The sequence below is a fragment of the Nitrospirota bacterium genome (genome assembly GCA_016180645.1).
Taxonomy (GTDB): domain Bacteria; phylum JACPQY01; class JACPQY01; order JACPQY01; family JACPQY01; genus JACPAV01.
The window spans coordinates 115,343-173,013 of record JACPAV010000005.1; the positions used below are offsets into that span (position 1 = coordinate 115,343).

The following is a 57,671-nucleotide window of genomic DNA, read 5'->3' on the forward strand; positions in this document are numbered from 1 at the left end:
CGACATTGCCGGCGAAAAAGCGTGGGTATGGGCGGGTGATCCCCTCGCGGAGGCGATCTACAAGGAGCTTGCCGTCGTAACCCCCGTTCCCCTCCCCGTGATCGAGGTTCTCACCGCCCTCCAGACCGGGCTCGTCAATTCCTTCTACATCAATCCTCTCGGCGCCATCGCGTTCCAGTGGTACCCCTACGCCAAGTACATCGTTGACACTCCGCTCACCATGGCCACCAGCGGGTTCGTGGTCGATCAGAAGACCTGGGACAAGGTGAAGCCCGAGGATCGAGCTTTCATCAATCAGAGGGCCCAGGAGCTCATGGTCCGACTGGGCGAGCAGGTGGAGCGCGAGAACGAGAAGGCGCTCCTCGGTCTGAAGAAGAAGGGGGTCCAGTTCACCAAGATGGATCCGCAGGGCCAGGAGGAAATGATGGCCAAGATGGAAACCGTGCATCAGAAACTGGTCGGCGTGCTCTACCCCAAGCCCCTCCTCGAACAGGTTCAAGCCAGTCTCAAGGGCTACCGGTCCGGTAAGCCTTGACCCCGCCCCCAAATCCGTGGACGAGTGGACAAGTGGGCAGGTGATCGAGAGACCATGACCCTCCCACTTGGGCACTTGACCCCTGGATCGCTCGACCACGCCTCCCGATGAAAACGCTAAACCGCTTGACGGCCGGCATCTGCAAGGTGGAAAGCTTTCTCGTTTTCGCCCTCCTCCTCATCATGGTGTGCCTTTCCTTCTGGCAGGTCACGGCGCGCAACCTGTTTTCCAAGGGATTCCACTGGGCGGACGATTTTCTTCGTCACAGCGTGTTGTGGACCGGCCTCCTCGCCGCCTCGCTCGCCACCACCGAGGGAAAACACATCAAGATCGACATCTTGAACCTGCGCATGTCCGAAGCCGTTAAGATCAAGATCGAGGCGGTGATCAGCTTCATCGCCGCCGGCATGTGCGCGCTCATTTTCAAGACCGCGTGGGTGTTCGTCGCCACGGAGAAGCAGTACGCCGAGATGAACTATTCGCTCCACGTGGCCACGTGGGTCCTGGAGAGCATCTTTCCGATCGCCTTCGGCCTCGCGGCCTTCAAGTTTGTCATACGGGGGTTGAACGGGCTGCTCGCCAAACCGCACAGGACGTGATCGCCCGCGTCTGACCCATGATTCTGCTCCTCATCGTTCTTCTCCTACTCTACTCCTCCTTCGGCGGTCCCCTCTTTACCGTCATGGGCGGCGCCGCGCTGATCGGGTATTACTTCGTGGCGGATGTTCCCACAGCCTCCCTCATCGCGGAGGCGTACCGTATCGCCAGCGCGCCTTCCCTCATCGCCATCCCGCTCTTCACTTTCGCAGGCTACATCCTCGCTGAAAGCAAGGCTCCCGAGCGGCTCGTCAATCTTGCGAACGCGGCGTTCGGCTGGCTTCCCGGCGGGCTTTCCATCGTCACGCTCTCCGCCTGCACCATCTTTACGGCGCTCACCGGCGCGTCCGGCGTCACGATCATCGCGCTGGGCGGACTCTTGATGCCCTCGCTGATCAAGCAGAAGTATCCTGAGAATTTTTCGCTCGGATTGGTCACCTGCTGCGGCAGCGTGGGTCTCCTCTTCCCGCCCAGCCTACCCATCATCATCTACGGGATCGTGGCCGAGGTGGACGTCAGCAAGCTCTTCCTCGCGGGCATCGTGCCAGGCGTCGTCATCATGGTCTTCCTGTCCATTTACGCCATGTTCCGGGCGAAACGCGCGAAGGTCCCCCCGACCAAGATGACCGTCCGGGGCATCGGCAAAGGAATCAAGGACGCCGCATGGGAGATCCCCATCCCGTTCGTCATCCTCGGCGGGATTTACGGCGGCTATTACACCGCGGGCGAGGCATCGGCCATCATGGCTTTCTACGTCTTCATCGTGGAGGTCTTCATCAGGCGTGAAGTCCGGTTCCGCGATCTCCCCAAGATCATGAAAGAAAGCATGCTGCTCGTCGGCGGCATCTTGATCATCCTTGGCATGGCGCTCGGTTTCACCAACTTCCTCATCATCCAGCAGGTGCCGGACAAGATTTTCGAATGGATCAACACCTACATTCACAGCCAGATCACCTTCCTGGTGGCGCTCAACATCTTCCTCCTCATCGTCGGGTGCCTGATGGATATCTTCTCCGCGATCGTAGTGGTTGTCCCGCTCATCGTTCCGATCGCCCGGAATTTCGGCGTGGACCCCATCCATCTGGGCATCATCTTCCTCACGAATCTTGAAATCGGGTATCTGACGCCGCCCGTCGGCATGAATCTTTTCATTTCCAGTTTCCGGTTTCAGAAACCGATCGTCCAGCTCTACCGCGCCGCCATCCCCTACATCGCCGTCCTCGTCGCCGCCCTTCTCGTAATCACCTACTGGCCGGAACTCTCCCTCTGGCTCGTGCATCGCCTCAGCGCCCCCTGACGGGTACGCGCTCAAGACGCGGGCTAAAGCCCGCGCCTACCAAGAACTCTCGCGTCCCGGTAGCCGCAGGCTTTAGCCTGCGTCCGAAGACGCACCCATAAAGGGTGCGCCTACCAGAAAATGGTTCAATCCCTCTTGGTAGCCGCAGGCTTCAGCCTGCGTCCGAAGACGCACCCATAAAGGGTGCGCCTACCAGAAAATGGTTCAATCCCTCTTGGTAGCCGCAGGCTTTAGCCTGCGTCCGAAGACGCACCCATAAAGGGTGCGCCTACCCAATAAGGGTTCATCCCTCCTTGGTAGCCGCAGGCTTTAGCCTGCGTCCGTCGCCCCACGGATTGTTTGACGTTCGGGCTTGGTGTATAACACCCCGCCTGATACCAAAGGAGATCATCATGTCTGATTTGTTCACCTCCGAGTCGGTCACTGAAGGCCACCCGGACAAGATTGCCGATCAGATCTCGGACGGCGTGTTGGATGCCGCCCTCGCAGGCGATCCGACGAGTCGCGTCGCGTGCGAGTCCATGCTGAAGGACAACCACGTCATCGTGGCCGGCGAGATCACCACGCGCGCGCGCATCGATTTCGTCAAAGTCGCCCGCGATACGATCCGGGATATCGGCTACGACGACGTCAAGAAAGGGCTGGATTGGAAGACATGCGAGGTTCAAAACCTCGTCGGCCAGCAATCGCCGGACATCGCCATGGGCGTGACCCGCGCGAAGGAGGAGGAACAGGGCGCCGGCGACCAGGGCATCATGTTCGGATTCGCCTGCAACGAAACGAAGGAGCTCATGCCCCTCCCCATCCTTCTCTCTCATCGCCTCTCCTCACGCCTCTCCGAAACCCGCAAGAAGAACATCGTCGACTATCTCCGCCCGGATGGAAAATCCCAAGTGACCGTGGAATACGCCAACGGACTTCCCACGCGCGTGACCACCGTGGTGATCGCCGCGCAACACAATGAAGAGGTCTCCGATGACGCTCTCCGCGCCGGCATCACCGAACACGTCATCAAGCCCGTCATTCCCCAGGAGTTTTGGGCGAAGGACATGCGCATCTTCATCAATCCCACCGGGCGGTTCGTCATCGGCGGGCCGGCGGGCGACTGCGGCCTCACGGGCCGGAAGATCATCGTGGACACGTACGGCGGCTACGCCCGCCACGGCGGCGGCGCCTTTTCGGGAAAAGATCCCTCCAAGGTGGACAGAAGCGCCGCCTACATGGCGCGTCACGTGGCCAAGAACGTCGTGGCCGCCGGGCTCGCCAAGAAATGCGAGATCCAGCTCGGCTACGTCATCGGCGTGGCCGATCCCGTCTCCGTCCGCGTGGACACGTTCGGAACGGAAGCCGCCGATCCGCAAAAGATTTCAAGCGCCATCCGCGAGGTCTTCCCGCTCCGGCCGGCTCGAATCATCAAGTACCTCGACCTTCTCCGCCCCATCTATCGCAAGACGGCCGCGTATGGGCACTTCGGACGCGAGAACGAGGGATTTACCTGGGAGAGCACGGACAAGGCCGCTGAATTGAAGAGGTTGCTCCATGCATAGTTTCAAAGCCTATCACGTCAAAGACGCCTCGCTCGCCGCCCGTGGGCGCGACCGCACGGAATGGGCGAAGAAAAGCATGCCCGTTCTCAGCCAGATCGAATCGGATTTCCACCGTCAGAAGCCTCTCAAGGGCCGCCGGGTATCGGCCTGCCTGCACGTCACCACCGAAACCGCGGTCCTCATGCAGACTCTGAAGGCCGGTGGAGCGGACGTGGCGCTCTGCGCCTCCAATCCCCTTTCCACACAAGACGACACCGCGGCATACCTGGCCAAGGGGCTCGGCATCCGCGTTTATGCCATCAAGGGTGAGAATCGGAAGACGTACTACGACCATCTTCGAAGGGCCGTGGATCACAAGCCCGAAATGACCATGGACGACGGCGCCGACCTTGTTTCGATGATCCATTCCAAGAACGGCGAAAACGAGGAAGTGATCGGCGGCACGGAAGAGACCACCACCGGCGTGATCCGCCTCCGCAGCATGGCGCAGAGCGGCGTTCTCCGCTATCCCATCATCGCCGTGAATGACGCGAATACGAAACACCTTTTTGACAACCGTTACGGGACCGGCCAAAGCACGCTGGACGGCATCATTCGCGCCACGAACCGTCTCCTCGCCGGAGCCACGTTCGTCGTTGCCGGTTACGGCCTCTGCGGCCGAGGCGTGGCGATGCGCGCGCGCGGCCTCGGCGCGAATGTGGTGGTCACCGAAGTAAGCCCCCTCATGGCCCTTGAGGCTGTGATGGACGGCTTCCGCGTGATGTCGATGGGCCGGGCGGCCAAGGAAGGCGATTTCTTCTGCACCGTCACCGGAAACACTCACGTGCTTCGGCAGGAGCATTTCCAAGCCATGAAGGACGGCGCGATTCTTGCCAACTCCGGGCACTTCAATGTCGAGATCGACATCCCCGCCCTTGAAAAGCTGTCGAAGTCCACCCGGACGATCCGTGACTACGTCGTGGAATACACGCTGCGCAACGGCCGGAGGCTCTACCTGCTCGCCGAAGGCCGGCTCGTCAACCTGGCGGCAGCCGAAGGTCACCCCTCCAGCGTGATGGACATGAGTTTCGCCAACCAGGCGCTGAGCGCGCGCTATATGGCTGAACACGCAGAGGAACTGGCGCCCGAGGTGATCCGTGTTCCGGAAGAAATCGACTCCGAGATCGCCCGGCTGAAGCTGAAATCGCTCGGGGTGAACATCGATGGACTGACTCCGGAACAGAAGAAATACCTCTCCAGCTGGGAAGAAGGAACGTAACCTCTCTCTTGCGGATTCGCAACGTTCGGGGCATCCTCAACCGATGATCCGGATCGGCCTGATCGGGTACGGCGAGTGGGGCCCCAATCACTTCCGCCACTTTTCCACGCTCCCCGGCTCGCGCGTCGTCTGTGTGTGTGATCTGAACGCCACCCGCCTCGAATCCCTGCGCCCCACGCATCCGGACCTTGAACTTGTGAGCGACGCGGACGCCGTCCTGGGCCGGAAGGACATCGACGCCGTTGTCATCGCCACCCCAGCCACCACCCACTTCCAGCTCGTGAAGGCGGCGCTAGAAAGCGGGAAGGACGTCCTCTGCGAAAAACCCCTCACGCTGAAGTCCTCCGAATCCGACCTGCTCCATGAGATGGCCCAGCGCACGAAACGGATCCTCATGGTCGGACATGTGTTTCTCTTCAATGCCGGAATTCGCAGGTTGAAGGAGTATCTGGACCGCCACGCGCTCGGCACTCTCCATTACATCTACTCGTCCCGCCTCAATCTGGGCCCTGTCCGGCAGGATGTGGATGTGATCTGGGATCTCGCTTCCCACGACGTTTCGATCATGAACTACCTTCTCCAAGCGGAGCCCGAGGAGGTGTCGGCGAATAGTGGATTTTTCCTCCAGCGCCCGATCAGCGACGTGGCGTTCATCTCTCTCCGATATCCCAAAAACGTGCTGGTCAACCTCCACGTCAGTTGGATTGATCCCGTCAAACTACGTCAGATCACCGTCGTCGGCAGCAGCAAGATGATCGTATGGAACGACCTGAGCCCGATCGAGCCGATCCGCATTTACGACAAAGGGATCGTCCACGAGCCCCGATACAGCAACTTCGGCGAGTTTCATTACCTCACCCGCGAGGGAGACATCCAAATCCCGCGAATCGACCTCGTGGAACCCCTCCGGGCGCAGGACACCGCCTTCCTCGAATGCGTGAAACAGCAGAAACAACCGCTCTCTGACGGAGCATTCTCCGTTCGGGTCGTCCGCACGCTCGAACGCATTTCGGAAGCGCTGTCGACCCCCCACACTTTCGCACCCGCTCCGCCGGCCCGCCTCCAATCCGCCGGCTGACCGGTCCAGACCCGAGCCGGTGGAAATCCTGGTCCTCGTTCCCGCCTACAACGAAGAAGGCAAGGTGGGCTCGGTCGTCTCCGACGTGAAGAAGCACACCCCATACAACGTGGTTGTAGTGGACGACGGTTCAACCGACCGAACCGCCGCGGAAGCCCGCTCGGCCGGCGCGGAAATCGTCCAACACGGCGTCAACCGGGGCGTGGGGGCCGCCCTCCGAACGGGGTTCGGGTTTGCCCTCAAGAACGGATACGAGGCGGTTGTCGTCATGGGTGCCGATGCGCAGGACCACGCCGAAGAGATTCCCCGCTTGCTGCTTCCGATGGAATCGGACGGCTGCGATTTCGTTCAGGGTTCTCGCCGCCTCGGCGGACTCCGCGCTGTCAACATCACCCTCTTCAGGCGCGTGACCACGTGGGTGTATTCCGCGTTGTTCGGCCTGATCACCGGATTCCGGCTCACGGACGGAACGAACGGATTCCGGGCCTTCCGAACCCGCATCCTGAAGGATCCACGGTTGGACCTTTCCCAGCCCTGGCTGGATCGGTATGAACTCGAGCCCTATCTCATGTACCGCGCAATCAAACTTGGATACAAGCTCACGGAAGCCCCGGTCACGAAGTACTATCACATGGGAGAGCTGAGCTACACGAAAATGACTCCGTTCCGGGACTGGTGGAGCATCCTGCGCCCGCTCATCTTCCTCCGTCTCGGCCTCCGCAAATAAGTGTGCGTCCGGAAACTCACCTCCCGTAGGGGAGGACCTTCAGGTCCTCCCTTCTTGGGAGCAGCTAAAGCTGCTCCCCTACACGCTCCGAAAGTAGCTTTCTCCTTCGGATGATCCGCGGCCACCTCATCGTTCATCCGGTCTTGCGCCAGCGCCTCCCCGAATGGGTGCCCGCCGAGATGCCTCTCGTCGTTCCGTCAACTCTTCAACCGCCCGCCGCAGGCGCGAGCCCCGCCCTCACCTTCCGGCCTCTGGGCGCGTCTGATCCGTGGACCCTCGTGACGGAAACACCCCACGGCCCCTTCGAGGCTCGCGCGGACTTGGGCGCCCTCATGGACTTCGTCCGATACGAACGGTACCGCCCCCCGTACCGACCCCTCTACACGCGGATTCCGCTTCCCATTCATCGCATTCCACGTCGGCTGCGCGCCACGGCGTACCGGTGGCTTTCCTCACGGTCGAAGCGCCACCCGCGCGCATCGGGCTTCACGTTCCCCGCCTGGCCCAAGGACGTGACCGTCGACACCCTGTCCCTCCTGGGGTCAATGCTGAATGTTGACAAACTCACCGGTCCAGACAAGTCAATCTTCAAGATTGACCCCGTGTGGCCGGAGGGCAAGAGCTATGCCGTGGTGCTCACGCATGACGTAGACTCCGGGTGGGCCTTCGAGCACACGGAGAATGTTGCCCCGCTTCTGAAAATCGAGTCCTCAGCCGGAGTACGGTCGGCCTGGTATTTTGTGGTCAAAACGATCCCAAGGCGTGAGATCCTGACACGGGGCTTGGAACGCGATGGCCATGAGATCGGATTTCACTGCTACAACCACGATCATCGCTTCCCTTTTCTTTCCGAAGCCGCGATGCGCGCGCGGCTGGATCGTTGCCGTCCGTTTCTCGACCGGTTTGGCGTAAAGGGAATGCGATCCGCAAACTACCTCAAGAGTTCCCGATTCCTCTCCATCATGGGTGAGCGATTCGAGTACGACCTATCCTTCCGCGATTCCTACCATGGCGCAGGGGGCGCTCATGGCTGCTCCACGGTGCACCCGTTTCGGATTGGGGGAGGCTCCCTCCTGGAAATCCCGACAACCATGCCGGATGACTACGACCTTTTTTCCCGCGGGCTGTCCCCCGAGGAAGCCCTGAAGATGCAAATCGAATCGATGGAGAACATCAAGATACGCGGAGGCGTGGTCAATCTGGTCACACATACGGAGCCTCATCTTTCGGTGAACAAGAAGGGGCTATGCCTGTACCAGGAAATCGTTCGATACGTTTCATCGGACCCCGCCGCCTGGATCACCCTCCCCCGCGATCTCGCCGCGTGGCGGAAAAGAGCCTCCCTGCTGGCCCCGCGTGAAACTCTGCCCACTTGACGATTCACGATTCTCGATCCACGATCCGTATGTTGCAAGTTTCGGACCTCGACGCGCGGGCTGAAGCCCGCGGCTACGAAGAGTGGGACCAGAGGTAGGCGCAGGCTTTATGCCTGCGTACATTCCGCGCTGTCAGGTGAACAGTTTAGAGAAGTGCGTGACCAGCCAGGAGGGCGCGGTCGCGCACCATGGAGGACACGATGTCCTCGCGCCGTCAGGCGCACATTTTGGAGAGGTGCGTGAGCGGTTGAAACGGCACGCCTGGAGAGCGTGTAGGGATTAACGTCTCTCGTGGGTTCAAATCCCACCCTCTCCGCATTCCATCAGTACTTACACCGGTTGAAATCCCGGCCCGAACGCGTTAAGAAGTGCGCATGGAAGACGTCATCCCGACCGAACTGAAGTGCCCGTTTTGCCAAGGCATGTTTGTCATCTCCGGTCTCGCCCTCGACGAGGATCAGAGCATCTACTGCAAGTGCGGCCACTGCGGCAAGAAAGTTCAGTTCGCCAAAGTCGAACACCACGAATTGAAGTCCACTCCTACCAAGAAGAAGTAGGTGGTGAAATTCCGATTGGATTCCGAGGCTGATTTCTTGTTGGCAATGGTGACTCAGATGATCCCCCTCCATAATGGGTAGCATTCACGGCGGACTCATCGTCGCCAAGGCCCTGAAATCTATCGGCACGGAGTGCCTGTTCACCCTCTGCGGCGGGCATATTCAGAATATCTACGACGGATGCCTCACCCTCGGAATCCGGGTCGTCGATTTTCGCCACGAACAGGCCGCGGCCCACGCCGCCGATGGATGGTCCCGCGCCACCGGGAAGCCGGGCGTGGTCGCCGTGACAGCCGGTCCGGGTGTAACCGATGCCGTTACCGGGGTGGCCAACGCCTGGCGGGCCCAAAGCCCCATGATCGTCATCGGCGGCCAGGGGCCGAAATCCATGCAGGACAAGGGATCTCTCCAGGAGATGGACCACGTTGAACTCATGCGGTCCATTACGAAGTGGTCGGTGTCCGTTCCAGAAACACGCCGCCTCGGTGAATATGTGCTTCATGCCTACCGGGTGGCCCTCTCCGGAGTACCCGGGCCCGTCTTCCTCGAAATGCCCATCGACATCCTGATGAACTACGCCGAGGAAGCCGAGACCGGAATCCCCGATCGCCCCCCCGAAGTCCCTCCCATGGGACCCGATCCCGCTCAGGTGGAACGCGCCGCCGAGCTGATTCGGACGGCCCAGAATCCCGTCGCCCTCATCGGAAGTCAGTTGGCCTGGTCGCGTCGCCGTGACATCGCCCCCGAATTCTGCGAGACGCTCCACATCCCCGCGTTTCTGAATGGGATGGCCCGCGGGGCCCTGCGCCCGGACCATCCCTGGTTCTTCCATCTCTGCCGCCGCCAGGCCCTGGAAAAGGCGGACGTCGTTCTGGTCTTCGGAACCCCGCTCGATTTTCGGCTGGATTATGGTCGAGTTCTCGGTGAGAAAGCAAAGATTGTTCAAGTAGACCTTGAAGGTAAGGAACTCGGTCGAAACCGTCCGCTCGACCTCGCCATACTCGGTGACACGGGGCTTGTCATGGATGGACTACTGCGCACCCTGGGCTCCCGCAAAGACGGCGCCCCGAATCACGGCTGGATCGAGTATCTCCGGCAAGCCGAGACCAAGGCCTGGGAGAAAATGAAGCCCGAGATGGAGTCGAATGACGTACCGGTGAATCCCCTCCGCTTTTCGAATGAACTGAGGAAATTTGTCGATGAAAACACCGTGCTGATCGGCGATGGAGGCGACATCGTGGGTACCGCAGCAAAGATGAATTTCCCGTACAAGATGGGGCAATGGATGGATCCCGGCCCGCTCGGAACGCTGGGCGTCGGCCCCTCTTTCGCGATGGCCGCCAAGCTCGCGAATCCCGAAGCACGGGTCATGATCGTATACGGAGACGGCTCATTCGGACTCAATGGATTCGAATATGAGGCTGCCATCCGCCAGAAGATTCCTTTTGTGGGCGTGATGGGCAACGATGCCGCATGGATGCAGATCCACCGCGGCCAGGAAATGATCTTCGGCGCCGATCGAACCGTGGCCACCAAGCTCGATTTCACCCGGTATGATCGGATCGTGGAGGCCATGGGAGGTCACGGAGAGTACGTCGAAAAACCGGCCGGGATCGGTCCCGCCATCGAACGATCTCTCGCCTCGGGAAAACCCGCGCTCGTGAACGTGAAAATCGGCCGCAGCGAATTCCGGAGGGGATCGCTCAGTGTGTGACGTACGAGAGATGGGAGGCGGGAGGCGGGAGGCGACATGGCTGTTCCGTTGATGCTGCCTACTCCCCGGGATACCGTCGTGGTCGTCATCGATGCGCAGGAGCGTCTGATGCCTGCGATGCACGCCGATCTCAGGGATCGCGCCCTTAAACACATGCAGGCCCTTCTCAAGGCTTCCGCCGTTCACCAGGTCCCGGTCGTTTGCACTGAGCAGTATCCCAAGGGCCTGGGAGCTACGCTCCCGGAGATTCGTTCCCTGATGGAGCCCTACGACCCCATCGTCAAGACCGCTTTCAGTTGCTGCGATGTCGAGCCTTTCACGCGCAAACTCGAATCACTCAACCGTCCCAATATCGCCGTGATGGGCATGGAAACCCACGTCTGCGTTTACCAGACCGTCGTGGGCTTGCTCCAACGCGGCTACAAGCCTCTCCTGCTATCCGATGCCGTCTGCTCTCGGAAAATGATCGACTACGAGACGAGCGTGGAGCAAATGCGGGAGGATGGCGCCACGATCAGCACAACGGAAACTCTGCTCTTCTCCTGGACGCGCGAGGCCGGTTCGGAGGCCTTCAAGAAAATCTCACTCATCGTCCGCGATTTGAGCTGACCCCCGGGTCGCCTCCGTCCCCTCCGCCGGTACGTTCAGCGACAACAAATGCCTTTGCGTTCTTGCCGCAGCTGAACCCTGCATCTTCCGGCGCCGGCACGTAGGGCAGGCGCTGGCGCTGGAACTCCTCCAAGGCCCAACACGTCCGCCTCCAACCTTTTTCCCTGATCGCGTCCAGGACCACGATGATCCGATCCGGGGTTTGGTCCTCCACGATCCTTCGGATTTCCGCTTCGGGTGTCGATGGCCTCCATCCCGCGCGGAATATTCGTATCCCCGGCCCGTGCGAAAACAGCTGGATATCCCCGGCAAAGACATTCTTCCCGGCGGCGTGAAAGGCTGCAATGAAATCGCTGCCGAACACGCCGACCGTTTGCGACGAGTCGATCGTCCGCAGTAGCCGCTTGAACGCCGCCTCGATCTCCGTCTTCGAGGCTGAGGACAACCGGATGCCACGCGCTCCCGGGATCTCCAGAACCGCATCGTACGCGCCGCGAACGGGATGGTCTCGCGCCGGGAACAGCGCTGAAGCGGAAAAAGGCACGAGCCGAAGCAGGGCCGGGCAGATGGCCCCGAGGAGGATCCCTCCCCCTACCCATCGGCCCCAAGAACCGATCCTTCCCGATCCCCACCGTCGTGCCCCGCGGAACATCGACTCGATCACCACGACCAGAAGGAGCGCCGTTGGCGCGCGCGCCACGGTTGTCGCCATCTGCCTGCCCGCGAACAGGAATTCCACGTCCGCAAGGATCGCCGCTCCAAGCAGGATCAGCATCGTGTCCGTGCGGCCCCGCTCACGCCCCGCGGACAGTCCTCCCGCCACCAGGATCGTCCCTGCGACCAAGGCCGTCATATCCAGGCCGACCAGGAGGGCCTCCAAAACGTCCGAGAACCGGTCGTCCGGAAGACCCCCCCGCAACACGGCCGCTTTCAGGGTGAGCAACGCAGACCCGAGATTCTCCAGGGGACCGAGGGGATGAAAGGTCATTCTTTCCGTGTACACGGGGTAGGGATAGAGGCGTCCGACCATGACATCCCATCCCGCCTGGGATCCGATGGTCGCGTAGACAACCGTTGTGATCCCCGTTGCGACCACCGCAAACACCGCGACATGGCCCCACCCAATCTCCCCCCCACGCCTCCACGTCAAGCAAGCGATGAGGGCCGCCGCCCCGGCGAACAGACCCACGCCCAGCGGCAGGGGCTTCGACAGCAGCCCAACCGCCGCGACCGCCGCCAGGGCGAGGACCTTGCCGGGCCGTGGCCTCTTGGCATACGACGCCAGCAGGGCCGCCGCGGCCAGGAAGGCCGCAACCGCAAGATGATGATTGTATGTCGCCCGGGGCGGGAGGAACGCCCGCCCCGCCAGCAGGGCCGCCAACACGCTCCACCACGGTCCCATCAACCCACGGCAAGACGCGTACGCCGCGCCGTAGCCGATGGTTGCAAAGCCTACCGCCACCAGCCGCACATTCAGGATCTCGTACGCCGCTCCCGTCAGCGAGAAAACCCACTGGAGCAGATACGGATACAGGGGCCCGTACATCCAGTCGATCTCCGAATAAAGTCCGAAACCCCATCCAAGTCGCTGGACCGTGATCAGATCGCGGAATTCTTCGCCTCCGAGGTGGGTTCGGCACAGGGTAATATGGAATGCGAGATGAAGAGCCAGCCCCACGAAGAAGGGCGTACACCGCTTCACGGTCGCCCGTGGAGATACGAGAACCTAGGACAGATCTACGTCGCCCCGGAATCGATCCAGTTCGGCCACCGCGGTGCTGAAGACCGACGCCTTCGGCGCCTGTTTGTGCACCGCATCCCCCACCTTGCGCATCCACGTCAGCTCGTCTTCGACCATGGGCCCCTTCTCGAGAGCATCGACGGCCGATTTCATCTGATCGTGATTGGCCGGGCCGCTCATCACCACGTCGATCGCCGGATTCGACAGCGCAAAACGATAGCAATCCGTCGCTGTCGGCACGGGTACGGAATCCGGCAGCCCCTTGGGACGCTTGAGCAGGGTTCCCCATCGTGTCGTTGTGTAGGTTACCAATCCCGGCCCGCCCTTTTTCACCTGGGGAAATATTTCCTTCTCGGCGCCTCGATGAGCGGCATTGTATCGGATGTGGAGGATGTCAAAGAGGCCCTTCTCCAGAATGGTGGCTCCGTACGGGCGGTGATGGGATGAGAGCGCGAGGCAACGTACCTTTCCCTTCTCCACCAGGCGCGCAGCGGAATCCCGGATCCGCTCCGGAGGCTGGCGATTCCACCATCCGAGGAGGAGCACGTCCGCGCTATCGAGTTTCAAAGAACGAAGCGCCCGGTCCACGCTCCATTCCATCAACTTCGCCACACGCGAGTAGCTCTGGACCACTACGACCATCCGATCGCGGTGCTTGGCGGACAGACTCCGCACGCCATCCCGGAACCCGGATCGTCTCGCCGATCCCCAGTAGAAGTAGTTCACGCCGCGCTCAAACGCCCATTCGAGGTCTCGCGCCCCCACACCGTAGCTCGACGCCACGCCCAGGCGGCCGACTTTCATTCCCGTTCTTCCCAAAACAGCTTCTTTTCCGTTCTTCATAGGCGGGAGTCTAGCAGACCGAAAACCATTCTCAAATAGGCCGTCGGCACACGGCCGGCCGGTTGGAAGAACAGAGGCATGGCGAGCCGCTCCCTCCATCCCCCGATATCCCCTCGGAAGGCCGCATCTCTCAAGAAATCCAGCCGGCCGGCGAGCGGAAGATCCTCCTGCACAACGGCCTGCAATGGCGCCGGGTACCGTACCTCCCACCAGCGGGCCACCTGGCTCAGAGCGAACGCCGTGATCCCGGCCATTCTGAACCGCCGCACGTCATCTGCCCAAGCCTTCCACTCCACTCGATCCCTCACGGCGCGGAAAACATACATCACATCCACGAAATCCGAGAGCATCGAGAAAGAGTTGGTGAAGGCGTGAAGGATGATGTGCAGGAAGGTCATCTCGGGGCTTAGCCGATGCCCCTTGAGGTCCGCGTTCTTCCACACGTCGTATTCAGCAAGGTCGAAATCGAATCGCGCGTGCAGTCCGAACTTCTCGGCGCAGAGTCCCCAGTGGAGATCGACCGGGGGCACCCGCGACCCGTTTGATCGGTGCGAGAAAGTCGCCTCATGGAATCGATTCAGCTCCGGCAGGGGGTGGAGAGGCAAGTAGCCCAGATCGCGGAGGATATCGGCGGCCTTGGGAACATCCTCGCGGTAAACCAGCAAATCGACATCCCCCGTCGGCCGGCATCCCAAATCGGGAAAGGCCAACTCGCAGAGACCTACGCCCTTGAGCGCCAAGCACGGCACGTGCCGCCGCGCCATGAACCGGGTTACTCGTTCTTCCGCGGCCAGGATAAAAAGATTCTTCGCCAGGGTGGTCCTCCGGACGGCCTGCGGAGTCGGCTGGAGGCGGCCACCGGCCCTGAGAATGCCACTCGCGATCTGCCGGGCAATCAGCGGTTGAACACGCTGCCGTCCGGCCGTATTCCATTTGTCCAGCTCCACCACCGACCCCCGCTGTGGATCGACTGCAAGGAGTGTCAGGAGCGACCTAGAGCCTATCCCAAAACGTTTCGCGGACCCTGAAGGGCCCGCTACGGAGAAATCGCTTTTCCGCTGTAGTGGAGCCTTTAGGCTCCGCGAAGCCCGCTCCGGTTCCGTCAGGTTTTGGGATAGGCTTCTAGCTCGACTTTTGCCATTTTTTGAAAGGTTCATGTTGGTCATGATGCGTAGGGGAGGGTCTTCAGACCCTCCCGACAAGAGGGAGCATCTGAAGATGCTCCCCTACTTTCTCAAAATTCACGGCGTGGAAATGGCCTTCCCTCGTGAAGTGATGTTCACACAGCATGGAAAAATGGCAAAAGTCGAGCTTAGGGTCATCCTCGGCTGCCATTGGGCAAGTCTATCACACACCGCCCCGGGCCGATTGGCTTGGCCTCAACGCTGCTATAATCCCCGCGTGACCCCGCACCCACCTCAATGGAAAAGTGGACAAGTGGACGAGTGCGCGCACATCACGGATGGCCGCTGCTTCACCGCCCGATCACCCGGACACTGGGCCACCTCCAAAAGGATAGCTGCAAAGTGACAGGGGATCTGCTCAACCACCATCGGGAATATCTCGATGACCGCATCGCGCAAGCCCTGTACCGGAGGGCCATTCGTCGAATCGTTCGACCGGGCGATGTCGTTGTCGACCTCGGAGCGGGCACGGGCATCCACTCCATGGAGGCGTGTAGAGCGGGGGCGAGGAAGGTGTATGCCCTGGAGTGTGGAGACATGGCCGTGCTTGCGAGGGACATCATCGGCGAATCACCGTTCAGCCGTCGAATCTCCGTCATTCACGAGCACTCCTCATTCGTGCGGCTGCGGGAAAAAGCGGACGTCATCATTTCCTACCTCGGCCCCAGCGACCTCGTTCGGTCGCTCCCGCCGGCCCGCGCGCGCTTCCTGCGCCGGGGTGGGCGAACCATTCCCTCCCACCTCCGGTTCCGGTTCGGCCCCGTGGAGGCGCCGGACGTCTACGCGGCGCGAATTGATGCCTGGAGAAGGCGGAGGGGCGCGGATTTCACGGCCGCGCGCCGATGCGCGGCCAACACGGCCCACACGACCCATTGGCTTCCCTCCCACTTTCTCTCTCGACCTCGCCCCGCGTTCACCCTCCCGTTGGATCCAGGCGTCCACCGGCCCTGGAAATCCAACGGCACATTCGTTTCCGCGCGCGACGGAACGCTCCACGGGATCGGGCTCTGGTTCGAGTTCCGGTTGGCCCGGGGGATCTGGCTCTCCACGCGACCCCCGCTCCGGCTGTCACCCGCCGTCCACAGGCACGCCTTTCTCCCGCTCGAACGGCCGCTGCCGGTGCGGGCCGGGGAGCGCCTGCGGCTCCGTCTGACTCTCCTGCCCGGATTTGAGTGGATGTGGAGATGGAGCGTCCATTCCTCATCTCATGCGCTTGCCGATCAGTCGTCCTTGGATGGCCTGCTCCTTTCAGCGGATCGAATTCAGGCCGCCGAGGGCTCCGCCCGCACAAGGCTGAACGCCCGCGGTCAAATAACACAGTTCGTGCTTGAGAGGTGCCGGAAAGGCCACACCCTGGATCAGATCACCGCGGCCTTGAGCCGCCGCCCTATGACCCTCTCGGGCAACCGCCGGGAGGCGCTCGACGTCACCCGAAACATTCTCGCCGATTTTGCCCGGCGCCCCAGGTGAAGCCGGAAACCGGGGTCCTGCTTCGCGAACTGGACTCGAACGGGGAGGTCTCCTTCGAGGCTCGGGAAGGCCGGGGAGGGTACCGACTCCGATGGCCCCGGCTCGCCACCGTCCACATCACGAAGCGCAAGCAGCGAGTCACCGTGATCCCCGAGCGGGGATCCCCCCGCGCCTCGCTTGCTCCCATCCGCCGCATCGCCCGGGCGTATGCGGTCAGCCTCGGCGGCAGGCAGCCTCTCCACGCCACCGTGCTCACCGGTCACGGGGGAACGCTCGCCCTCCTCGGGACGCCCGGCGCGGGAAAATCGACACTGGCTCTGGCCATGCTCGACGAAGGTTGGCGCCTGGTCACTGACGATGTGCTGTTCTACCGGACGCATTCCCGCGCGATCCGACCCGTTCTGCGTCTCCCGATGCTGAAGGTCAGGCCCGACGGCATCGCGCCGTTCCCGAAGTTCCCCTCGATCCCGCCCCTGAGGCTCCGCGGCAAGCCGCGCTACGATCCTCGTTACGGAAAACTGATGATTCCCCTTCCGAAAATCTCTCACGGCGGAAAGATCGATGTGTTTGTTCGCCTGCGCCGCTCGCGCAAGGGGCACATCAGCGGCCGGAGGCTCTCACCGTCCCAATCCACCTTGAACCTCATCGTCGCCATGTTCAATGGAGCTCTGCGCCCCCGTCGCGTCCGTATCCGGCAAATCCTGGAGGCCGCATCCCTCGCCTCCAAGGTGCCCGTGTGGGAGCTCCGATATCCGACGGGAAAGAGACATCTGAAACGCGTGCCGGAGGCGCTGCAAGGCATCCTGCGACAAACTCAAGAGGGCCGAAGCCGGGACTGACCACGCATGGGCGGGATCTGCGGCATCCTCAACGCTACCGGCCACGCCTCGACCGGGGATCTGCACACGATGCTGTTCATGCTCTCCCACCGCGGCATCGGCGCTCCCGGCGCGTGGTCCTCCACCCCCGCGGCGCTCGGTCATTGGGATTCTCACACCCTTGACCCGGAACGTCGGGGGGTCCAGCCCTTTCACGACGGTTCCAACGGCCCTTGCATCGTCTTCGATGGGCGCCTCGACCACCGGGATGCCTTGCTGTCCGATCTGTGCCTCGATCGCGCAACGGACGTTGAACTCGCGCTGGCCGCCTACTTGCGTTGGGGAGACGATGCATGGACGCATCTCCTCGGCGACTTCGCGCTGGCCCTCTGGGACCCGCGCGAGGACTGCCTGCTACTGGCGAGGGACCCCGTCGGCGTCAGGCCTCTCTTTTACTCCGTTTGCCCGACCCGATTCGTTTTCGCCTCGGAGGCCAAAGCGATTCTGGCTATGACGGATGTCGTTCGCGCTCCGGATCCGGAGAGCATGGCGGAACTGAAGCGATATCGTTTCCGCCGTCATGAGTACACGTTTTTCCAAGGTATCCTCCGGGTGCGCCCCGGCCAGAGGCTCAGAGTCGACCGGCGAGGCATCGACCGGCGCGCATTCTGGAAGCCCGTGTGCTCCCCTCGCCCGAACGGCATGGAGCCGGAGGAGGCCCACAACCAATTCAGAAGACTCTTCATCGAGGCGGTGCGAGACCGGCTTCCGGCCCGCGGAACGGCGGCGATCATGCTGTCCGGAGGTTTGGACTCCTCTTCCATTGCGGTGGCCGCCTCCCATGCCCGCGGTCTGAAGACGACCGGCTGCCCCGCGCGTCTGGAAGCCTACACGCTGCTCTGGAAGGATGGAGAGGACGAACGACGCCTGAGCCGGATCGCGGCCGAGAAGGCCGGCCTCCACGTATCCCCTGTGATGTTGGACGATGTGGAACTCGATCCCACCCCCGCGTTGGTCTTCGAACACGAGACGCCGCTTCTCAACCCCATCGACCAGGTCTACGGCAAGCTGTACCGCGCGGCGGCCGCAGCCGGTCATCGCATCCTTCTGAACGGAGAATGGGGAGATGACCTCCTCCACGGCGGGGCCTTCCTGGCCGACCTTCTCGTCTCGGGGCGCTGGAAGGCATTCGCAAGGCAGATCCGGGGTTTCCGCGACAACGAGGGGATCCCCATTCGCTCGATGTTGCGCTACCTCCTCGAATGCCTTCTCCTGCCGCGCCGGGATACCCCGAAATTCGCCACCCACGCTCAAGAGCAAATCTACGAAGCGGTCTTTGTCCCTCTCAAACTGCTGGCCATCGAGAACCTCGAACGCGGGGCCGCCGCGCATGGCATCGAAATCAGACTTCCCTATCTGGATCTCCGGCTCATCGAATTCCTGTTTCGGGTCCCCGGCGAATGGCTCGCTGAGGAAGGAATCGGCAAACAACCGCTTCGGAAAGGTTTGGCCGACCTGCTGCCCGGGGAGATTTCCGGACAGCCCCGCAAAGACAATACGCCCTTGTTCCGCGTGCCCTCGACCTTCCCGGCGTCAGGACGGGAGGGCGATATGAGAGCCTACTCTTCCGCCTGGTCCGCCAAGGCGGAAAGCGAATGGCGATCCGTCTGGTTCGGCCGGCCGGCTAAGTAGCAGAGCGTTCAGGCTCTGCAAGCAGATGCGCGCAAAGACTCTTGTGCGCATCCTTAGTTATGGTTGCTGAAGGCGGTCTTGTTCGTCGGATCTTTTTCGATGGATCCCCCTCCCCCGCGCGTCAACGCCGTCAGATCGCCGTATTCAATCAGCCGTGGAGCGGCGTAGCGTTGCCGAAGGCCGGTTGGACCGGCACTCCGGAGGGATCCAACGCCTGTGCCCTTCGAGCGTCTCCGCTTTTGAACCATGCTTCCTCCCAAGAGTTTCTCGCTGCCGCCCGCCAGAGCCTCATGGCCCCGCCGGGAGTTCCGTTCTTGTAGCCACATTCGGCCAGTTTGTTCGCCCAGAAAGCCGTGGCCACCGCCTTGCTGCGCCGCGCCGCGGTTCGCTCCGGAAGGATGCCTCTCAAACCCTCACGAAGGAGCCGTTTCCCAACCCCTGCCCGAATCCGCATCCCGGCAGGCATCCTGAATACCAGTTCGACCAAACGCCGGTCCAGAAAAGGAAAACAAACTTCCACCCCTTGATACGCGGCGCCCATGTCGAACGATTCCAGCGTCATCGTATGGTAGCAGCCGAAGAGGGAGCCGTAAAGTTCCCTTTGATTGCACGTGGGGAAGACCGGACCTCCGGTGTTGGGCAGAAGCAGATACCGGAGCGCCCGCATCAACGCCGCCCTCCAATTCCCGACGTCGCTTTCCCCGATCCGTCGGATCTCCCGGTAGAACTCCACCGGCCGGCCGGCCCGGATCAGGTCCCCAAGAAAACTCATGCCGGCCATCATCTGATCGCCCCAGAATCCGGTGAACACCCTTCGCGCGCCCCGCTTCGCCGCCGCCCCGAACATGCCGACGTAAAGATTCGGATCCTGCACCTCCACGAACGGCGACTCCAATTCGACCGCAAGCCGGTCCAGATGGTCCGTCGGCCGGATATCGTCCGCGTCCACCACCGCATTCGGAAGCTTCAGACACGCCGCGGCCGGCCCAAAATGTTCCCTCTCATTCTCAAACGCGCCAAAAACGACCGACTGTGTGTGCAGGCGGGATCGGTCCTCACCTTGTGCCACGTGCGAAGCGGCAGCGGCGATGGAGGTGGAGTCCAAGCCTCCCGAAAGCGTGAAGACAACGTTTCCCTCCTTGGGAATTCTCCGCCGAACGCCCTCCACAAATACCTTTCGGAAACGGCTCAACCACGCGGACTCGCTCAAACCTCCCATGGGCGGCCCGTGGGGAGGAACCCAATACGTCTCGCACCGCAAACGGTCCTCCTCTACGCGCATTCGCTCTCCGGGCAGAACGCGCCGTATCCCCTCGAAGAAACTGTTCTCCAGTGCTCGGAACTTGAACCGCTCGTATTCCGCCATTTTCAGTTCGCTTGGCCGGCACGGGACCCCCGGCACGGCCAGAATGGCTTTGGCTTCCGACGCGAAGATGAATCTTCGCCCATCCCGATAGTAGAAAAGAGGCTTGACCCCCAGGGGATCTCGGGCCAGCATGAGGCGGCCGCGTGGTCCATCCCACACCGCCAGAGCGAAATCCCCGAACAGCCACTTGGGGAGGTCCCACTCGAACTGCCGATACGCCGCCGCCAGCGCGCCTTCGGTGGTTCTCCTCAGATCCGCCGACGAGGCGGCCGTGTTCGAGCGGCGCGGGAAACCCTCATGCCCGCGTGCGCTGCCTTCGCGCCCTCGCCCCGCCGCGCGGCTGATCACATCCACGTTGTCGATCCGGCCGTCCATCACCATACTGACCCCATCGGAGCTCAGCGGGCGGAAGGTCGTCTCATCGACCACCATGAGGGCGTGGACGAGTCCAACGGGGCCATCGCGAACGATCTTCAACCCGTCGGGCGCCCGGTGCCGAAGGGCATACCCCATCCGCTCCAAATGATCCGCGGGAGCCCCGCGGCCGTCCACCTGGAGAATACCGGCTATGCCGCTCACAACACCCCCATCGCCACTGGATTCGAAAGAACTATCGGAGGCGAACCAACCCCTTGCCCGCAAGCGTCCGCGCCAGCGTGAGGATGTCGCGTTGGGCCCGCTCCGCCGTTACGCGGTAGTTCCGCAACAGTCTCCTGCCGATCGCCTCAACGGCCTCCCCGCGCGCGATCCCTTTCCATATCAGCGCCGCGGCATCTTGGAGACCGTAATACCTTCCCTTCCGGAGGTCCAGAAGAACGATTTCTCCTCCCACTTCGCGCCAGACCACATCCGGGGAGATCATCGCCCGCGATCCTACGCTGATTCTCCTTTTGTGATGCGCCATTCAGACCGCGCTCGTATTCAGGCGGCTGCCGGCGCGCAGCCGGCTGCCCTTGAGGGTTTCGCGCGAGGAGGACGCGGCGACTGCCAGAAGGGGCTTCACTCGGCCGAACCGTCCGGCCCGCATCACGTCACGGCTCCCCTCCCGCACCCAGGCATGCCCGTGCAGTCGACCTCTCTCCGGCCTCGCTGAGAGTCGCAACTCGACTCCAGGCGCCCCTCCCAAGAGCCAGTAGGCCGACAGTGCCCGGCGAAGGCAGGAACGCTCCCCCGGCACGAGGGGGTCCACCCTTTCAATCCAATGCGTGACCGCCGCAACATCCGAATCGACCGGTGCAGCGTGGTCGGCCCGCCATTGCAAGGCCCGGAGAATGATTTTGAAGGACACGACTCGGAGGGCCAGTTCGCAGACTCCCACGGCGGCGAGAGCGCGCACCGCGCGTCGCCTCTCGCGGGCTTCCAGGCGCCGGAAGCGCTGAAGCCGACCACGGCTCATGCCGATGATCGCGCCAGTGCGATCGGCCGAGTCTGGCGTTCCTCGGCCCGGACATGCAGCATCCACAGGTGGTGATAAAGCCCTCCACGCGCCAGGAGATCGTCATGCGTCCCTTGTTCGATGATTCGGCCTGCATCCATCGCGAGAATAATATCCGCGTGTCGGATCGTGCTCAAGCGATGCGCCACGGCGAGAACGGTCCTCCCCCTCCCCCATTCGGCGATCGCGTCCTGCACTCGCCGGTCCGTCTCGCTGTCCAGAGCGGACGTCGCTTCATCCAGAAGGAGAACCCGGGGGTCCTTCAGAACGGCCCGCGCGATGGCAATCCGCTGCCGCTCTCCCCCGGAAAGCATCACCCCCCTCTGTCCGATCACGGTGTCCAGCCCTCGCGGCAGCGCCCGGATGAATTCCGTGACGCACGCGATTCGACAGGCATCCTCAATCTCTTTCTCGGTGGCGTCCAGCTTTCCATAACAAAGGTTTTCGCTCACCGTTCCCCCAAAGAGGATCGTCTCTTGAGGAACCCACGCGATCTGGCGATACAGACTTTCCTTCCGAACCGTCCGAATATCCTCGCCGTCCATCTCGATGCTCCCCGCGGACGGTTCGTAGAACCCGTGGATCAGTTGGATGAGAGTACTCTTCCCCCCGCCCGTCGGACCGACGACCGCCGCCACGCTCCCCGCCGGAATGTCCAGGCTCACGCCTCGAAGCACCGGGGGACCGTCGGGGTAGGAAAACTCGACCTCCCTCACACGAATTCGACCTCGCAGGCGTGGAAGGGCTCTCGCTTCGGTCGGCTTCGTCGGGTCTCCCGGTGTCTCCAGGAGCGAGAGCACACGCTCCGAGGCGCCTTGCGCCTCCTTCAGACGACCCACAAGGCTGGTGGCGGTGATGAAGGGTCCCATGAGGAGACCGCCATACAGGGCGAAGGCCACCAGATCTCCCGCGCTCATCCCCCCCTCGATGACCTGCACACCTCCGTACCACACCATCCCCGCCGCTCCCATCACCCCCAGGAGCGTCAGCCCCGGGGCCAGGATGGCATTCACCGCCGCCCTGCGGAGAGCAAATCGGACCCCTTCCCACACTTGGGTCCCGAACCGTTCCGCCTCGAATTCTTCCCGTTGGAACGATCGCACGGCGCGGATGGAGGAGAGCGCTTCCTCCGCGGTGGAAAGCGCCTCGGCCGAGCGATCATGGTAGTCGCGCGAGAGCCGCCGCATTCTCCGGCCGGACCACTTCGCCGCCACCACAACGGCCGGGACGACCGCCAGAACCCAGAGCGAGAGGCGCGCGTTGAGATAGATCAGCAGGGCCGTCGCCCCCGAGAACGTTACCGCATGCCTGGCCAACTCCGAAGGCACGGTTTCCAGGAAGCTCTGGAGGGCGCCCACGTCGTTGGAGAGGCGCGACACGAGCTCTCCCGTCTTGTGACGCGAGAAATAGTCGAACGGTTGCGCCTCCAACCGCTCGAAGAGCCGGACCTTGAGCCGCGCGCCCACCCGCTGCCCGAACCGAACAACCAAGTAGGCATGACCCACTCCGAATCCGGCCTGGAGAATGTAGAGGGCGCCGACCACGGCCATCACGCCGGGAAGCGCGGCGAGATTCTTCTCCGAGGCGATGACATCCACCAAGCGCCTGGCCTGCCACAAAAGAACCAGATTCGCGCCGGCGCCGAGCATCTGCAGGGCCGACGCCGCCAAAAGGGAGGGGGTCTCGGGCCGAACGAACGGAACGAGACTGCGCAGAAATCCCGGCAAACTTCCGGTCAATCTCGGGTCTTGACGCAGCTCGCGTTCCCAACCGTGCGGCAGGTGAAACCCGGAGATCGCGAGGAGTCACAGACGATCGCCAACGCCTCGACCATCTTGCTGTAGACGAGTTCGGGTTTCTTATACGGCTTCCGGCCTATCGGTGATTTCCGATCTTGATTCTTCATCATTCGATCCCTTCGGTTATCCGGCTGTTGAATTGTCGCATGTTACCTGTCCGCAGGAACATTCGCTGCGGTTTCCAGATCCCTCCGTCAGCCCCGCGGCTCGCAGGGGAGCTGAGGTCCTCCCCTCTTTGCTCTGAACGGCCTGATACACAACCTCCGCCTGCTCACAACAGGTCGGCGAAGGCCCCTTGAGATCCCCGGTCTCCAGATGGGCCACGCCGGTGCATCGGCTGCAATAATCCTTCACGGAGCAACTCCGGCAGGTTTTCAGGTCCCCGAATCGAAGCGCGCGGATCTGCTTCAACTGTTCTTCTCCCCACAGATCTCCGAAGGAGCGTTCCCGCAGGTTTCCGATGGCCACCCGCATCGCCACACACGGCATGAGATCTCCATAGGGAGAAATGTACGCGGAAGACGACCCCGCGCCGCACAGCGGATCGTCATTCTGATAGTCCCTGAGCACAAACTCTTCCGCAAATCCGGGGGTTGTCTCCTTGATGAAGCAGGCGAGCTCCGGAGGCATGAGACGGAGGCTTTGCGGCGATCGGTCGCCGTTGTCCTTCGGCACGATCGAAAGATCGCTTCGCAACTTTGCGCCGATCTTTTCCCCCAAGGCCATGACGTCATGGTACTGATCCTGATTCTGTTTCATGATCGGCATGTTCATGTACGTTCGGACGCCCCGTTCATTCAAGAGGCGAATTCCCCGCACGGACTTCTCGAATGAACCCTTCCTGAGCGTGATCGAATCGTGAATGTCCGGATGCGCTCCATAGATGCTCACCAGAACCGCGAGGGGCTTCCAAGAGGCGATTTCGTCGGCCAGCGTTCCGTTCACCATGGTCGCAGTCGTCAGCAGGCGAAGGGCGAAGCCCAGTTCGCGCGATCGCCGGGCGATCTCGATGAAATCTCGCCGCATGAAGATCTCCCCCCCGCTGAATGTGATGAACAGCGTGCCCGCACTCGCGAGCCCCTCCAACACGCCATACACCTGATCCGTCGTCAATTCCGGCCGGTCCATGACCACGCGGTAGCAATGCACGCAGTCCAGGTGACACACGTTCGTGACGTCCCAGTGCACGGTGAGAGGGATGGCACGCTCATGCGCCTTGTCCAGAATCGTCTCGTAGTAGTCCAGAGTCTTCACGGCCATGTCATGTGCCCCCTTCGGCAACCAGGAGTTTCTTGGAGGTAAGGGTGGCCAGCAGTTCTTCCACGTCTTTCAGCGCCGTCTCCGCGTCCACCTCGAAGGCGTCGCTGAGTCGTTGGGCCATGGCGCCGGCCGTCATCGAACCGTCCGCCAGCGACCACACAAAACTTCCCGTCTCGTTCAGGATGTGAACCTCCTGTGTCGAAGGATCGACGATCACGGCTTCTCCGTCCACGATCCGATGCGCCACATCGGGGGAGCGGCGGATCGTGGCTACGCCATTCCCCGCGCTCATGCCGTGGCCTCCTCGAGAAACGGCTCGATGAGGTCACTCAAGTTCAGCGTCAACTTGAAGGCCGGTACCCGTTCCAGAAACCGCAGCATCCGTTCCATCAATTGGTCCGGAGTCACCGCGGCGCCTTCCACCTGGGGGCGCAGGAGGAGGTCCGCCACGGCGCGCGCGGGCGAGAGTCTTTCGCGCCTGGATTTCTCCCCTTGCGCGAGCACAAATACCGCGTGGACGGGGTACCTTGGACCCTCCAGCGCCACGGGGGCCCAGGCCAGAGGACGTGAGTCCGTGAGCCCGTGAGCCCGTGAGCCGGAAGGATGGATGCAGACCAGGTCGTCGTGGAGAATGGGCCGGGCGAGGCGCGAAAGCGTGGTGGTCTTCCCCGCTCCGGAAGGGCCGCAGAAGAGGGTGGCTTCACCGTTCTTCATGGCGGCTCCGGCATGCAGGACGAAACCGCCCTCCCTATATGCAAGCACGGTCCTCACGATCCGAAAGGCGTTCGTGCGCCCGAAGGGCTCAAATCCCGGCTGCACGTTGAACTTCGCCAAACCGGCCTCCCAGTCCATCCGGCCCGCATAGTGCTCGGTCTGAACGACGAGCGAATGGGTTGAATCTTGAATGACCGGGATGGCCGCCCCCGAATCCGGCTCGGCCGAGATCACGATCTGCACGGCCCCTGCCCTCGTACCCTGCTCCGAATCAAACCCTCTCACCTCCCATGGCACCATCATAGGAGAAGATCACCCCGGTGTCCAACCATGGATGGTGCGGCACCGATCCTGCCAAGCGAGCCAGGGAAGGCGAGCGCTGAAGATCGGGGCCAGCCATGGATGGTGCGGTACTTGGCGATACAAGGCAGACAGGAAGTCTGCCCTTTCAACTCTCTCGACCCGGTTGTGTTATCCCTCTCCCATGCGGTATTCAAGCTCGATGCCGGGAGTCTCAAGCAACGGGAGCAAGCGCGTGCTGGCCCGCCACAGGTTTCCCAGCGGCCGGATTGGATTCGAGGCCTTCGAAAACCGGCAGCGATACGAACTCCGGTGGGCGGGGGCTGCGCGCGCCCTTGTGCCGAAAACCGGCCTACGCGCGCGGGTCATTCCGCAGCCCAACGCCCGCCCCATCACGCTGGCGGTACTCCGGCATATCGTGGCGGCCTATGCATCGAGCCTGAGGGGAGTGGAATCCCTGCACGCCACGGTCGTGTCGAATCATCATGGCGCGATCGCTCTACTGGGACCCTCAGGTGAAGGAAAATCGACGCTCGCGCGCCACTTCATGATGCGGGGTTGGACCCTGCACACGGACGACATCCTCTACCTCAGATTCTCCCAACGTTCCGTGTGGCCTGCCCGCCGCCGCGCCTGGTTCAAGGTCGCCCCGGAGTCAGCGCTCCGTGCGCGCGGGGACCGGGACTATGACCCGAACTTCGGAAAGCGAATTACCCTTCTCCCGCCTCCTAAAGCGGCCAAGCCCATTCGGGCCTTCATTCGGTTGAGCCGCCGGCGCGCTTGCCGAATTCATGCCACACCCGTGAGCCCATCCCAAGCAGCCCTCCACCTCATGGCCAACGCCTACAACGACATTCTTTGCCCACCCCCCGTCCTGGCGCGTCAGTTCCGTTGGTCCGCCCGGCTGGCCCAAGCGGTCCCGCTCTGGCAGCTCGAGTACCCGTCGGGCACACGCCACCTGGGTCGAATCGAGCTGTCCTTGGCGAACCTGCTCAAAAGCCTCCCACGGTGACCGGAATCTGCGGGCTTCTCAGTCCCCGCCCTGAACAGGCCTCGGGGAAACTTTGGAACATGCTGTTCATGCTCAGCCATCGAGGAAACGGCATTCCTCAAATGATCCATCGGCCCCCGGCGGCTTTGGGCTTGCTTTCGCAAGACGCAACATCCAACAGAATATCTTTGCGGAGCCGTACGACATGCCTCTTCGACGGTCGCCTGGACAACCGTCGGGAGATGCAATCGGCCTTGAACACGCATGGAGCGACGGATGCCGACGTCGTTGGCGCCGCGTACGACCGGTGGGGACCCTACGCATTCCGAAAATTGAGGGGAGAATACGCGCTGGCACTCTGGGACCCGGAAAACCGGCGCCTGTATCTCGCGCGAGACCCGGTCGGTCTGCGCCCCCTCTACTATGCCTGCTCGCACGACACCCTCTCCTTCGCCACCGAGGCCAAGGCCCTGCTCAGCCTGCCTGACCTTCCTCGAAAGCCGGACACGGAGCGACTCCATGAAATGAACACAGGACGCTACCGATCAAGCGACCGAACCTTCTTCGAGGGCGTCCAAAGAATCGTCCCCGGCGAGTTCCTTCAGGCGACCCGGGAAGGAGTTGCGCGCGGGCGGCTGTGGGACCCCGATCTCCGATCATCCGTCCGTTTTCCCTCCCCCGAAGGCTATCGCGCACAATTCCGCGAGCTGTTCTTCAACGCCGTGCGGCGGTGCATGCCGCGAAAGGGAACCGTGGGCGTTCTCCTGTCGGGAGGCATCGATTCTTCCTCTGTAACCGCCGTTGCCGCCGAAATCGCGCGCCGTGAAGGATCGGGCGTTTCGGTCGAAGCCTTCTCGCTCTATTCCGACCGCTTCCCCGACGAGCGACTCTATTGCGAGGAGGTCGTTCGGACGGCCGGAATCCGGGGCCACGCCATTCGAGCCGACGACATCAGTCTTTCGCATGATCTGTCACAGCGGCTCTTTGAACAGGAAATCCCGCCCGTTCCGCCCGAAGCCAATCTTTTTGACCGCGTATACAAAGAGGCCGCCCGCCGAGGAGTGCGGGTGTTACTGAGCGGCCACTGGGGAGACCAGGTCATGCTGAGCCACGCTTTGCTCGCGGATCTCCTTGCCTCGGGTAGGTGGTTCGAAGCCTGGAAATATGTGCGCGGCTACCGTCGCCAGGATCGCGCCGCGGCAGGCCCCCTCCTCCGGTGCGCGGCGTCCTTTCTCGTCCTGCGACGACGAAGCACGCCGGACTTCCCCAGCCGCGCGCAAAAAGAGGTCTATGAAAACGTCTTCGAGCCGGTCAACGTGCTCTTCCGCGAAGCTCTTGAGCTCGCATCCGCCCACCGTGGCCTTCGGTTTCAGATGCCGTTTCTCGACCTCGACCTGATCGAATTCGTCTTGGCGATACCCGCCACGCAGCGGGTCAGCAACGGCGTCGGAAAACAACTGCTGAGGGAATCCCTGTCCGATCTCCTGCCCGCCAGGGTGCGCGAGCGAAAGGACAAACGGGACTACACGCTGTCCATTCCGCCCAGGCTTGCCCAAGCCGGATTCAGCGGCGACACCCCCGACGACCTTTCGGAGCACTGGTTCCGGCATGCGCGGGAGCAGTGGTCCAAAGCATGGTTCGACAACCCCTGATCGATCCTGCCCCCGGTCCGTGATCGCATTATCCTCCGATGGAACGCTCCTGCATCAATCCGACCCCGTGGCCCTGGTTTTGTTCGTTTCACTCTTAACCGTCCCCTTGGCCTTCGTCAGTGTCCGAAGGTCGCCATAGGCGATGAGGCGTGGCGCCTTGTAGGTTCTTCGCCGCTTCCTTTTGTTCCGAACCATATCTCCTCCCAACGTTCTCTCGTGAAAGCCCTCCAAGGCCTCATGGCTCTCCCCACGGGCCGGCGTGGGAGCCCGGCTTCTTCCTGCATGGCCTCCCAGAAATCGGTCCAATCGCCCTTGCCCTTTCGGCTGGCGATGAAATCCGGGAGGATGCCGGCCAAGCCATCCCTCATCAATCTTTTTCCGATCCCATCGCGCACCCGCTCTTCCGCCGGAACGGCGAACGCAAACTCCACCAGGCGCCTGTCGAGGAACGGATACCGCACCTCGATCCCGCGGAACGCGGCGCCCAGATCGGCCGACTCGAGGGCCATCAGATTGTACAAGCCAAACAGGGCGGAATGCAATTCCCTCTGATTGCACGTGGGGTAGAAATGCCCGCCCAAGCCGGGAAGCACAAGAAACCGCAACATCCGGCGGAGGCTTTCAAGCGTGCCGCCCGTGTAGGTGCGGCTGAGAATACGGAATTCCTTCCAAAGCGCCCCCCACTGCCCCGAGCGGAGCAGATCACCCAGGTAGCCGGTCCCCATCATGGCCTCGTCGCCCCAGAGACCCACCAGCAGAACGCGGCCGAGATCCGCCGCGCGTCGAAACAATCCCTCGTAGTAGTTGGGGTCGTACACTTCCACAAAAGGCGTTTCAAGTTCATACGCCAGTCTATCCACATGCTCTCTCAACCTGAAGGCTGAAGCATCCACCACGATATTCGGCAGGTTCCACATCTCGGCCAGCTTCCCGAAATAGCGGGACTCATCCGGAAAACGCCCGGGCACGCCTGAAATCGTGTGCAGCCCAAGCCCATGCCCCCCCTGTCCATCCGCCCCGCGCTTCGCGTGGAGGGCGGCCGCCGTGATGGACGTGGAATCCAGGCCACCCGAAAGCGTGACCACCATGTCTCCCTTTCCGGGCATCCTGCACCGGACGGCCTCCATGAACAGCTTTCTGAATCGCCTGAGATACACGCGACGCCCGTCGAGCCTGATCGGTTCGCACGTTGGCGGATGCCAGTACGAGGCGCGGAGGATCCTGCCTTTTTCTATCCCAATCGCCTCCGCCGGGAGAACCCTCCGAATGCCTTCGTAGAAGGTGAAATCCATGCCTCGAAACCGAAAGCGGTCATACTCCTCGAGCCTGGATTCGCACGGCCGACAAGGAACTCCGTCCACCGCCAGAATCGCCTTTGCCTCGGACGCAAAGATGAACCGTCTCTCCTCCACCCTGTAGAAGACCGGCTTCACCCCGGCCGGATCCCGCACAAGCAACAATCTCTCCCGATTTGCATCCCAAATCGCGATCGCGAAGTCGCCCAGGAGCCACCGGGGGAAGTTCTCTCCCCAGCGCCCATATGCGCTCCAAACCACTTCCTCCGTCGTCTCCGCCCGATCCCCGAAGCGCCTGCGCAGAACCTTCTTCAAAAGGTCCGCATTGTCGATTCGGCCGTCCATGACCAGAGTGATCCCATCCCGCGAGATCGGACGCGGCGTGGTCCCGTCCACCTTCACCATGAGATGACCGAGGCCCGCCTCCCCCCCCGCGAAGACGGATGAACCGTCCGGTCCACGATGGGCGAGAGCGTCCAGCATCGGTTGCAGGTTCATCTCGCCCACGAGCGTTCCGTCGAAATGCAGAATCCCGGCTATGCCGCTCATCGAGGAAGTTCGCTCTTTCGGGGCGGTTCGGGGAACGATCCGCGATCAGTCTGATGCGGACTCTTCAGCATCCACGAACGCCATGATCAGGCGGCTGGAGGACCTCCCTGAGGGGCCCTCACCGAAGAACCGCCCTTGGCCGCTCCCGGCTCCGCCGGATCGGATCCTTTCCGCTTCTTGCGGAATCCTTTCCACCACACCCTCCCCGCCCGCGCCATCTCTTTCGCGCCATCACGCGCCCGCTCCTGCCATCTCTTGTCCTCGAAGTCGGCCTCTGGAACGTAACGGTAGTACTGGTAGCGATACTGGTACCGCGAATAAAAGTACGGCCCATGATAGTCCACGTCGTTCAGCACGATTCCAATGATGTTCCCCTTCGCATTCCGAAGCTGATCGATCGTCCGCATGAGAAGATCCCGCGAGGTCTTCCCGATCCGATAGACCAGCAGGATCCCGTCCACGTGCGGCGCGAGCACGGTGGAGTCCGCCACGGGCATCGTCGGCGGGCAATCCACAATCACGGTCTCGAAGGTTTCCTTCAGCTCCTTGAGAATCCCTCGTTGCATGAGCAGGTCCAGCGTGGTGGGCGGATGCACGGTGGTCGGTCCGGCGTTCAGAATGTGGAAATTGTCCAGCCCCGGACTCATCTCCAGCGTCTTAAGGTCCAGTCCATTGGCCAGGAAGTGTTCCACCCCCTTCACGCACTGCCGCCAGTCGACCCCCTCCGAAGCCACATTGGTCAACCCGACATCGTTCTCGATGGGGAAGATCTTGTGCATCGTCGGCCTCCGGGTATTCCCCTCCACCAACACCGTTTTCGAGTTTCCCTGGGCAAACGAAAGCGCGAGGTTCGACGTGACAAACGACTTGCCCTCCTGCGGCGTGGCGCTCGTGACCAGAATGACCCGCAGGTTTTCTTTCCGCCGAAGCACCATGCGCAGGCTCTGGAAATGCTCGCTCACCGGCGACTTCGGCCAATGATGCACGACCATGGTGGTGGCATACGTCAAATCCGGCGCGATCATCCTTTTCCGCAAACGCCTCTCCTGCTCAATCGTTTCCTGAAGGTTGAAGTGCGGCACGATGGCCAGCACGGGCAACTTGAGAAACGACTCCACCTCGTGAACGGTGTCAAGCGAGAAGTCGAACGATTCCCGCAGAAACGCGAGTCCCATCCCGAGAATCAAGCCCACCGCCATCATCGAAAACACCGGCAGGAGGGATACCCTCTGCACCGGTGCGGTCGGCGTCACCGCCAGTTCGACGATCCGCACGTTGGTACTCTGCATCGTCCCGCCGAGCTGGGCCTGCTGGTACGCCTCGTCGGCGTGGTCGATCATGGCCTGGAGCCGTGCCACCTGCCGCTCCAGCCGCCCCAGCTCGATCTGTGACTCAAGGAACAGGGCGTTCTTCCCTTCCAGATCCAGCCTGTCCTGGACCCATCGGTTCTCCCTCTCCTCCACTTCACGAAGGGCATGATCCAAAAGTTCAAAGAGCTGTCTCGCGAGCGACCGGATATGGTCCTCCGCGAAACGGATGTCCGGGTGGGACGCCGTGAGCAGGATTTCCTTTTCCCGTTTCTCCAGGAGGGCCGATACGAGCGATCCTCGGATACGCTCGTACTCGGCGGGTGCGCCGGTCCACTCGAAAGACGGCACCGTTTCCCGCTCCATGAGATCCTCACGTTGAAGGAGATCCATCAGCTCCGAGATCCGTCGCCGTCGTTGGGCCAAGTCTGAGAGCCCATCCTCGACTTCGGTCATCCGCCGCAGGTTGACCTCGACGTTCTTCTCCACGCCGAGAATCCCGTGTTCGCGCCGAAAACGGCTTACCGCCTCCTCCGCGGTCTTGAGCATGACCTCCATCGCTTCCTGGCTCTTGCTGCTCACCAGCCGGGTCTCGCGGCTCTTCTCGGCCGCCCGCTCGAGCCGGTAGTCCTTGAACGCCGTCGCCACCCCGTTGGCCATATCCCGGGCCTCGCGCGGGTCGGAGCTCACCGCCAGGATGTCCAGGATTCGCGTCGAGGCGCGCTGCCTGGCCGTTATCCGGTCCTGAAGCTTGTGCAGAATGGCCAACATCTTCTCGTCCTGGAGCGCCTGCTCAACACCGATGTCCGCCGGGATGCTCCCGATCCTCTTCGCCATGGACAGCATCACCGGCAAACTCGTGATGACATGAATCTCCGTCGCGATCTCAACGGACTCATCCAGGTAAACGTAGGAATTCACGTTGAAGGGCGCCTGTTCGAACTCGATGGTGGACCGCGCCCGGAATTGGGCGGTCTGTTTTCGCATGAACGCAAGACCCACCAACATGGAAACGCCGGCCGTAAGGGCGATGATCCACTTCCGCTTCCGGAACACCCGGAAGACGTCCGGGAGCGTCTGAACCCTCGCTGAGGGAATGTCCGTCATGTCCCTATGACCGGAAGCCCTTCAACGCCTTGAGAAAGGCTTTCGGAGGATCACTTCTCTTTCTCTGGGCCGGGTGCCGCGACGTGCTTCCCGTCGTCCGAAACGGCCGGCGAATCCTGCACCTGCTCCTTGATGTAAAGCATCGGGCTCCGCTTCAGGTCGAGAACCTTCACCGCGGAAAGGCGCGCCACCGGCTCGCCCACCAATTCGACCACCGGCTTGAGAGGATTCGCCGAACTGGTCTTTAAGACCCGCGCCAGTTTCTCGTTCGACAACCGCACGAGAGTTCCAGGTGGATACGGTGTGATCCGGCGCAGGGCGGCAATCCAGACGTCTTTGGGAAACTTCTCCTTCCCCTCCGAAACGAGAATCTGAAATCCCTCATAGAAGGATTTTGGCTTCCGGTACGGGCGGAAGTGCGTGATGCTCTCGATCGTATCGCAGAAGCCGATGATCCGCGCATAGGTGTCGATCTCGTCGCCTTTGAGCTGCTGGGGATACCCGGTCCCGTCCTGCCGTTCCTGCTCCTGATAAACCAGCCGCGCAAACGCATCGCTCAGTTGCGATCCTTCCAACAACCTCCGGCCCTCCGTGGGATGGCTTTCAACGATGCGCCGTTCGCGCTCGGTCAGCGGCCGCGGCATGTCGATCAGGTCGGCCGGCAGCTCGCACATCCCGATGTCGTGGAGCAGCGCCCCGGCCCCGAGTATCAGGTTGTCCCGCCCCCGAACGTCCAGTTCGAAGCCCAAGGCCATGGACAGAATGCCCACGTTGAGCGAATGTTCGGCGATGAAATCTCCCTGGTACGCGGCCACGTCGTACTGAAAGACCTTTTCGATCCACAGCTCGGGGCGGCTCTCCATGTCGGTAAGAACATCGGTCAGGAGATTGAACAAATACGGCTCGTCAAAACTGCGCTGATTCTTCAGCCTGTCCAGAATTTTCTGGAATTCCTCCTTCAGACCCAAGTACTTGGAACGAACCATCTCCCGCTGTTCCTTCATCGCAGCGGAAAGCTCGTTCAAAGCCAGATCGCCGGCCGGCAAAACGGGACTCATCCGGTGCATAATACCTTCTCTCACCCTCCTTCGCAAACGATCCCCACACTCTGGGTGTCACGATGCTCGAAATGCCCCTCGCCGGAAGACCCAACCCACCCACGTTTGCCTCCCTGGGGCGGGGGTTTGACCCCCGTCAGGTTTCCACTTGACAAAATACCCCATGGCGACTATGAATGGACAAAACTTTGTTATTCAGGTAACCTATTTTTGTCCGATTTGGAGGGAGGCTCGATGAAATCAGCGCTTCGAAACCTGCTAGGATTGTTCTTGATCGCCACCGCATTCACCGGCGCCGTCTGCGGAACCGAGACGCCGCCGGACAGCGGTGACATCGAAAAACTCGTTTCCAAACTTTATGTCAATTCGAATGACGCCCAAGCCCAGCAGGATCTTCTAAAAGCGCTGGCCACCGCGAAATCGGACATCTGCACCACCGACAAGGACGGCAATGGCGTGGTCCCCGCGATGGACGTGGTCAATCTGGCCAAGTCGCGGATCAGCAATGCGCCGATCGAAAAGCCGGCGAGCACGAGCGCGACCTCCGATGCCGCGGCCAAAACCAACACGGAACTGTTCCTCGAGAGAATCTCCGCCGTCTGTCCCGAGCATAAGGCTGAAGCCAATTTCACCAAGACCATGTTCAAGGTCGGCCAAGCCATCGCTCCCATCTCGGATCTCCTGGGCCTCACTTCCGTCTTCTCCGGCGGAGGTACGCCCGACATCAACAAGCTCATCGGTCCCATCACCGGCATCCTCACTCCCGAAACCCCCTGCGCGGACAAAGGGCTCGCCCAGTGCGGCAAAGAAATGTCCGACGCCGTGGACGCCATGGGCGCGGACATCAGCGCCAAGACCTACGAGCTCACGGACGTGACGGTCACCGTGGACACGACCACCGCCAACCTCAGCGGCAAGTATAATGAAGCGACGCTGCGCACGATCGGCGCGGTGGGATCCATGGTCCACGGCCTCTTCTACTTCCTCGCCGCCCACGTGGATCTCACGGCACTCCTCCCGGAAATCACTCCCCTGATTCCTCTCTTCACCGGCGGCGGCCTCGGCTTCGATACGGCCGGCCAAATTCTCACCACGGTCGACGCCTTGGACGGGGTGATCGTAAAGGTCCTCGAAGGTCCGATTGACCCGACCACGCGCGCCGTCAGCTCGGCCGGTTCCGAAAAACTGGCGACCTCGCGCGACAGCACGGCCCAGGCCATCAAGTGGATCAATGAAGACGGCAAGTCCAAGCCCGTCATCATCACCGCCGTCGAACAGAGCAAGGAAGACGGCCTCGGTGTCCGTTTCTACGATGACAACGGCAACGCCACCCTCGATGGATGCGACGAAATCCAGGTCAACCTGGGCTTCGTGTCGCAATTCCTCAGCGACTTCTACATGACCGCGAACGCCGAAGGCTGCACCGGCGGCGTGAGGTCCAGCTCTTTCGAGTTGCCCGCCAAGTCCGGCGACAAGAACATCGATTACACCAAGCTCTTTTCAGGGGCAGCCGCAACCCTCTCCCAGTTCCAGAGCGCCGTGTCCAACAAGAGCCTGCCCATCGCGGCACGCGACCTCAATACGATCCTTGTGGCCGTCGGCGAAGATGAGATCAAGGATGTCTTCCAGATCTATCCCGGCGTCGTCTTCGAGTCCGGCCTGAGCTTCATGACACCCGGCAAACCCGGCACGGCTGCCGGCAAAGCCAGCGCCCTCAAGGACTACTTCGAAATGGAAATCAGCGCGGATGCCCCGGCCTGTCCGGATGGGAAGACCAAGGACGGCGCGTTTGTCTGCAAGAGCAAGGACGGCAAGTCCGACCAATCGAAGCTCATCTCCCGGGGCGACGCCGATCATTTCGGCGGCGCGGTGACCAAGGACAGCATCTACGTCACCGAGAAGCTCCTGGATGTGAATGCAAAGAAAGCGGACGACACCTTCCGCGCGGCCGAGGGCGGCGGTTTCCTGCCCTACCTCCTCTTCAAGAACGCCGACCTCAAGGGCTTCGCGAAGGTCTCCAACACTCTGATCACCGAAATGACCACCGCTGTCGCCGACGCCGAGGCGGACGGCATCTGCAAGAGGAAAATCGCGCAGACATCCGGGAGCATGGTGCCCGTCGATGCCCGGTTCATGAATGCGCTGATCAACTTCGGCCTCGTTCAGTCCATGGCCTGCGGAGTAGACAGCCAGCTCGGCGGCCTGCTCGGCGGCATGGATATTTCAAGCGGCCTCTCCATTCCGGGCCTGACGGCGAGCGCCCGATAACCCGAGGGGAAGCTACAGAAGTCAGTCATCCCACCCTGGCCCCGGCTCAAGCGTGCCCCTCCGCTGCCGGGGCCTGGCCCCTTCCCGCCACGGGACGTGGCGCGTGAAGCCTGAATCGTAAATCGTGAATCGAAAATCGAGAACCCGACCCTTCCTCGCTCTCCTCGGCGTGCTTGCCACGCCGCTGTTACCGATTCTCGATTCTCGATTCTCGTCCTCGACGTCCGCCTCGGAGGCTCGCACGATCGACACCATAGTGGCCGTAGTCAACGGCGAACCGATCACCTACTACGATCTGAAAACAACTTATGCCTTCGCCCAGGGTGAAGCGGCTCCCGCCCAGCCCAATCCACGAGATCCCACCAGCCGCCCCCTGCGCGCATTCCTCGAACAGCTCATCAACGACAAGATCATCGCCCAGGAGGTTGCCAAGCGGGGAATCCGCGTCACGGAGGAAGAGGTCGCCGAGCAGATTCGTCACATCCGCCGGCAAAACAACCTGACGGAAGAGGCCTTCCGGATGGCCCTCCAGGACCAGGGCATCACGTTCGATATCTACCGCGAGAAAATGGCCGAAGAAATGCGGAAAGGGCGGCTCATCGAAATGGACGTGCGGTCGCAGATCGACATTACGGACACGATGATCCAGGCCTACTTCGCCCAGCACCAGTCCGATCTCGCCGTGCCCGGCAAAGTCACCCTTTCCAAAATCCTCCTCAGGAAAGGATCCGCCCGCGTTGCCGAGGTGACCCAAGCGATCAAGGCCGGGAAGGACTTTCAAGAATTGGCCCGAGGCTACTCGGAGGATTCCGTTACGGCCTCCCGCGGCGGCCGTGAGAGGCCGAAGGATCTCTCCGACCTGCACCCGCTCATCCGCGAAAAAGTGTCCACCGCGGGCCCAGGAGACATTCTCGGCCCTCTCGAAATCGACAAGGACGTTTACTTCCTCCGGGTCGAGGATCTCCAACAGAAACGAACGCCGGTGCTCGAAGACGCGCGCGACTCCATTCACCGGAAGCTCACTCAAGATCAAGTCTACGACAAGCTCCAGGTCTGGATCGACCAGCTTCGCTCCCGCTCGGTGATCGAAGTCTCCTGGGATTGACCCTCCTCTATCGAGGCTAAGCCCCTCTATAGTGACCCGTCTCCCACTATAGAGGCTTAGCAGGAGGCGTAGGGGAGCATCTTCAGATGCTCCCTCTTGTCGGGAGGGTCTGAAGACCCTCCCCTACTTGCTCCCTCTTCTTGTGAGGGCCTGAAGGCCCTCCCCTACGAAGCTTCTCCTGACCGCCGATCCCTGATTCCTAGCCCCGCATCTGACCTCCGTCATGTTTGTAATAGCCTCCCCTGTGATGATCTAATGGTGTGACCATGCACGACACGGACCTCTTTCTCGCCGCCGGCGTCTGCTATGCCCTGGGTACCGTCGGCTACCTCCTCTACCTCGCGAAACTCTCGGTTTCGATGAAAACGCTGGGGTTCGGCGGCGTCCTCGCCGGACTCATCGTACAGCTCGTGGCCTTCGCCTGGAGGTTTTCTGCTCTGGGCTACCTTCCGATTGCCAGCTTCTACGAGGCCATCGCGTTCTTTCTTTGGTGCCTCCTGGCCATGCTCGCGGTTTTCCACACGCGCTACAACCTCGCCATCCTGGGCTCGTTTCTGTCGCCGCTGGCCCTGATCTTTCTCGTCCTCGGCGCCACCGCCCACAAGGGGCCATCACAGGTCCAGATGCCCAGCAATCCCCTCTTCCCTTTTCACGTGGTTCTCTCCTTCCTCGGCGAGGCCGTTTTTACCATCGCCTGCGCCGCGTCCGTCATGTATCTCATCCAGGAGCGCCAGCTCAAACGCAAACACTTCGGCCCCATCTACCAGCGCCTTCCCTCCCTCTCCATGATTGAACAGCTCAACGCCCAGTGCCTCTACAGCGGATTTGTGCTCCTCTCGGTCGGGGTGGCCCTCGGATTCATCATGGCCCGTCAGGAGTGGGGGCAGTTCTGGACGTGGGACCCCAAGCTGGTCTTCAGCACCGCCCTGTGGGCGCTCATCGCCTTGGCCCTCATTACTCGCCGCCTCCAGGGTTGGACGGGACGACGGTCCGCCGTCTTTATCCTCTTCACCTTCGTGGCCGTCCTGATGACCTTCATGGGCGTCAATTTCATGAGCGACCGTCACCGCTTCGGGTAAGGTGGAGCTGTCTCTTCTGCTCGTCGGCATCAATCACAAGACCTCGGACATCGAGATCCGCGAGAAGCTCTATTTCACCGAGGACCGCGCCCGATCCTTCCTCCGAACCCTGCCCGCCGACCTTCCTTCGGCGAAGGAAAGCGTCCTCATCTCCACGTGCAATCGCACGGAATGCTATTTCATGACGAGCCATTCTGATGACACCGCTTCCGCGCTGCTCCGTCGGCTCGGCAACGGAATACCCCGCATCGAGGAGCTCTTGAACGGCTCCGCCTATCGTTGGTCCGGACTGCAAGCCATGGAGCACCTGTTCTCCGTCACCTCCAGCCTCGATTCCATGCTCCCCGGAGAGACCCAGATCACCGGCCAAGTGCGCGACGCCTATCGATGGGCCCACGAGGAAGGAACCGTGGGCTACTACATGCACAAGACCTTCCAGAAGGCCCTTCAAGTGGCCAAGCGCGTCCGGCGTGAAACCCGAATCGGCGAGAACGTGGTCAGCCTGAGTCATGCCGCCGTCGAACTGGCCCGAAAAGTGTTCGCGGACTTCTCCGAACGCACGCTTCTCGTTATCGGAACGGGAGAAATGGGGGAATTGGCCGCCCATCAGGCGAGGAAGCAGCAGGTGAAGAAATTGATCGTCACGAGCCGCACCGAGCAACGCGCGGCTGCGCTCGCTTCTCAAACCGGCGGCATCCCACACTCGATCACCGAGTTGGAAAGCCTTCTTCGGGAGTGCGACCTCGTCATTGCCTCCGCGGCCGCCCCCGAGCCGATGGTCACGACGGAGATGGTCCGCCGCATCCTTCCCCACCGAAGGGGCCGGACGCTGGTGCTGATCGATCTCGGCATGCCGCGCAACATCCAAGCCGATATCCACACCCTGGAAAACGTATACGTGTACGATCTCGACGATCTCCAGCAGATCATTCACGACAGCCTGACGCTCCGCCAGGAGGAAGCGGCCAAGGGCCGACTTATCGTGCACGAGGCGGCAGAATCCTTCATGGGCCAGTTTCATTCGCAGGATATCGAACAGGTCATCGTCTTCTTCCGCCAGAAGCTGGAGGCCATCGGCAAGAAGGAACTTGATCGATTCCTCCCCAAAATGGATGGCCTTTCGCCGGAGCAGAAGGAACTCGTCCAAAACGTCACGCATAACATCGTCCAGAAGGTTCTCCACGAGCCGATCACCCGCTTGAAACAGGAATCTTCCCAAGGATCCGGTCTGGGCGGTCCCGATGCACCCAGCTCACGCGAGACGGCTTCGAAGGACTGGCTCAAGGAGGCGCTCGTGGAACTGTTCAACCTCAAGCCTTCGTGACCCCGTCCACCGTTCTCATCGGAACCCGTGGGAGCACCCTTGCCCTCACCCAAAGCCGTGCGCTGATCGAACGCATTCAGGCGAAGTTCCCTCACATTCGATTTGAACTGAAGGTAATCAAGACACAATCGGATCGCATGCCGGACGTCCCCTTGAGCGAATTCGGCGGAAAGGGACTGTTCATCAAGGAAATCGAGGAGGCCCTGCTGCGACACGAGATCGCCCTCGGCATCCACAGCCTCAAGGACATGACCGCCGAGACCACCGCCGGCCTCGGGATTCTGGGCGTAACCGAACGCGAAGATCCGCGCGACTGCGTGATTTCGTACGGACGCCGTCTCTTCCGGGACTTGCCGAAAGGAGCCCGCGTTGGCACATCCAGTTTGAGACGAACCCTGCTGGCCCATGCGCTGAGGCCCGATGTGCAATACGTTCCCCTGCGGGGCAACGTGGATACGAGAATTCGCAAGGCCGCATCGGGCGAAGTCGACGCCGTCATCCTCGCCTTTGCTGCTCTGAAGCGGCTGGGCCGCCAGGATGAAGCCACCGAGTGGTTCGATCCGGAAACCTTCATCCCCGCCGCGGGACAAGGACGGCTGGCCGTGGAGGGACGCGTCGGCGATCCCGATGCCCTCGCCTGGGCGAAGGCCGTCGATGATCCTTCAGAACACCTCTGCTGGAAGGCTGAGCAGGCTTTTCTCTTGAGGCTCGAAGGCGGCTGCAAGATTCCGCTCGGCTCACACGCCATCCTGCGCGACGGCAGGATCTTCTTGCGCGTCGTGAAGGGGACTCAGATCGGCGAGCCTTTGTACCGTGCAGAAGGGTGGGGTTCGGCGGACGAGCCGGAAGCCCTCGGAATACGGCTGGCCGAAGACGTCCTCCGCCAGGAACCATCGAGGCTAAGCCTCGATGGCGGCTATCGAGGCTTAGCCTCGATAGCCGGGAAGCCACGTGGCTAGACCGCCGGCAGGACGCCGCAGCGGTTCCGGAAGCGACCAGGACGGTCGACCCGGCCCGCCCGGCAAAGTCTACCTCGTCGGCGCCGGACCCGGTGACCCAGGGCTCATTACCCTGAAGGGGATGGAATGCATCCGAAAAGCCGATGTGGTTCTCTACGATGCACTCATCCCCCAATCGCTTTTGGCCGGTGCGCCACCCCACGCCAAGCTGGTCTACGTGGGCAAACGATCAGGTCCCGGTCCGCGCGTGCAGGAGAAACGCCAGCAGACGGCCGAGAACCTGATGATCCGCCACGCGCGTCGGGGAGGGACTGTCGTGAGGCTCAAGGGAGGCGACCCCTTCGTGTTCGGTCGAGGAGGCGAGGAGGCCGAAACGCTCCGCCGCCATCGGATTCCCGTCGAATTCGTTCCCGGCGTCACCTCGGCAATTGCCGCCCCGGCGGCGGCCGGAATTCCCGTGACACACAGGCAGCATGCCTCCTCGGTCCTCTTCCTCACAGGCCATGAGGACGGCGGAAAACCTCTTTCTCACCAACACCTGCGAATGCTCGCCGGGTTCGACGGTACCCTTGTGCTCCTCATGGCGCTCCGGGCGCTCCCGGATCTGGTCAAAGATTTGATCGAAGCCGGTAAGTCCCCGGACACACCCTCCGCCGCCATTCAATGGGGCACGACCCCCATGCAGAAATCGGCATTCGCCCCTCTTGGCCGGCTCCCTGCGGAAGTCAGCCGCATGGGCATTGGCCGCCCTTGTGTCATCGTCATCGGTCCCGTCACACGTCTTGCAACCCGTTTGCGGTGGCTGGAGTCCAAGCCGCTCTTCGGAAAAACCATTCTCGTCACCCGCCCCATGGACCAGTCCACCGCCCTCATGGCCTCGCTGGAGGACGCGGGAGCCCGTGTCCTCGCCTGCCCCACGATTCGGATTGAACCGCTCGCCATCGGGGCCGCTCTCCGCCAGGCGTTCCGGTCCCTCGACAAGTACAATTACATCATTTTCACCAGCGCGAATGGCGTGCGCCTTTTCTTCGATCGGCTGGCGAAATCCAAGCGCGACATCCGGGACCTCCACCGCGCCCATACCGTGGCCATCGGACCGGAAACGGCCAAGGCCCTCCAGTCCACAGGGATCCACACGGATGTGCTTGCCGACGATTTCATCGCCGAGGGAATCCTGTCCAAGCTCAAGGGACCCCACATCGCCGGGAGCCGCATCCTCATCCCAAGGGCAATCGAAGCACGTGAGGTGCTTCCGGAAACCTTGCGCCGCAGGGGCGCCCGCGTCGATATCGTTCCCCTCTATCGGGCCATTCCCGAACCGGGTCTTCGGTCGCGCATACGCGGAATCTTCGACACCGAATCCATCGACTGCGTCACCTTCACCAGTTCCTCCACGGCGACCCACTTCTTTACGCATGCGCCGCCATCTCTCCTCACCCGCCGTCCGCGATTCCTCGCGGGATCGATCGGTCCCATCACAACCCGCACCATCCGCTCGCACTACTCCGGTCCGATCCTCACCGCCTCCGTCCACACCGCCCAGGGGCTTGTCGACGCCCTCATTCGGCGGTTTCGGAAACGCCGCCCATGACCCCGCGCCGCTCCTTCTTCCTTTCGACTCACGATTTACGATTCACGACTCACGTCTTGAAATGAGCCTCCACAAACGCAAACAAGTCCTCCTCACCTTCGATAGTTTCGGCGACCTCCCCACCCTCGCGCATATCGCGTTTCAAGTCATCGCCGTCGTCAGCCAGGATAACAGCTCGATGCGCGACGTGGCCCGCCTCGTCATGCAGGATCCGCCTCTCGCGGGCCGTGTCCTCCGCGTGGCCAATTCCGTCTACTATGGGCTTCGACAACCCGTCAGTTCCATCTCGCAGGCCCTCGTGGTGCTCGGCCTCAACCGGATCAAGGAAATCGTCTCCGGGATCGCGATTCTAAGCTTATTCCCCACCGTACCAGGAGAGCCGGTATTCGACCGCGCCCGCTTCTGGAACCACTCCGTAGCCACCGCGTTTGTCTCGCGCTATCTCTCCCAGCTCGGGCGAATCAAGCTCCAGGGTGAAGAGTTCGCCGCCGGCCTCCTCCATGACTTGGGTCTCATCTTCTTCGACCAGTATTTCCACTACGACATCATCGCGGCCCTCGCCCTCCAGGAAAAACAGAAGCTTCCCCTTTCCCAGGCGGAAACCCGCATCCTCGGCCTCACCCATCCCGAGGCTGGGGCCATGCTGGCCGAACGGTGGAAACTGCCGGCATCGCTCGTGGATGCGATCCATTTCCACCATGAGCCTTGGAAAGCGAAAATCGAACCCACCCTGGCCGCCTTGGTCCGGATGGCGGAACTGATGGCCACGGGTCGCGGCGTCGGATTTGACGAGGCTGAAAAATCCAAGAATCCCCTCGTCGATCCCGCCTGGCAGATCCTCACCCGTCAGCATCCCGTTTTCGCCAAACTGGACCAGCGCGAGGTCATCGCCCAGTTGGATGAAGTGCTCCAGAAAGCCCAGGAGTTTGTGCGGCTGGTTCAGACCGTGGCGTCTGAACCGCCTCCCCCCGGCGATGACCTGCTCACCCTCCCGGCCTGACCCCACCACCTGCAACAGGCGGCGGAGCGGCCTCCCGATCCCTCGGCTCGCCAGGCGGGCCGATTGCAGGTGGTGGGGTGATCCCTCCCTAAGCTTCCTTCGCCGCCTCCCCGGGCAGATGTGGCGCACCCGTATCGTAGGTCCGGTATTCGAAAAGGAATTCGATCTCAACCGCGGATCCCAAGGGCAACTCGGCCACGCCCACGGAAACCCGCGCGTGCTTTCCCCGGTTGCCCAAAACCTGCACGAGAAGGTCCGACGCGCCGTTCACCACCTTCGCGATCTCGGTGAAATCGGGCGCCGACCGGACGTAGCCCGCCACTTTCACCGTTCGCCTGACCTGTTCCAGATTTCCGAACTCTTGCTGAAAAATCCCCAATGCGTTCAGAGCGCACAGACGCGCCGCTTTCGTAGCGTCTTCAACGGATACGTCCAGTCCGACGCGCCCCTTGCACGTCAGCTTTCCATCTTCCATGGGAAGCTGCCCGGAAACAAATACGAATCGGCCCGCCTTCATGGCCGCCACGTAGTTGCCCACCGGCTTCGGCGGGCTCGGGAGAGCAATGCCCGCCTTTTTCAGGCGCTCTTCGATGGTCACGCCACCGCCACTCTCCCTCCGGAATCGTCTTTCATCGCCTGGGCGATGCTTTGTACATACGGAGCCTTCAACACCCCCCGATCCGTCATAATCGCCGAAATCAAATCATTTGGCGTTACATCAAACGCAGGATTGAAAACCTTCACCTTCCGGGGGGCTATCCGTCGACTCCCCACCCACTCCACCTCCCGCCTGGATCGCTCTTCGATTGGAATCTCTCGGCCATCGCGGATCTCTACGTCAAACGTCGTCAACGGCGCCGCGACATAGAATGGAATTCCCAGGCGTTTTGCGGCGCATGCAACACCGAATGTTCCGATCTTGTTGGCGGTATCCCCGTTCGCCGCGATACGATCCGCTCCCACGATGGCCAGATCGATCTTTCGATCCCTCATCACCGAGGCCGCCGCGCCGTCGACGATCAACGTCACCGGAATCCCATGCCTCTCCAACTCCCAGCAGGTCAGTCGCGCTCCCTGGAAAAGCGGGCGCGTTTCGTCGGCAAAGACTTCCACCTTCTTCCCTCGTCTCGAAGCTTCGATCACCACGCCCAACGCCGTGCCAAAGCTCCCCGTGGCCAATGGCCCCGTATTGCAATGGGTCAGAATGCGCGCCTCCGTGGGTACCAGATCCGCTCCCGCCAGACCGATCCGCCGGTTGCTTTCCTCCTCAATTCCCACAAGACGTTCCGCCTCTTCCAAAATGGCCGCTCGAACTTCGGGCGCGGCCGCGCTCGCCAGCTCGCTCAGTTTCTTCCGCATCGCTTCCATCGCCCAGAAGAGATTTCTCGCGGTCGGGCGGGTCCGGGCCAGGCGCTCCACGGCCTCCAGGATGGACTTCCGGACGCGCGCCCCATCCCCGCCTTTCGACTTCCATGCCGCCAAAGCCACGCCCCACGCACCGGCCACCCCGATCGCAGGCGCGCCACGAACCGCCAACGTTTCGATCGCCCGGGCCACCTGTTCCACGGAATTGCATTTGAGGATTCGCACCCGATCCGGCAAGGCCCGTTGGTCGAGCAATCTCACCACACCCTTCCTGAATGAAATGATTGGCGGATACCGCTTCACGAACTTATGCCTTAGCCTCTCCCATGTCTCGGAACGCCTTTTCCCACCTTTTCAGTGCCCCCGCAAGGATCTTCTTTGTGTGGAAGGGAGACACAAAACATGCCTCAAACGGTGAGGGTGGCACATACAGCCCGTTCGCAAGCGCGGCGTGAAAGAAACGGGAGAACGCCGGTCGATCACACGCCAAGGCGTCCTCATAGCTCACCACCGGCCTCGGTGAGAAGAACAGCGTGAACATGCCGCACACCCAGGGAACCTGCACCTCGTATCCATGAGATTCCGCCAGCTTCGCCAGCGCCCCGGCGAATTTCTGCGTCGTTTTCTCCAGAGCGAGATAAGGCTTTCGCGTGGCAAGCCAGTCCACCGCCGCCGCCCCACACGCCATGGCGGCCCGGTTTCCGGCCAGCGTGCCCGCTTGGTACACGGGGCCCAGCGGCGCAACACATTCCATGATGTCTTTCCCGCCGCCATAGGCGCCCACCGGAAGCCCCCCCCCCATGATCTTCCCCAAGCACACCAGATCCGGCCGGATCCCCGACCACTCCACGGCCCCCCCGTGCCGCACGCGAAAGCCCGAGATCACCTCGTCGAAAATCAGAACCGTCCCGTGCTCAGAGGTCATCCGGCGGATTTCCCGCAGAAAGCCGTCCCGAGGACGTACCAGACCCATGTTGGCCGCGATTGGTTCGACGATCACGGCGGCAATTTCTCTCCCTTCCGCCGCAAACAGCCGCCTGAGGGCTTCGACGTCGTTGTACGGCACCACGCGGGTTTCCGCCACGAACGACGCGGGCACTCCGCTCGAATCTGGAAGCGAAAGGGTCGCCGCTCCGGACCCGGCCTTGGCGAGCAGCCCGTCTGAGTGACCGTGGTAGCACCCGGCAAATTTCACGATCCGACTCCGACCGGTAAAACCACGCGCCGCTCGAACCGCCGACATGGTGGCTTCCGTCCCGGAATTCACAAACCGGATAAGCTCCAACATCGGGAAGGCCTTCCGAATGGACCGCGCGAGATGGATTTCCTCCGGCACGGGAGCGCCGAGCACGGTCCCGCGACGGGCGGCCGCCGTCACCGCCTTCGTCAAAAGCGGATTCGCATGTCCCAGAAAGACCGCCCCATAGGATTGGACGAAATCGATGTACCGGTTTCCATCGACATCCCACACCCAGGGTCCCCTGCCCCGCTCAATGAAGACGGGATTTCCGCCCACGGATTTGAACGCACGCACCGGGCTCGACACCCCGCCCACCAGAAGCGCGGAGGCTTCGCGAAAGAGTCGGTCGGACTTCGACGTCTTCACGACCGTCGCTTACAAGTCCCGATGCATCACCGACACCGGCCAACCCGCCTTTCGCAATCCGGCTGCCATTTCCTCAACGACCGCCACGGAGCGGTGTTTTCCACCCGTGCATCCAAAAGCGATCGTCAGGTACGATTTTCCCTCTCGCTCATAACGGGGCAGGAGAAAATGGAGGAGACTGCTCGTGCGCTCCAGAAACTCAGTCCAACCCTGGTCCTGCCGCAGAAATCCCTTCACCTCATCCGTCCGGCCGTCCATGTCTCTCAAACCTTCCTGAAAAAAGGGATTCGAGAGAAATCGCACATCGACCACCAGATCGCTGTCTTGCGGAACTCCATTCCTGTAGCCGAAGGACTTGAGATTGACGCGGAGGCGGTCCTTCCCCTTCGGCGCTCCAAACCGCTGAGTGACAAATTCCCGAAGCTGGTGGACCGTATACTCCGAGGTGTCCAAGACCATATCCGCCAAGTCCCGGAACGCCTTCAACTGCCGCCGTTCGGCATCGATGCCCTCTTGGACGCTCCCTTCCGGGGAGAAGGGGTGCTTGCGTCGGGTCTCCGAGAATCGACGGATCAGGGCTTCGTCTCGCGAGTCCAGAAAAAGGATCTCCAAACGTGGCGCGCGTTCCTTGATCTCCCCAATGGTCTTGTCCAAGCCTGCGAGAAAGCCCCGTTCTCTGCCGTCGATGGTCAACGCGAGCTTTTCCACCTCCCCCGTCGTCTGCTCAAACAAGTCGATCAGTTTGGGAAGCAGCACGCCGGGGATGTTGTCGACGCAGTAGTAACCGGAGTCTTCCAACGCCTTGCTCGCCGTGGATTTCCCCGAGCCCGACAGCCCGGTGACGACAACGATCCGGAGATCACTCACTCTTCTGGCCGAAGGGATCGCTGTTCAGGCGGTCTCCGCATCTTTCTCCCGATGGTGATCCTGTACCTTTTCCTTGCGCTTCTGGAGCTGAATGCGAATCTTATGAAGGGCCTCCGTCACCGATTCAACGGCTGAGTGACCCCGGCCGCTGCCTGTGACGTGTCCACCCTTCGACCGAAGGGTGACCGACGCCAGGACTCGGCCGCGCTCTTCGGAAATGGAGGCGTCCAGGTGAGGCTCCTCATTGCCGCCCCGGGACTTCAAGAGAAACTTCCGGAATCGCTCCAGGTGATCCGTGATGAGGGCTTCCACCGTGGGATCCGGTTCAACCTTGCGGTAATGAATGTTCATCCCCCACCTATCCTTTCAGTGCTTTCGGATGTGAGAGCCGGTTGTCGCCATCTCCGCGGAGGCGGCCACCCATCGACTACCTCTGCTTTCTCTGGAAGGCCGGCGGGATGCCCGCCTGCTCGCGATACTTGGCCACGGTCCTGCGAGAGATGTTGATTCCCTTTGCGCGCAGGTGTTTGGCGATTTCCATGTCCGACAGGGGCCGCCGCTTGTTCTCGTTCTCCAACAATATCATGAAATCGTGCTTGATGGATTCGGTGGAGATACTCGTTCCCTGACGGGTCACCATCCCCGTCGAGAAGAACTCCTTCAATCGCAGGACGCCCTGCGGGGTTTCCGCATACTTGTTGCTCGTGACCCGGCTGACGGTCGATTCGTGGACACCTACCTCACGCGCGATATCCCTCAGGGTCAGGGGCTTCAGAAAGCCCACGCCGTGATCCAGGAAATCCCGTTGAAACTTGACCAACGCGGTGGCGACCTTGAAGATCGTCTTTTGGCGCTGGTCGATGCTCTTGATCAACCAGAGGGCGGACCGGATCTTGTCTTTCACATACATCTTCTCTTTTTCGCCCAGGTCCCGACGTTGCGCGAGCGCGCGGTAGATGGGATTGATGACCACCGTCGGCACGCCCTGATTGTTCAGCCGGATCTCGTAGTCGTTGCCCACTTTCTCGATCGTGAGGTCCGGCGTCACGTAGGGTGCTTCTTCATTGGAGAAGGACCTCCCCGGCTTGGGATTGAGCCCCTTGATCAGGGTGAGCGCGTTTTGCGCCTCGCGGAGGGAAATATCGAGGGCCTTCGAGAGTCCCTTCGGATCGTTCTTGGCCACAAAGTCAAGACCTTCGGTGACCGCCCGCACGTACGCGGGACGGTCCACACCCATCTGACGAATCTGAATCAACAGGCATTCCTTCAGGTCCCTCGCCCCGACGCCGGCAGGATCAAGGGTTTGGATGACTCTCAGGGCCTCCTGCATGACCCCGGGGTCCATCTGGTTCTGTCCGGCCAAAGACTGGATATCCTCATCCAAGTATCCGTTGTCGTCCAGATTGCCCACGATGATTTCGGCGGCCCGGTACACCTCGGCGGATAGTTTGTTCAGTCCGAGCTGCCAAACCAGGTGATCTCTCAGGTTCCCCTCGCGCGAAACGATGTTCTCGTAACTCGGACGATCGGCGGTCCCCGCGAAATCGGGGATCCGGACGTCGGATTCCCGGGCGACATTTTCCAGATACAGGTCGTCGGAACCTTCCGCCTTGGTCTCCTTCACCGGTGCCTCGATCGACTCCGGGTCGAAGGCATCGGAGGGCTTGGTGGTGGTGCCCGCCCCATCGGGCTTCCCGGTTTCCAGGCGCTCTCCTTCGAGCTTGTTTTCCTGGATCGTCACTTCTTCCAAGGCCGGATTCGCCTCCAATTCCGCCTTCAAGTATTCCTCGAGATCCAACCTCGGCATCTGGAGGAGCTTGAGAGAAAGCTGGAGCTGCGGAACCAGGATGAGCTGCTGGCTCAGCCTGAGTTCCTGCTTGATGTCAAGTCCCATGCAGTCTCCTAGAAACGAAACGTCGGGCCGAGGTAAAATTGCTTGGCCGCTTCGCTGGCGGCGATTCGGGACGGCGGCCCGTCCTCCAGAATCTTCCCCTGGTGGATCAGATACGCGCGATCGCACACTTCCAGCGTGTCCCGCACGTTATGGTCGGACAGGATGATCCCCACGCCCTTTGAAGCGATGTACTTGATGAGCTGTTGAATCTCGCCGACGGTGATCGGATCGATGCCGGAGAACGGTTCATCCAGAAGAAAAAAGAGCGGCTCGAGGGCGAAGGCCCTTGCGATCTCCACCCTACGGCGCTCCCCTCCGGAGAGCACCATGGCCTTCTTGTCTTCCAGGTGGGTAATTCGGAATTCATCCATGACCGAGTAAAGTTTCTCGCGGCGCTTGCGGGAGTTCAGGGGAAGAATCTCCAATGTCGCCAGAATGTTCTCGGCCACGCTCATCTTTCGGAACACGGAAGGCTCTTGGGGCAGATAGAGGAGGCCGTACTGGGCGCGGCGGTGAATCGGGAGACGCGTGATTTCCGTGGAGTCCAGCCAGATGCCTCCGGCGTCCGGCTTCACGAGACCGGTCATCATGTGAAAGGTCGTCGTCTTTCCTGCGCCGTTGGGACCCAGGAGCCCCACGATTTCGCCCGGCCCGACGTTGACATTGACGCCATCCACTACGCGCCGCTTCCGGTAGCTCTTGACGAGGCCCTCCGTGCGAAGCTTCTTCGAGTGGGTTCGCGATTCTTTCACAATCCCCCCACCCCAGCCCTCTCCCGCAAAGGGCGCAACGCGGCCCGGGGCCGGGTGAGGGCCGCCTGCCGGCACACTCTCCGTCTGTTGGCTATTGCCGGACATCTTTCTCCGGAACGATCGTCTGGACCGGCTGCTTGTCCGAGCCCAGGACGACCATCTTCTTGTCGCTGAGGGTGACCAGCACCTTGTCACCGGCGGAAATCTTGTCCCCCTGGTGGATTCGCGGCTCCCCCGTCAGGACGATCTCTCCGTTCTTCTTGTCGTACACCCCCTCTTTCCCCTCTCCCCAGGTTGTCGGATCCTTCCGATCGATGACTTTGACCGAGCCTTTGCCGGTAAAACCCAGGATCTCGTGGGTCTTGGGGTCGTAGTTCGCGTCCATGGTTTCGGCCTTGACGAAATAGTCCGCCGTGGTGGCCACGACGTTCCCCTCGAAAGTCGCCTTATTGTCCTTCTCATGGGCCGTCATCCGGTCGGACTTGATTTCGATTTTCTCCGTCTTTTTCTCGCCGACCGTCGGCTCCGGCGCCACGTTCACATCGGCCACCGTGAGCACGCCACCGGATAATTCGAATACGTCTACGGGGCGATCGACACGCCCCGTCGGGGCGCGACTTTCGAGGCTTTCGGAATCGTTGAGGCGCGAATCGACGTGGACGGCGGTGAATTCGATGTGGTCCCAAGACTCGTCCGCCACCGCTTCATCCGCCCGGATGTCCCAGTCCAACTTTCCATCCCTGAACACACTCATGCGCACACCTTCGAGGTGCCGGTCGGTTGGGGATCTGACCTCGATGGGTGACCGGACGCTCGCGTCTTCTTCCCGGGCCAGTTTCACTACCGCCCACGAGATCCAGCCGAGGACGGCCAGCGATCCCAGGAGGTAGGCCAACACGCGAAATCGCACACGTTCACGTTAACACCAATCGCCCGGAGAGTAAAGAAAATGACCCGGTTTTGGCCCTCCGATTGCTATAGCAACGGATGCCAATCCGAAATCAGCAAGATCGGTGCCGTTAGGTGACCTTGGATTCCCAACGCCGGGCCGGCCGGACCTAGCGTTGCGGCAGCTCCTTGTGGGCCGGAACCACCCCGAGGCCATCCGCCTCCCTCACCGCACGAAAAACCGCCTCGGAGGCTACGTGGGCGGCCGCCGCCCCCACGTTCTTGACGTCGCACCCGTCCTTCCGGAGCGAGAATGCCATGACCACGTCTCCATCGACTGGCGTCTGGAAGGGCCGGATCACCCTCGCCAGACCCGTGGAGGCCATCCGCGCCACGACCCCCAGTTCGGATTTCGACAGATCGGCATCGGTCGCGATAAGGAGAAGCGTCGTGTGCTGGCCGTGGATCAGATCCTCCCTCACAAGGCCGCCCCGAAGGGCGGCCTCGGTGTCCAGGAATCCCCCCCCGGGAGTCCTGGCGCCCGCCACGAGGCGCCCGGAGCCGGGGTCGAAGATGTCGCCGAAGGCATTGACCACTACAAGCGCGCCCACACGAATTCCCGGCGCGATCTCGCAAAAGGCCGACCCCACCCCTCCCTTGCACGCCGAGAGGAATCCATTGAATTTCCCCACGGTCGCGCCCGTCCCCGCGCCCACACTTCCCTCTTGGACGCGACCGTCCGATGCCGACACACATGCCTGGTAGGCCAGATCCGGTGAAGGCCGCTCCATCCCCCCCGACCGGGCGATACTGAATGGAACATCGAAAATGACGGAAGTGGGGACCACGGGGATTCTCGCCAGCTTGAGGTCCAACCCGACACCCTTCTCCTCCAGGTAGCGTACGACGCCCCCCGCAGCATCCAGGCCGAATGCACTTCCGCCGCTAAAAAGAACCGCGTGCGCTTCCCCCCCCGTGTGGTGGGGAAACAGGCCATCGACCTGCCTCGTGCTCGTCGCCCCTCCCAACAACAGAATGGAGCCGAGGGCCGGCTGATCGAACAGAATCACCGTCAACCCCGATCCCCCCTTCGGTGTTGACGCATGCCCGACCCGGATCCCCCCCAGACCGGTCAGGGTGTCGTTCACTTCGGTTCCGGAGGCAGGATCCCTTCGCCCAACTTTCCCCGCGCCTCCAGAGAAGCCACGCCCGCCCTGGCCTTGGAGATCAGGTTGTCGATTTCGGGCCGGTCCATCTGATCCGAGTAGTCCGCCGCCAGTTGGTCCAACCTGTACAGTGCCGCGCGGTATTCCCCCCGCCGGAGGTAAAACTTGGCCACATACAATTCATACTCGGCGGCCCGCTTCCGAAGCTTGCCCAGTCGTTCCGAGGCCTGGCCCGCAAATTCGCTTGCGCCGTACTGTTGGACGACGTGCCGGTACTGGTCGATCGCGTTCAGCGTGGCCGTGGGGTCTCGGTCCATCGAGAGCATATCTTCCTCGTACGATCGACCGATCATGAAAGCGGCATGCGGGACCTTCGGATGACTCGGGTGCATCCGGATGAACTCCTCATACCCCACCACCGCTTCCGAGAACTTCCGGTCCTTGAAATACACCTCCCCGATCATGAGCCTGGACAGCGAGGCATACTCGCTGTAGGGATAGTCGTCGACGATCCGTTTGAAATTGTCCAGCGCGCGCTCATAGTCCGGTAGGGCCGGCAGAAACCAGAGCTTGGTGCCTTCCACCCAGCGCATCGCCTCGTCGTACAATTCCTGCGCGGTCTTTTCCTTCTTCTCCTGAGTCGCCGCGCAGGACAGTCCTAGAGCGGCGCCTATCCATACCGCCGCCATCCACGTCTTCATCCCACGCTCCCATTCACGTACCACGCGTGCGTCTTTCTGAGGCCCTCTCGAACGGCCACCCGAGGCCGATATCCCAGAATTCGCCGTGCCGCAACGATAGAGGCCAGGGAATCCTTCACGTCCCCAGGCCGGATCGGACCATGAATGGGGCGCACGACGGCGCCCGTGATACGACGGACGGCATCCGCCAGATCATTCACGCTGATCCGCTTCCCCCCGGCTATGTTGAACACCGTTCCCCCGAGCCTCCTCTCCGTCATGCCTGCCCGGACAATGCCCCTCACGCAATCCTCCACAAAGGTGAAATCGCGAGTCTGGCGTCCGTCCCCGTGGATCGTAGGACTTCGACCGGCGAGAAAGGCCGCGAAGAAGCGGGGAATGACCGCGGCATAGGCGGAGTGAGGGTCTTGCCTCGGTCCATACACGTTAAAGAAGCGAAGGGCGACCGTATCCAGGCCATAGAGAGCTGAAAATATCCGGCCATACAACTCTCCCATGAGTTTCGTGATGGCGTACGGAGAGCGTGGTAGAGGAACCATGTCCTCCCTTTTGGGCAGGGTGCGTATGTCCCCATAGACGGAGGAGCTGGATGCAAGAACAACGCGGTCCACCTTCGCCTCCCGTGCCGCCAGCAACACGTTGAGCGTTCCCGTTGCGTTCACCTCGTGGGACGTTTTCGGGTCCGCCACCGAGCGGGGAACCGACCCGAGGGCCGCGAGATGATAGGCCACCGCCACTCCAGCCATGGATTTCTTCACATCGGCGAGCTTCCGGATGTCTCCCCGAAGGATCTCTACGCGGCTTCCCACTCCGGCGAGATTTCTCCGCGTTCCGGTGGAAAAATCGTCGAGCATTCTGACGCGGACCCCTTTCTTCGCCAGTTCCTCCACCAGGTGGGAGCCGATGAACCCGGCGCCACCGGTCACGAGCACGGCGTTAGACATGTATCGCAAGAGTCCTTGATCCACTCGCCGTGCGGTAGGCCCAAACAGGGCCGTACGTACCCTGTTGAGCCTGGATACATCTCCGTGAAAACTTGCAGAACTTCATCAACAGGGTACGAGAGCCCGGATGCCGCTCGCCTTCAAAGTTTGACAACCTTGGAACGGCCGGGGATGGACTTCGTCGCATTCCGGGTATCCATCACCAGCCTGGCGGAGCGCACAACGAAGTTCCAATCGAAGGCATCGTGATCCGTTCCAATGACCACACAATCCGCGCGGCCCAGCCGCGCCCGATTCAACGGGACCGAATGAAGGACGTGTCCGCCCACGCCGAGCTTCGGAACGTGGGGATCGTGGTAGCTCACCCGTGCCCCCTTCCGCAGCAGCAGGGAAAGAATGTCCAGGCACGGGGATTCCCGCAAATCGCCGATATTTTTCTTGTAACTCACGCCCAGCATGAGGATATCCGCGCCTCGCACGGCCTTCGAGCGCCGGTTAAGCGCATCCACCACTTTTTCCACGACATACTCCGGCATTTTCGTGTTGATCTCCGTGGCCAGCTCGATAAACCGCGCGGAGTAGTTCAGCGTTTTCAGCTTCCACAAAAGATACTGGGGGTCCACCGGAATGCAGTGCCCACCCAACCCCGGTCCCGGATAAAACGGCATAAAGCCGAAAGGCTTGGTCGCCGCCGCGCCGATCACCTCCCACGTGTCCAGTCCAAGATGGTTGCACATGATGGCGATCTCGTTGACCAAGCCCACGTTCACGGCGCGAAACGTATTCTCCAACAGCTTCGTCATCTCCGCCGCCCGCGTGGAACTCACCGGATGGACGGTCTCCACGATCGTTTCATAGAGAGCGCGAACCGCCCGGGAGCAGGAGGGCGTGATCCCGGCAACGATCTTGGGCGTATTTCTCAGGCCGTAGGACTTGTTTCCCGGATCAATGCGCTCCGGGGAAAACCCCAGAAAGAAATCCCGCCCCACTCGAAGCCCCGATTGGGCCAGCACGGGGAGCGCGACCTCGTCCGTCGTGCCGGGGTAGGTCGTGCTTTCCAGAACCACCAACTGGCCCTTGTGAAGATGATCCCGGATGTTCCCGATGGCCTGAAGGATGAACGACATATCCGGATCACGCGTTTTCGAGAGGGGCGTGGGGACGCAAACGATGGCCGCGTCGAGCTTCGCGAGACCGGAAAAGTCCATGGTCGCCTTCAGCTTCCTCGATCGGACCAGGACGGAGAGCCGTTCCGAATCCACATCCTGCACGTAGGATCGTCCACCACGGATCCGCGCAATTTTTTCCCGATCCACGTCGAATCCGGTGACCGCAAAACCCTCCTCGGCGTATTCCACGGCGAGAGGAAGGCCGACGTACCCCAACCCGAGAACTCCGATCCGGGCCTCGCGGTTCCGGATGCGCAGAAGGAGTTGGTCCAGAATCATCAGGGATGTAGGCCGATGGGCAGGCGCCGGTGGCCCCGAAGACTAATCAGACGCGCCGTGGGGCGTCCACCGACTGAACTCAGCCGAGTCCCGCCTGGCGGCCGGGCATTTGGAGAACGTGGGCTTTCTCGATGGGACGATTGTGCGCATTCACGTAGACGAGCCGCGGTTCATGCCTCAGGGCCTCCGCTTCCTCGTATTCCGCATAGCTGGCGATGATGATCAAATCGTCTTTCTCCACTCTTCGGGCCGCCGCGCCATTCACAACGATCTGCCCCGAACCCGCCGCACCGGGGATGACATACGTGGTGAACCGTTCGCCGTTGTTGATGTCATATACATCCACCTGTTCGAACGAGACCAAGTCCGCCTGTTTCATCAGGTCTGCGTCTACCGTGATACTTCCCTCGTACGCGATGTTCTTGTCCGTCACCGACGCACGATGCACTTTCGACTTAAGTAAGGTCCGCTTCATGGGTACCTCCTTTTAATTGATTATCTTAGCACGATATTGTCGATGAGTCTTGTATCTCCCGCCCACACCGCTGCCAAGAGAACCGTGCCCGGGCGCACCACCGCTTCCGGCCGGAGCGTTCGGCCCGAGCGGGCTTCAACGTAGTCTACTCGCAGGCCGTCCGCTTCGAGTTTTCCCCGAACTTCCACGGCCACTTTTCCGGCATCGACCAAACCCCGGCGGGCGATTTCCCGCGCCTCCCGGAGTGCCCTTGCCAAGGACTTCGCCCGTTCCCGCGCTTCCGGTGAGAGGTACGCGTTCCGCGAACTCATGGCGAGGCCGTCAACTTCCCGCACGGTCGGATACTCGATAATCCTCACGGGGATGCTCAGGTCCTCCACCATGCGTTGAATGACTCTCACCTGCTGGAAGTCTTTTCGGCCAAAGAGGGCCACGTCCGGCTGAACGATATTGAAGAGCTTCGCCACCACCGTGGCCACGCCCCGGAAGTGACCGGGACGGGATCGGCCACAAAGACCCTCGGAGATTTTCTCGACCTCAACGTGCGTCTGGAAGCCTTCGGGATAGAACCGATCTTCCCCGGGCGCGAAGAGGACATCCACTCCCTCCTTCCGCAAGAGGGCGGCGTCCCGACGATGCTCCCGGGGGTATCGGCCCAAATCCTCGCCCCTCCCGAACTGGAGTGGATTCACGAAAATGCTGACCACGGCCCGGTCCGCGATCGAACGCGCCCTTCGCACAAGCGCCAGATGCCCGGCGTGGAGGGCGCCCATGGTGGGCACAAAGCCGATGCTTTTCCCGCGCCGGCGCTGGTCCAGCGCCCACTTCTGCATCGCGCCGTTGGACCGAATCGTTCTCATGTTCTTCTCCCCCTCTCGCCTCTCACCTCTCGCCTCACGCCTCTCGGCCTCAAAACGAATTTTCCGGACCCGGAAAGCGGCCCGAACGAACGTCGTCCGCATATTCGCGCACGGCTTGACCGACCTCCTTGCCGAGCTCCGCATACCGTTTCACAAACTTGGGAGAAAAATCCTGAAAGAGGCCCAGCAGATCGTAGATCACAAGAACCTGGCCATCGCACCCGGCACCGGCCCCGATGCCGATCGTCGGGATCTTGAGCCGCCGGGTTACTTCGGAGGCCAGCGCTGAAGGCACACCTTCGAGGACCACACTGAATGCCCCCGACTCTTGCACGGCTTCCGCGTCCTCGATAATGCGAGCGCGATCAGGTTCAGCCCGTCCCTGAACCTTGTAGCCGCCCATCTGATGGATCGATTGAGGCGTCAACCCGACGTGTCCCATCACCGGAATTCCAAGTTCAGTCAGTCGGCGGATCGTGGGCGCAATCGCCCGCCCTCCTTCGAGTTTGACCGCCTCTGCTCCACCCTCTTTCAGTGCCCTGCCGCAATTTCTGACGGCCTCTTCCAAGCCGGCTTGGTAGGACAGAAAGGGCATGTCCATAACCAACAGCGCCCTCTTCCGACCTCTGGCCACGGCCCTCGTATGATAAAGCATTTCCTCCATAGTCACAGGTAAGGTACTGGAATATCCTGAGAATACTGATCCAACAGAATCACCGACAAGAAGAATATCCACCCCTGCCTCATCCAGTATTCTCGCCATTGTGTAGTCGTAGGCGGTGAGGACGACGATTTTCTTCTGCTCCGTCTTGAGTCGGAGAATTCCGGGAGCGGTGATCTTTTCGTTTTCCATCGGTTCGTCTCAGCCCCGCGCCCGACGTGGCGCATGGGTCCAAGCGATATGAAGACTATGCTAGACTTCAAGCCGGCATGAGTCAAGTTTCCGGGGTTTCCTCAGAAGTGATGGAACTATCGCGCACCCTCGCTCCACATTTCCCGTGGGATCCCAGAGTCGGCGATACGTATCACTGCGGTGGAGCATTGCGAATGGTATGGCAGCTCCCCGCACCCTGCCACAAGAGCGACTTCCGAATTCTGGGACTCTACGAGGCGAAGGCGTGGCTGAGGGAACGCGGATTCCAGGACATCGAAATCGAACACCACGGATCCAAATGGACGATCACGGCCTGCGACCACCCCGCTGGATCTCCCCTCACCGCCGCGGGCGGATCGGATGTCGAAGCCGCCCTGCGCTTGGTCCTTCAGGTCCTGGGCTCTGTTTGAGAACGTATTTCCGTGGTAGCCGCAGGCTTTAGCCTGCGTCCGAAGACGCACCCGTAAAGGCCATGTTCCATGCCGTGCCGTCCGTGGCACGGCGACATATCATGGCCCCATACCGTCCTCGGCAAGGGGGTGCGACTACCAAGCCCGCGTCCTGACCGCAGCCTGAAGGCTGCGGCGATAACAACCGCCTTATCGTTTCTTCGGGGCGGAGGGCGTCAG

54 protein-coding genes and 1 tRNA gene (2 of these 55 running past the window's edge) are annotated in these 57,671 nt (G+C 61.6%); 25 read left to right on the forward strand and 30 right to left on the reverse strand.

What is annotated here, in order from left to right; translation table 11 throughout:
- The 12 genes from dctP to HYT87_04700 form a co-directional block, all read left to right on the forward strand.
- Positions 1-535, forward strand: the 3' portion of a protein-coding gene (dctP, locus tag HYT87_04645; GenBank protein MBI2059040.1) for a TRAP transporter substrate-binding protein DctP. It extends 515 nt beyond the left edge of the window; only the last 535 of its 1,050 coding nucleotides appear in the window; its start codon lies off the left edge, out of view; the stop codon is at positions 533-535.
- Between the two features lie 107 nt (positions 536-642).
- A complete protein-coding gene (locus HYT87_04650) occupies positions 643-1,134 on the forward strand; it encodes a TRAP transporter small permease (GenBank protein MBI2059041.1) in 492 nt (163 codons plus the stop codon).
- Between the two features lie 17 nt (positions 1,135-1,151).
- Positions 1,152-2,429 (forward strand): TRAP transporter large permease subunit, encoded by a 1,278-nt coding sequence (locus HYT87_04655; GenBank protein ID MBI2059042.1) that lies wholly within the window; start codon positions 1,152-1,154, stop codon positions 2,427-2,429.
- A 392-nt stretch (positions 2,430-2,821) separates the two neighbouring features.
- Positions 2,822-3,976 (forward strand): methionine adenosyltransferase, encoded by a 1,155-nt coding sequence (locus tag HYT87_04660; GenBank protein MBI2059043.1) that lies wholly within the window; start codon positions 2,822-2,824, stop codon positions 3,974-3,976.
- The gene (locus tag HYT87_04665; protein MBI2059044.1) at positions 3,969-5,234 is read left to right on the forward strand and encodes an adenosylhomocysteinase; all 1,266 of its coding nucleotides are present in this window, start codon (positions 3,969-3,971) and stop codon (positions 5,232-5,234) included. Before HYT87_04660 ends, HYT87_04665 begins: the two co-directional genes overlap by 8 nt.
- Before the next feature lie 43 nt (positions 5,235-5,277).
- Entirely contained in the window at positions 5,278-6,312 is a 1,035-nt protein-coding gene (locus HYT87_04670) for a Gfo/Idh/MocA family oxidoreductase (protein MBI2059045.1), read from the forward strand.
- 19 nt (positions 6,313-6,331) lie between these two features.
- Positions 6,332-7,039 carry a glycosyltransferase family 2 protein gene (locus HYT87_04675; GenBank protein MBI2059046.1) on the forward strand — a complete coding sequence of 236 codons (708 nt, stop codon included), beginning with the start codon at positions 6,332-6,334 and terminating at the stop codon, positions 7,037-7,039.
- Positions 7,040-7,149: 110 nt separating this feature from the next.
- Complete coding sequence (locus HYT87_04680) at positions 7,150-8,415, forward strand: polysaccharide deacetylase family protein (GenBank protein MBI2059047.1); 1,266 nt, start codon at positions 7,150-7,152, stop codon at positions 8,413-8,415.
- Between the two features lie 229 nt (positions 8,416-8,644).
- Positions 8,645-8,731: transfer RNA gene (locus HYT87_04685), tRNA-Ser, on the forward strand.
- A 58-nt stretch (positions 8,732-8,789) separates the two neighbouring features.
- Positions 8,790-8,972: a hypothetical protein gene (locus HYT87_04690; GenBank protein ID MBI2059048.1), complete on the forward strand. Its 183-nt coding sequence runs from the start codon at positions 8,790-8,792 to the stop codon at positions 8,970-8,972.
- 73 nt (positions 8,973-9,045) lie between these two features.
- Positions 9,046-10,686, forward strand: a complete 1,641-nt coding sequence (locus HYT87_04695; GenBank protein MBI2059049.1) for an acetolactate synthase — start codon at positions 9,046-9,048, stop codon at positions 10,684-10,686.
- A gap of 36 nt (positions 10,687-10,722) precedes the next feature.
- Positions 10,723-11,295: an isochorismatase family protein gene (locus HYT87_04700; GenBank protein MBI2059050.1), complete on the forward strand. Its 573-nt coding sequence runs from the start codon at positions 10,723-10,725 to the stop codon at positions 11,293-11,295.
- Here HYT87_04700 and HYT87_04705 read toward each other — a convergent pair.
- The 3 genes from HYT87_04705 to HYT87_04715 are packed head-to-tail and all read right to left on the reverse strand — an operon-like array spanning position 11,273 to position 14,826.
- Positions 11,273-12,997 (reverse strand): hypothetical protein, encoded by a 1,725-nt coding sequence (locus HYT87_04705; protein MBI2059051.1) that lies wholly within the window; start codon positions 12,995-12,997, stop codon positions 11,273-11,275. The genes HYT87_04700 and HYT87_04705 overlap by 23 nt on opposite strands.
- Positions 12,998-13,021: 24 nt before the next feature.
- Positions 13,022-13,879 carry an aldo/keto reductase gene (locus HYT87_04710; GenBank protein ID MBI2059052.1) on the reverse strand — a complete coding sequence of 286 codons (858 nt, stop codon included), beginning with the start codon at positions 13,877-13,879 and terminating at the stop codon, positions 13,022-13,024.
- Complete coding sequence (locus tag HYT87_04715; protein ID MBI2059053.1) at positions 13,876-14,826, reverse strand: nucleotidyltransferase family protein; 951 nt, start codon at positions 14,824-14,826, stop codon at positions 13,876-13,878. The genes HYT87_04710 and HYT87_04715 overlap by 4 nt, the downstream gene beginning before the upstream one ends.
- 498 nt (positions 14,827-15,324) lie before the next feature.
- Between HYT87_04715 and HYT87_04720 the strand changes: the two genes are divergently transcribed.
- The 3 genes from HYT87_04720 to HYT87_04730 are packed head-to-tail and all read left to right on the forward strand — an operon-like array spanning position 15,325 to position 19,043.
- Entirely contained in the window at positions 15,325-16,533 is a 1,209-nt protein-coding gene (locus HYT87_04720; GenBank protein MBI2059054.1) for a 50S ribosomal protein L11 methyltransferase, read from the forward strand.
- On the forward strand, positions 16,530-17,372 hold the full coding sequence (locus HYT87_04725) for a hypothetical protein (GenBank protein ID MBI2059055.1): 843 nt from the start codon (positions 16,530-16,532) through the stop codon (positions 17,370-17,372). Before HYT87_04720 ends, HYT87_04725 begins: the two co-directional genes overlap by 4 nt.
- Before the next feature lie 6 nt (positions 17,373-17,378).
- A complete protein-coding gene (locus HYT87_04730; protein MBI2059056.1) occupies positions 17,379-19,043 on the forward strand; it encodes a hypothetical protein in 1,665 nt (554 codons plus the stop codon).
- Positions 19,044-19,191: 148 nt separating this feature from the next.
- Here the strand turns inward: HYT87_04730 and HYT87_04735 are convergent, their stop codons facing one another.
- From HYT87_04735 to HYT87_04770, 8 genes are read right to left on the reverse strand one after another with little or no spacing between them, the layout of a single operon-like run.
- Positions 19,192-20,988 (reverse strand): hypothetical protein, encoded by a 1,797-nt coding sequence (locus tag HYT87_04735; protein MBI2059057.1) that lies wholly within the window; start codon positions 20,986-20,988, stop codon positions 19,192-19,194.
- Between the two features lie 31 nt (positions 20,989-21,019).
- Positions 21,020-21,271 carry a PqqD family protein gene (locus HYT87_04740; GenBank protein MBI2059058.1) on the reverse strand — a complete coding sequence of 84 codons (252 nt, stop codon included), beginning with the start codon at positions 21,269-21,271 and terminating at the stop codon, positions 21,020-21,022.
- Positions 21,272-21,313: 42 nt separating this feature from the next.
- Positions 21,314-21,805: a lasso peptide biosynthesis B2 protein gene (locus HYT87_04745; protein MBI2059059.1), complete on the reverse strand. Its 492-nt coding sequence runs from the start codon at positions 21,803-21,805 to the stop codon at positions 21,314-21,316.
- Positions 21,802-23,583, reverse strand: a complete 1,782-nt coding sequence (locus tag HYT87_04750; GenBank protein MBI2059060.1) for an ABC transporter ATP-binding protein — start codon at positions 23,581-23,583, stop codon at positions 21,802-21,804. Before HYT87_04750 ends, HYT87_04745 begins: the two co-directional genes overlap by 4 nt.
- Positions 23,580-23,750 (reverse strand): hypothetical protein, encoded by a 171-nt coding sequence (locus HYT87_04755; protein ID MBI2059061.1) that lies wholly within the window; start codon positions 23,748-23,750, stop codon positions 23,580-23,582. Before HYT87_04755 ends, HYT87_04750 begins: the two co-directional genes overlap by 4 nt.
- Before the next feature lie 16 nt (positions 23,751-23,766).
- Positions 23,767-24,903 (reverse strand): radical SAM protein, encoded by a 1,137-nt coding sequence (locus HYT87_04760; GenBank protein ID MBI2059062.1) that lies wholly within the window; start codon positions 24,901-24,903, stop codon positions 23,767-23,769.
- 1 nt (position 24,904) lies between these two features.
- Positions 24,905-25,195, reverse strand: coding sequence for a PqqD family protein (locus tag HYT87_04765; GenBank protein MBI2059063.1), 291 nt, complete (start codon positions 25,193-25,195; stop codon positions 24,905-24,907).
- Complete coding sequence (locus HYT87_04770; protein ID MBI2059064.1) at positions 25,192-25,860, reverse strand: hypothetical protein; 669 nt, start codon at positions 25,858-25,860, stop codon at positions 25,192-25,194. Before HYT87_04770 ends, HYT87_04765 begins: the two co-directional genes overlap by 4 nt.
- A gap of 259 nt (positions 25,861-26,119) precedes the next feature.
- On the opposite strand from HYT87_04770, the gene HYT87_04775 reads away from it, so the two are divergent.
- Together HYT87_04775 and HYT87_04780 are read left to right on the forward strand one after the other, a co-directional pair.
- A complete protein-coding gene (locus HYT87_04775) occupies positions 26,120-26,929 on the forward strand; it encodes a hypothetical protein (GenBank protein MBI2059065.1) in 810 nt (269 codons plus the stop codon).
- A 167-nt stretch (positions 26,930-27,096) separates the two neighbouring features.
- On the forward strand, positions 27,097-28,560 hold the full coding sequence (locus tag HYT87_04780; protein ID MBI2059066.1) for a hypothetical protein: 1,464 nt from the start codon (positions 27,097-27,099) through the stop codon (positions 28,558-28,560).
- Positions 28,561-28,676: 116 nt separating this feature from the next.
- Here the strand turns inward: HYT87_04780 and HYT87_04785 are convergent, their stop codons facing one another.
- From HYT87_04785 to HYT87_04795, 3 genes are all read right to left on the reverse strand, one after another.
- Positions 28,677-30,404: a hypothetical protein gene (locus HYT87_04785; protein MBI2059067.1), complete on the reverse strand. Its 1,728-nt coding sequence runs from the start codon at positions 30,402-30,404 to the stop codon at positions 28,677-28,679.
- 86 nt (positions 30,405-30,490) lie between these two features.
- Positions 30,491-32,818: a polysaccharide biosynthesis tyrosine autokinase gene (locus HYT87_04790; GenBank protein ID MBI2059068.1), complete on the reverse strand. Its 2,328-nt coding sequence runs from the start codon at positions 32,816-32,818 to the stop codon at positions 30,491-30,493.
- Between the two features lie 50 nt (positions 32,819-32,868).
- Entirely contained in the window at positions 32,869-33,876 is a 1,008-nt protein-coding gene (locus HYT87_04795) for an HD domain-containing protein (protein ID MBI2059069.1), read from the reverse strand.
- Positions 33,877-34,110: 234 nt separating this feature from the next.
- Between HYT87_04795 and HYT87_04800 the strand changes: the two genes are divergently transcribed.
- From HYT87_04800 to HYT87_04830, 7 genes are all read left to right on the forward strand, one after another.
- Positions 34,111-36,144 carry a hypothetical protein gene (locus HYT87_04800; protein ID MBI2059070.1) on the forward strand — a complete coding sequence of 678 codons (2,034 nt, stop codon included), beginning with the start codon at positions 34,111-34,113 and terminating at the stop codon, positions 36,142-36,144.
- 124 nt (positions 36,145-36,268) lie between these two features.
- The gene (locus tag HYT87_04805) at positions 36,269-37,249 is read left to right on the forward strand and encodes a SurA N-terminal domain-containing protein (GenBank protein MBI2059071.1); all 981 of its coding nucleotides are present in this window, start codon (positions 36,269-36,271) and stop codon (positions 37,247-37,249) included.
- Between the two features lie 266 nt (positions 37,250-37,515).
- Entirely contained in the window at positions 37,516-38,328 is an 813-nt protein-coding gene (gene ccsA, locus HYT87_04810) for a cytochrome c biogenesis protein CcsA (protein ID MBI2059072.1), read from the forward strand.
- Between the two features lies 1 nt (position 38,329).
- Positions 38,330-39,652 carry a glutamyl-tRNA reductase gene (locus HYT87_04815; protein ID MBI2059073.1) on the forward strand — a complete coding sequence of 441 codons (1,323 nt, stop codon included), beginning with the start codon at positions 38,330-38,332 and terminating at the stop codon, positions 39,650-39,652.
- Positions 39,649-40,611, forward strand: a complete 963-nt coding sequence (hemC, locus tag HYT87_04820; protein MBI2059074.1) for a hydroxymethylbilane synthase — start codon at positions 39,649-39,651, stop codon at positions 40,609-40,611. The genes HYT87_04815 and hemC overlap by 4 nt, the downstream gene beginning before the upstream one ends.
- Positions 40,604-42,202 (forward strand): uroporphyrinogen-III C-methyltransferase, encoded by a 1,599-nt coding sequence (gene cobA, locus HYT87_04825; protein ID MBI2059075.1) that lies wholly within the window; start codon positions 40,604-40,606, stop codon positions 42,200-42,202. Before hemC ends, cobA begins: the two co-directional genes overlap by 8 nt.
- Positions 42,203-42,263: 61 nt before the next feature.
- Entirely contained in the window at positions 42,264-43,202 is a 939-nt protein-coding gene (locus tag HYT87_04830) for an HDOD domain-containing protein (protein ID MBI2059076.1), read from the forward strand.
- 88 nt (positions 43,203-43,290) lie between these two features.
- On the opposite strand, the gene HYT87_04835 is transcribed toward HYT87_04830, so the two are convergent.
- The 15 genes from HYT87_04835 to panB form a co-directional block, all read right to left on the reverse strand.
- The gene (locus tag HYT87_04835; protein ID MBI2059077.1) at positions 43,291-43,800 is read right to left on the reverse strand and encodes a RidA family protein; all 510 of its coding nucleotides are present in this window, start codon (positions 43,798-43,800) and stop codon (positions 43,291-43,293) included.
- Positions 43,797-44,870 (reverse strand): S-methyl-5-thioribose-1-phosphate isomerase, encoded by a 1,074-nt coding sequence (gene mtnA / locus HYT87_04840; GenBank protein ID MBI2059078.1) that lies wholly within the window; start codon positions 44,868-44,870, stop codon positions 43,797-43,799. The genes HYT87_04835 and mtnA overlap by 4 nt, the downstream gene beginning before the upstream one ends.
- A 4-nt stretch (positions 44,871-44,874) precedes the next feature.
- Positions 44,875-46,173 carry a glutamate-1-semialdehyde 2,1-aminomutase gene (gene hemL, locus HYT87_04845; protein MBI2059079.1) on the reverse strand — a complete coding sequence of 433 codons (1,299 nt, stop codon included), beginning with the start codon at positions 46,171-46,173 and terminating at the stop codon, positions 44,875-44,877.
- A gap of 9 nt (positions 46,174-46,182) precedes the next feature.
- Positions 46,183-47,040: an RNase adapter RapZ gene (gene rapZ / locus HYT87_04850; GenBank protein ID MBI2059080.1), complete on the reverse strand. Its 858-nt coding sequence runs from the start codon at positions 47,038-47,040 to the stop codon at positions 46,183-46,185.
- Between the two features lie 24 nt (positions 47,041-47,064).
- Positions 47,065-47,391 carry an HPF/RaiA family ribosome-associated protein gene (locus HYT87_04855; GenBank protein MBI2059081.1) on the reverse strand — a complete coding sequence of 109 codons (327 nt, stop codon included), beginning with the start codon at positions 47,389-47,391 and terminating at the stop codon, positions 47,065-47,067.
- 76 nt (positions 47,392-47,467) lie between these two features.
- Entirely contained in the window at positions 47,468-48,934 is a 1,467-nt protein-coding gene (gene rpoN, locus HYT87_04860) for an RNA polymerase factor sigma-54 (protein MBI2059082.1), read from the reverse strand.
- 8 nt (positions 48,935-48,942) lie between these two features.
- Positions 48,943-49,791: an LPS export ABC transporter ATP-binding protein gene (lptB, locus tag HYT87_04865; protein MBI2059083.1), complete on the reverse strand. Its 849-nt coding sequence runs from the start codon at positions 49,789-49,791 to the stop codon at positions 48,943-48,945.
- Positions 49,778-50,596, reverse strand: coding sequence for a hypothetical protein (locus HYT87_04870; protein MBI2059084.1), 819 nt, complete (start codon positions 50,594-50,596; stop codon positions 49,778-49,780). The genes lptB and HYT87_04870 overlap by 14 nt, the downstream gene beginning before the upstream one ends.
- 148 nt (positions 50,597-50,744) lie before the next feature.
- Complete coding sequence (locus tag HYT87_04875; protein ID MBI2059085.1) at positions 50,745-51,722, reverse strand: P1 family peptidase; 978 nt, start codon at positions 51,720-51,722, stop codon at positions 50,745-50,747.
- Positions 51,719-52,441: an outer membrane protein assembly factor BamD gene (bamD, locus tag HYT87_04880; protein MBI2059086.1), complete on the reverse strand. Its 723-nt coding sequence runs from the start codon at positions 52,439-52,441 to the stop codon at positions 51,719-51,721. The genes HYT87_04875 and bamD overlap by 4 nt, the downstream gene beginning before the upstream one ends.
- The gene (locus HYT87_04885; protein MBI2059087.1) at positions 52,438-53,385 is read right to left on the reverse strand and encodes an SDR family oxidoreductase; all 948 of its coding nucleotides are present in this window, start codon (positions 53,383-53,385) and stop codon (positions 52,438-52,440) included. Before HYT87_04885 ends, bamD begins: the two co-directional genes overlap by 4 nt.
- A 140-nt stretch (positions 53,386-53,525) precedes the next feature.
- Positions 53,526-54,833, reverse strand: coding sequence for a nucleotide sugar dehydrogenase (locus tag HYT87_04890; GenBank protein MBI2059088.1), 1,308 nt, complete (start codon positions 54,831-54,833; stop codon positions 53,526-53,528).
- 79 nt (positions 54,834-54,912) lie between these two features.
- On the reverse strand, positions 54,913-55,308 hold the full coding sequence (locus HYT87_04895; GenBank protein ID MBI2059089.1) for an aspartate 1-decarboxylase: 396 nt from the start codon (positions 55,306-55,308) through the stop codon (positions 54,913-54,915).
- A gap of 20 nt (positions 55,309-55,328) precedes the next feature.
- Complete coding sequence (locus tag HYT87_04900; GenBank protein MBI2059090.1) at positions 55,329-56,168, reverse strand: pantoate--beta-alanine ligase; 840 nt, start codon at positions 56,166-56,168, stop codon at positions 55,329-55,331.
- Positions 56,169-56,217: 49 nt separating this feature from the next.
- The gene (gene panB / locus HYT87_04905; protein ID MBI2059091.1) at positions 56,218-57,021 is read right to left on the reverse strand and encodes a 3-methyl-2-oxobutanoate hydroxymethyltransferase; all 804 of its coding nucleotides are present in this window, start codon (positions 57,019-57,021) and stop codon (positions 56,218-56,220) included.
- A 194-nt stretch (positions 57,022-57,215) separates the two neighbouring features.
- On the opposite strand from panB, the gene HYT87_04910 reads away from it, so the two are divergent.
- Entirely contained in the window at positions 57,216-57,452 is a 237-nt protein-coding gene (locus HYT87_04910; GenBank protein ID MBI2059092.1) for a hypothetical protein, read from the forward strand.
- 189 nt (positions 57,453-57,641) lie between these two features.
- Here HYT87_04910 and HYT87_04915 read toward each other — a convergent pair whose 3' ends face one another.
- Positions 57,642-57,671, reverse strand: partial view of a hypothetical protein gene (locus HYT87_04915; GenBank protein MBI2059093.1) — the end only. 783 nt of this gene lie beyond the right edge of the window; only the last 30 of its 813 coding nucleotides appear in the window; its start codon lies off the right edge, out of view — the gene reads right to left on this strand; its stop codon occupies positions 57,642-57,644.

Excerpts from the sequence above, each read along its gene's own strand:
- HYT87_04650 (MBI2059041.1), top strand. The coding sequence starts at position 643 with ATGAAAACGCTAAACCGCTTGACGGCCGGCATCTGCAAGGTGGAAAGC.
- HYT87_04655 (MBI2059042.1), top strand. The coding sequence starts at position 1,152 with ATGATTCTGCTCCTCATCGTTCTTCTCCTACTCTACTCCTCCTTCGGC.
- HYT87_04660 (MBI2059043.1), top strand. The coding sequence starts at position 2,822 with ATGTCTGATTTGTTCACCTCCGAGTCGGTCACTGAAGGCCACCCGGAC.
- HYT87_04665 (MBI2059044.1), top strand. The coding sequence starts at position 3,969 with ATGCATAGTTTCAAAGCCTATCACGTCAAAGACGCCTCGCTCGCCGCC.
- HYT87_04670 (MBI2059045.1), top strand. The coding sequence starts at position 5,278 with ATGATCCGGATCGGCCTGATCGGGTACGGCGAGTGGGGCCCCAATCAC.
- HYT87_04680 (MBI2059047.1), top strand. The coding sequence starts at position 7,150 with ATGATCCGCGGCCACCTCATCGTTCATCCGGTCTTGCGCCAGCGCCTC.
- HYT87_04690 (MBI2059048.1), top strand. The coding sequence starts at position 8,790 with ATGGAAGACGTCATCCCGACCGAACTGAAGTGCCCGTTTTGCCAAGGC.
- HYT87_04695 (MBI2059049.1), top strand. The coding sequence starts at position 9,046 with ATGGGTAGCATTCACGGCGGACTCATCGTCGCCAAGGCCCTGAAATCT.
- HYT87_04700 (MBI2059050.1), top strand. The coding sequence starts at position 10,723 with ATGGCTGTTCCGTTGATGCTGCCTACTCCCCGGGATACCGTCGTGGTC.
- HYT87_04710 (MBI2059052.1), bottom strand. The coding sequence starts at position 13,879 with ATGAAGAACGGAAAAGAAGCTGTTTTGGGAAGAACGGGAATGAAAGTC.
- HYT87_04730 (MBI2059056.1), top strand. The coding sequence starts at position 17,379 with ATGGGCGGGATCTGCGGCATCCTCAACGCTACCGGCCACGCCTCGACC.
- HYT87_04740 (MBI2059058.1), bottom strand. The coding sequence starts at position 21,271 with ATGATCTCCCCGGATGTGGTCTGGCGCGAAGTGGGAGGAGAAATCGTT.
- HYT87_04745 (MBI2059059.1), bottom strand. The coding sequence starts at position 21,805 with ATGAGCCGTGGTCGGCTTCAGCGCTTCCGGCGCCTGGAAGCCCGCGAG.
- HYT87_04755 (MBI2059061.1), bottom strand. The coding sequence starts at position 23,750 with ATGAAGAATCAAGATCGGAAATCACCGATAGGCCGGAAGCCGTATAAG.
- HYT87_04760 (MBI2059062.1), bottom strand. The coding sequence starts at position 24,903 with ATGGCCGTGAAGACTCTGGACTACTACGAGACGATTCTGGACAAGGCG.
- HYT87_04765 (MBI2059063.1), bottom strand. The coding sequence starts at position 25,195 with ATGAGCGCGGGGAATGGCGTAGCCACGATCCGCCGCTCCCCCGATGTG.
- HYT87_04775 (MBI2059065.1), top strand. The coding sequence starts at position 26,120 with ATGCCGGGAGTCTCAAGCAACGGGAGCAAGCGCGTGCTGGCCCGCCAC.
- HYT87_04785 (MBI2059067.1), bottom strand. The coding sequence starts at position 30,404 with ATGAGCGGCATAGCCGGGATTCTGCATTTCGACGGAACGCTCGTGGGC.
- HYT87_04790 (MBI2059068.1), bottom strand. The coding sequence starts at position 32,818 with ATGACGGACATTCCCTCAGCGAGGGTTCAGACGCTCCCGGACGTCTTC.
- HYT87_04795 (MBI2059069.1), bottom strand. The coding sequence starts at position 33,876 with ATGAGTCCCGTTTTGCCGGCCGGCGATCTGGCTTTGAACGAGCTTTCC.
- HYT87_04800 (MBI2059070.1), top strand. The coding sequence starts at position 34,111 with ATGAAATCAGCGCTTCGAAACCTGCTAGGATTGTTCTTGATCGCCACC.
- ccsA (MBI2059072.1), top strand. The coding sequence starts at position 37,516 with ATGCACGACACGGACCTCTTTCTCGCCGCCGGCGTCTGCTATGCCCTG.
- HYT87_04830 (MBI2059076.1), top strand. The coding sequence starts at position 42,264 with ATGAGCCTCCACAAACGCAAACAAGTCCTCCTCACCTTCGATAGTTTC.
- HYT87_04855 (MBI2059081.1), bottom strand. The coding sequence starts at position 47,391 with ATGAACATTCATTACCGCAAGGTTGAACCGGATCCCACGGTGGAAGCC.
- rpoN (MBI2059082.1), bottom strand. The coding sequence starts at position 48,934 with ATGGGACTTGACATCAAGCAGGAACTCAGGCTGAGCCAGCAGCTCATC.
- lptB (MBI2059083.1), bottom strand. The coding sequence starts at position 49,791 with ATGTCCGGCAATAGCCAACAGACGGAGAGTGTGCCGGCAGGCGGCCCT.
- bamD (MBI2059086.1), bottom strand. The coding sequence starts at position 52,441 with ATGAAGACGTGGATGGCGGCGGTATGGATAGGCGCCGCTCTAGGACTG.
- HYT87_04885 (MBI2059087.1), bottom strand. The coding sequence starts at position 53,385 with ATGTCTAACGCCGTGCTCGTGACCGGTGGCGCCGGGTTCATCGGCTCC.
- HYT87_04890 (MBI2059088.1), bottom strand. The coding sequence starts at position 54,833 with ATGATTCTGGACCAACTCCTTCTGCGCATCCGGAACCGCGAGGCCCGG.
- HYT87_04895 (MBI2059089.1), bottom strand. The coding sequence starts at position 55,308 with ATGAAGCGGACCTTACTTAAGTCGAAAGTGCATCGTGCGTCGGTGACG.
- HYT87_04900 (MBI2059090.1), bottom strand. The coding sequence starts at position 56,168 with ATGAGAACGATTCGGTCCAACGGCGCGATGCAGAAGTGGGCGCTGGAC.
- panB (MBI2059091.1), bottom strand. The coding sequence starts at position 57,021 with ATGGAAAACGAAAAGATCACCGCTCCCGGAATTCTCCGACTCAAGACG.
- HYT87_04910 (MBI2059092.1), top strand. The coding sequence starts at position 57,216 with ATGGTATGGCAGCTCCCCGCACCCTGCCACAAGAGCGACTTCCGAATT.